The organism is Arenibacter sp. F26102, from assembly GCF_023015865.1.
GTDB lineage: Bacteria > Bacteroidota > Bacteroidia > Flavobacteriales > Flavobacteriaceae > Arenibacter.
The window spans coordinates 57,672-115,342 of record NZ_JALKBC010000004.1; the positions used below are offsets into that span (position 1 = coordinate 57,672).

At 37.9% G+C, this 57,671-nt stretch carries 54 protein-coding genes (2 of these 54 cut by a window edge); 15 read left to right on the forward strand and 39 right to left on the reverse strand.

Annotated elements, in window-relative coordinates:
- Positions 1-821, forward strand: partial view of a hypothetical protein gene (locus MWU78_RS06440; protein ID WP_246996117.1) — the 3' portion only. The gene continues 307 nt to the left of window position 1, outside the view; 821 of the gene's 1,128 nt are visible here — the last part of the coding sequence; the start codon falls outside the window, past its left edge; its stop codon occupies positions 819-821.
- A 101-nt stretch (positions 822-922) separates the two neighbouring features.
- On the opposite strand, the gene MWU78_RS06445 is transcribed toward MWU78_RS06440, so the two are convergent.
- Positions 923-1,594: an N-acetylmuramoyl-L-alanine amidase gene (locus MWU78_RS06445; protein WP_246996120.1), complete on the reverse strand. Its 672-nt coding sequence runs from the start codon at positions 1,592-1,594 to the stop codon at positions 923-925.
- A gap of 184 nt (positions 1,595-1,778) precedes the next feature.
- Here MWU78_RS06445 and MWU78_RS06450 point away from each other — a divergent pair, with 184 nt between their 5' ends.
- The 9 genes from MWU78_RS06450 (at position 1,779) to MWU78_RS06490 (ending at position 8,979) form a co-directional block, all read left to right on the forward strand.
- Positions 1,779-2,066 (forward strand): hypothetical protein, encoded by a 288-nt coding sequence (locus MWU78_RS06450; protein ID WP_246996122.1) that lies wholly within the window; start codon positions 1,779-1,781, stop codon positions 2,064-2,066.
- On the forward strand, positions 2,066-2,344 hold the full coding sequence (locus MWU78_RS06455) for a hypothetical protein (RefSeq protein WP_246996123.1): 279 nt from the start codon (positions 2,066-2,068) through the stop codon (positions 2,342-2,344). Before MWU78_RS06450 ends, MWU78_RS06455 begins: the two co-directional genes overlap by 1 nt.
- Positions 2,337-4,742, forward strand: coding sequence for a TraG family conjugative transposon ATPase (locus MWU78_RS06460; RefSeq protein WP_246996125.1), 2,406 nt, complete (start codon positions 2,337-2,339; stop codon positions 4,740-4,742). The genes MWU78_RS06455 and MWU78_RS06460 overlap by 8 nt, the downstream gene beginning before the upstream one ends.
- A gap of 1 nt (position 4,743) precedes the next feature.
- A complete protein-coding gene (locus tag MWU78_RS06465; RefSeq protein ID WP_246996128.1) occupies positions 4,744-5,364 on the forward strand; it encodes a conjugal transfer protein in 621 nt (206 codons plus the stop codon).
- Between the two features lie 2 nt (positions 5,365-5,366).
- Positions 5,367-6,209 carry a hypothetical protein gene (locus MWU78_RS06470; RefSeq protein WP_246996130.1) on the forward strand — a complete coding sequence of 281 codons (843 nt, stop codon included), beginning with the start codon at positions 5,367-5,369 and terminating at the stop codon, positions 6,207-6,209.
- 11 nt (positions 6,210-6,220) lie between these two features.
- Positions 6,221-6,844 (forward strand): conjugal transfer protein TraK, encoded by a 624-nt coding sequence (locus MWU78_RS06475; protein ID WP_246996132.1) that lies wholly within the window; start codon positions 6,221-6,223, stop codon positions 6,842-6,844.
- Positions 6,825-7,754, forward strand: a complete 930-nt coding sequence (gene traM / locus MWU78_RS06480) for a conjugative transposon protein TraM (RefSeq protein ID WP_246996645.1) — start codon at positions 6,825-6,827, stop codon at positions 7,752-7,754. Before MWU78_RS06475 ends, traM begins: the two co-directional genes overlap by 20 nt.
- On the forward strand, positions 7,751-8,605 hold the full coding sequence (locus tag MWU78_RS06485) for a DUF4138 domain-containing protein (RefSeq protein WP_246996134.1): 855 nt from the start codon (positions 7,751-7,753) through the stop codon (positions 8,603-8,605). The genes traM and MWU78_RS06485 overlap by 4 nt, the downstream gene beginning before the upstream one ends.
- 173 nt (positions 8,606-8,778) lie before the next feature.
- On the forward strand, positions 8,779-8,979 hold the full coding sequence (locus tag MWU78_RS06490) for a hypothetical protein (RefSeq protein WP_246996136.1): 201 nt from the start codon (positions 8,779-8,781) through the stop codon (positions 8,977-8,979).
- Positions 8,980-9,049: 70 nt separating this feature from the next.
- Here MWU78_RS06490 and MWU78_RS06495 read toward each other — a convergent pair whose 3' ends face one another.
- Complete coding sequence (locus MWU78_RS06495) at positions 9,050-9,454, reverse strand: hypothetical protein (RefSeq protein ID WP_246996139.1); 405 nt, start codon at positions 9,452-9,454, stop codon at positions 9,050-9,052.
- Positions 9,455-9,538: 84 nt separating this feature from the next.
- Positions 9,539-9,748, reverse strand: a complete 210-nt coding sequence (locus MWU78_RS06500) for a hypothetical protein (RefSeq protein WP_103442984.1) — start codon at positions 9,746-9,748, stop codon at positions 9,539-9,541.
- Between the two features lie 288 nt (positions 9,749-10,036).
- On the opposite strand from MWU78_RS06500, the gene MWU78_RS06505 reads away from it, so the two are divergent.
- The gene (locus tag MWU78_RS06505) at positions 10,037-11,794 is read left to right on the forward strand and encodes a serine hydrolase (RefSeq protein ID WP_246996141.1); all 1,758 of its coding nucleotides are present in this window, start codon (positions 10,037-10,039) and stop codon (positions 11,792-11,794) included.
- 207 nt (positions 11,795-12,001) lie between these two features.
- On the opposite strand, the gene MWU78_RS06510 is transcribed toward MWU78_RS06505, so the two are convergent.
- The 26 genes from MWU78_RS06510 to MWU78_RS06635 form a co-directional block, all read right to left on the reverse strand.
- The gene (locus MWU78_RS06510) at positions 12,002-12,178 is read right to left on the reverse strand and encodes a hypothetical protein (RefSeq protein WP_246996143.1); all 177 of its coding nucleotides are present in this window, start codon (positions 12,176-12,178) and stop codon (positions 12,002-12,004) included.
- A 69-nt stretch (positions 12,179-12,247) separates the two neighbouring features.
- Positions 12,248-12,421: a type II secretion system F family protein gene (locus tag MWU78_RS06515; RefSeq protein ID WP_246996647.1), complete on the reverse strand. Its 174-nt coding sequence runs from the start codon at positions 12,419-12,421 to the stop codon at positions 12,248-12,250.
- A 278-nt stretch (positions 12,422-12,699) separates the two neighbouring features.
- On the reverse strand, positions 12,700-13,581 hold the full coding sequence (locus MWU78_RS06520; protein ID WP_246996145.1) for a type IX secretion system membrane protein PorP/SprF: 882 nt from the start codon (positions 13,579-13,581) through the stop codon (positions 12,700-12,702).
- A 125-nt stretch (positions 13,582-13,706) separates the two neighbouring features.
- The gene (locus MWU78_RS06525) at positions 13,707-16,520 is read right to left on the reverse strand and encodes a gliding motility-associated C-terminal domain-containing protein (protein ID WP_246996147.1); all 2,814 of its coding nucleotides are present in this window, start codon (positions 16,518-16,520) and stop codon (positions 13,707-13,709) included.
- Between the two features lie 762 nt (positions 16,521-17,282).
- Positions 17,283-17,636: a hypothetical protein gene (locus tag MWU78_RS06530; protein ID WP_246996149.1), complete on the reverse strand. Its 354-nt coding sequence runs from the start codon at positions 17,634-17,636 to the stop codon at positions 17,283-17,285.
- 270 nt (positions 17,637-17,906) lie between these two features.
- Positions 17,907-18,356: an RES family NAD+ phosphorylase gene (locus MWU78_RS06535; protein ID WP_246996152.1), complete on the reverse strand. Its 450-nt coding sequence runs from the start codon at positions 18,354-18,356 to the stop codon at positions 17,907-17,909.
- Positions 18,357-18,779 carry an MbcA/ParS/Xre antitoxin family protein gene (locus MWU78_RS06540; RefSeq protein ID WP_103442447.1) on the reverse strand — a complete coding sequence of 141 codons (423 nt, stop codon included), beginning with the start codon at positions 18,777-18,779 and terminating at the stop codon, positions 18,357-18,359.
- A 90-nt stretch (positions 18,780-18,869) separates the two neighbouring features.
- Positions 18,870-19,208, reverse strand: a complete 339-nt coding sequence (locus MWU78_RS06545) for a cyclic-phosphate processing receiver domain-containing protein (protein WP_246996154.1) — start codon at positions 19,206-19,208, stop codon at positions 18,870-18,872.
- Positions 19,205-19,903, reverse strand: coding sequence for a hypothetical protein (locus MWU78_RS06550; protein ID WP_246996156.1), 699 nt, complete (start codon positions 19,901-19,903; stop codon positions 19,205-19,207). The genes MWU78_RS06545 and MWU78_RS06550 overlap by 4 nt, the downstream gene beginning before the upstream one ends.
- 7 nt (positions 19,904-19,910) lie before the next feature.
- A complete protein-coding gene (locus MWU78_RS06555) occupies positions 19,911-20,354 on the reverse strand; it encodes a DUF1569 domain-containing protein (RefSeq protein WP_246996158.1) in 444 nt (147 codons plus the stop codon).
- Between the two features lie 10 nt (positions 20,355-20,364).
- Positions 20,365-20,715 carry a YciI family protein gene (locus MWU78_RS06560; RefSeq protein ID WP_246996160.1) on the reverse strand — a complete coding sequence of 117 codons (351 nt, stop codon included), beginning with the start codon at positions 20,713-20,715 and terminating at the stop codon, positions 20,365-20,367.
- Between the two features lie 85 nt (positions 20,716-20,800).
- Complete coding sequence (locus tag MWU78_RS06565) at positions 20,801-21,382, reverse strand: Crp/Fnr family transcriptional regulator (protein ID WP_246996163.1); 582 nt, start codon at positions 21,380-21,382, stop codon at positions 20,801-20,803.
- Between the two features lie 95 nt (positions 21,383-21,477).
- Positions 21,478-21,789, reverse strand: a complete 312-nt coding sequence (locus tag MWU78_RS06570) for a hypothetical protein (protein ID WP_246996166.1) — start codon at positions 21,787-21,789, stop codon at positions 21,478-21,480.
- A gap of 58 nt (positions 21,790-21,847) precedes the next feature.
- Positions 21,848-22,762, reverse strand: a complete 915-nt coding sequence (locus MWU78_RS06575; protein ID WP_246996168.1) for an Abi family protein — start codon at positions 22,760-22,762, stop codon at positions 21,848-21,850.
- Between the two features lie 244 nt (positions 22,763-23,006).
- Positions 23,007-23,261, reverse strand: coding sequence for a hypothetical protein (locus tag MWU78_RS06580; protein ID WP_246996171.1), 255 nt, complete (start codon positions 23,259-23,261; stop codon positions 23,007-23,009).
- 22 nt (positions 23,262-23,283) lie between these two features.
- Positions 23,284-23,448: a hypothetical protein gene (locus MWU78_RS06585; protein ID WP_246996173.1), complete on the reverse strand. Its 165-nt coding sequence runs from the start codon at positions 23,446-23,448 to the stop codon at positions 23,284-23,286.
- Positions 23,449-23,472: 24 nt separating this feature from the next.
- The gene (locus MWU78_RS06590; RefSeq protein WP_246996176.1) at positions 23,473-25,179 is read right to left on the reverse strand and encodes a tetratricopeptide repeat protein; all 1,707 of its coding nucleotides are present in this window, start codon (positions 25,177-25,179) and stop codon (positions 23,473-23,475) included.
- Between the two features lie 119 nt (positions 25,180-25,298).
- Positions 25,299-25,922: a recombinase family protein gene (locus MWU78_RS06595; protein ID WP_246996179.1), complete on the reverse strand. Its 624-nt coding sequence runs from the start codon at positions 25,920-25,922 to the stop codon at positions 25,299-25,301.
- A gap of 260 nt (positions 25,923-26,182) precedes the next feature.
- Positions 26,183-26,845 (reverse strand): ABC transporter ATP-binding protein, encoded by a 663-nt coding sequence (locus MWU78_RS06600; RefSeq protein WP_246996182.1) that lies wholly within the window; start codon positions 26,843-26,845, stop codon positions 26,183-26,185.
- A 97-nt stretch (positions 26,846-26,942) separates the two neighbouring features.
- On the reverse strand, positions 26,943-29,360 hold the full coding sequence (locus tag MWU78_RS06605; protein ID WP_246996185.1) for an ABC transporter permease: 2,418 nt from the start codon (positions 29,358-29,360) through the stop codon (positions 26,943-26,945).
- 25 nt (positions 29,361-29,385) lie between these two features.
- Positions 29,386-31,869, reverse strand: a complete 2,484-nt coding sequence (locus MWU78_RS06610) for an ABC transporter permease (RefSeq protein WP_246996187.1) — start codon at positions 31,867-31,869, stop codon at positions 29,386-29,388.
- Between the two features lie 161 nt (positions 31,870-32,030).
- Complete coding sequence (locus tag MWU78_RS06615; protein WP_246996190.1) at positions 32,031-34,430, reverse strand: ABC transporter permease; 2,400 nt, start codon at positions 34,428-34,430, stop codon at positions 32,031-32,033.
- A gap of 114 nt (positions 34,431-34,544) precedes the next feature.
- Positions 34,545-36,977 (reverse strand): ABC transporter permease, encoded by a 2,433-nt coding sequence (locus MWU78_RS06620; RefSeq protein ID WP_246996193.1) that lies wholly within the window; start codon positions 36,975-36,977, stop codon positions 34,545-34,547.
- A gap of 152 nt (positions 36,978-37,129) precedes the next feature.
- The gene (locus MWU78_RS06625; protein ID WP_246996196.1) at positions 37,130-37,825 is read right to left on the reverse strand and encodes an ABC transporter ATP-binding protein; all 696 of its coding nucleotides are present in this window, start codon (positions 37,823-37,825) and stop codon (positions 37,130-37,132) included.
- Between the two features lie 148 nt (positions 37,826-37,973).
- Entirely contained in the window at positions 37,974-39,224 is a 1,251-nt protein-coding gene (locus MWU78_RS06630) for an efflux RND transporter periplasmic adaptor subunit (RefSeq protein WP_246996199.1), read from the reverse strand.
- A gap of 1 nt (position 39,225) precedes the next feature.
- A complete protein-coding gene (locus MWU78_RS06635) occupies positions 39,226-40,572 on the reverse strand; it encodes a TolC family protein (protein ID WP_246996202.1) in 1,347 nt (448 codons plus the stop codon).
- A 219-nt stretch (positions 40,573-40,791) separates the two neighbouring features.
- Here MWU78_RS06635 and MWU78_RS06640 point away from each other — a divergent pair, with 219 nt between their 5' ends.
- The 4 genes from MWU78_RS06640 to MWU78_RS22390 all read left to right on the forward strand — a co-directional run bounded on the left by MWU78_RS06640 (position 40,792) and on the right by MWU78_RS22390 (position 44,662).
- Entirely contained in the window at positions 40,792-42,186 is a 1,395-nt protein-coding gene (locus MWU78_RS06640; RefSeq protein WP_348647065.1) for a sigma-54 dependent transcriptional regulator, read from the forward strand.
- Entirely contained in the window at positions 42,176-43,525 is a 1,350-nt protein-coding gene (locus MWU78_RS06645; protein WP_246996204.1) for an ATP-binding protein, read from the forward strand. Before MWU78_RS06640 ends, MWU78_RS06645 begins: the two co-directional genes overlap by 11 nt.
- Before the next feature lie 380 nt (positions 43,526-43,905).
- Positions 43,906-44,112 carry a 7-cyano-7-deazaguanine synthase gene (locus MWU78_RS22385; protein ID WP_281503805.1) on the forward strand — a complete coding sequence of 69 codons (207 nt, stop codon included), beginning with the start codon at positions 43,906-43,908 and terminating at the stop codon, positions 44,110-44,112.
- An 88-nt stretch (positions 44,113-44,200) separates the two neighbouring features.
- Positions 44,201-44,662 carry a 7-cyano-7-deazaguanine synthase gene (locus tag MWU78_RS22390; RefSeq protein ID WP_281503806.1) on the forward strand — a complete coding sequence of 154 codons (462 nt, stop codon included), beginning with the start codon at positions 44,201-44,203 and terminating at the stop codon, positions 44,660-44,662.
- 278 nt (positions 44,663-44,940) lie between these two features.
- On the opposite strand, the gene MWU78_RS06655 is transcribed toward MWU78_RS22390, so the two are convergent.
- From MWU78_RS06655 to MWU78_RS06700, 10 genes are all read right to left on the reverse strand, one after another.
- Positions 44,941-46,521, reverse strand: coding sequence for a type IV secretory system conjugative DNA transfer family protein (locus tag MWU78_RS06655; protein WP_246996207.1), 1,581 nt, complete (start codon positions 46,519-46,521; stop codon positions 44,941-44,943).
- A gap of 9 nt (positions 46,522-46,530) precedes the next feature.
- Complete coding sequence (gene mobB, locus MWU78_RS06660; protein WP_246996210.1) at positions 46,531-47,583, reverse strand: MobB family relaxase; 1,053 nt, start codon at positions 47,581-47,583, stop codon at positions 46,531-46,533.
- A gap of 20 nt (positions 47,584-47,603) precedes the next feature.
- Positions 47,604-47,966 carry a BfmA/BtgA family mobilization protein gene (locus MWU78_RS06665; RefSeq protein ID WP_246996212.1) on the reverse strand — a complete coding sequence of 121 codons (363 nt, stop codon included), beginning with the start codon at positions 47,964-47,966 and terminating at the stop codon, positions 47,604-47,606.
- A 525-nt stretch (positions 47,967-48,491) separates the two neighbouring features.
- Positions 48,492-48,872 carry a DUF6876 family protein gene (locus MWU78_RS06670; protein ID WP_246996215.1) on the reverse strand — a complete coding sequence of 127 codons (381 nt, stop codon included), beginning with the start codon at positions 48,870-48,872 and terminating at the stop codon, positions 48,492-48,494.
- 79 nt (positions 48,873-48,951) lie between these two features.
- Positions 48,952-49,305, reverse strand: a complete 354-nt coding sequence (gene ssb / locus MWU78_RS06675) for a single-stranded DNA-binding protein (protein ID WP_246996218.1) — start codon at positions 49,303-49,305, stop codon at positions 48,952-48,954.
- 46 nt (positions 49,306-49,351) lie between these two features.
- On the reverse strand, positions 49,352-49,516 hold the full coding sequence (locus MWU78_RS06680) for a hypothetical protein (protein WP_246996221.1): 165 nt from the start codon (positions 49,514-49,516) through the stop codon (positions 49,352-49,354).
- Positions 49,517-50,544: 1,028 nt separating this feature from the next.
- Positions 50,545-52,662: a glycoside hydrolase family 97 protein gene (locus tag MWU78_RS06685; protein WP_246996224.1), complete on the reverse strand. Its 2,118-nt coding sequence runs from the start codon at positions 52,660-52,662 to the stop codon at positions 50,545-50,547.
- 13 nt (positions 52,663-52,675) lie between these two features.
- Positions 52,676-55,159, reverse strand: a complete 2,484-nt coding sequence (locus MWU78_RS06690; RefSeq protein ID WP_246996227.1) for a glycoside hydrolase family 31 protein — start codon at positions 55,157-55,159, stop codon at positions 52,676-52,678.
- Positions 55,160-55,193: 34 nt separating this feature from the next.
- The gene (locus MWU78_RS06695; RefSeq protein ID WP_246996230.1) at positions 55,194-56,954 is read right to left on the reverse strand and encodes a glycoside hydrolase family 66 protein; all 1,761 of its coding nucleotides are present in this window, start codon (positions 56,952-56,954) and stop codon (positions 55,194-55,196) included.
- Positions 56,955-56,983: 29 nt separating this feature from the next.
- A protein-coding gene (locus tag MWU78_RS06700; RefSeq protein ID WP_246996232.1) for a SusF/SusE family outer membrane protein crosses the window boundary here: on the reverse strand, positions 56,984-57,671 show its 3' portion. Its footprint extends 806 nt past the window's final position; 688 of the gene's 1,494 nt are visible here — the last part of the coding sequence; the start codon falls outside the window, past its right edge — the gene reads right to left on this strand; its stop codon occupies positions 56,984-56,986.

Consider the following 57,671-nt stretch of genomic DNA (forward strand, 5'->3'; position numbering starts at 1 on the left):
TCCGGACCGTCCCTATCAAAACATTGGCCGTAAAAAATAAGGCAAGGGTGATAGCGGATATCGATCCCGATATTTTACTGTTGCAGGAAATTGAGGACAGGGCGTCCTTGGAAGAGTTTAACCAGGAGTTCCTCCCCGAAATGGGCTGTCGTCCTTTTGACGAGATTTTCGTGGTGCAGGGTAACGATAAACGTGGGCTGGAAATGGCCATAATGACCAAGAACGGATATAGATTGCAATCTATTAGAAGCCATATCTACGATCAAGATGAAAATGGAAATCCACTCTTTAAAAAAGACTTATTGGAGTATGAGGTCAAGACCCCGTCCGGTACTACATGCCATCTTATTTCCACGCATTTTCAGGAGCGCACGGCAGATATCGATAAAACCGATCGTATGCGAAAGGTCCAGGCCAAGAAAGCAGCAGAGGTTTATAATGGTTTGCAAGAAGATGGTAAAACCAATATTTCCATTGCTGGGACCCTGAACGATGTCCCTTACAGTGACTGCCTCTCCCCCCTACTCCGAGGTACCGATCTTAGGGATATTACCAAACACCCATTGTTCAACGTTGATATTGACAAGGGAAAGGATGCTAGTTACTTTCGTCTTGGGGCATATCGAATGGGGGTCAATATTAAGCAGAAAGATTATCTCTTGCTCTCCCCGGACCTCTTTGGAAAAGCCGAGGCAGGTGGTCTCAATCGTAAGGCCATATGGCCATTAGAAAAACCGATGTGGTCCGTGTATTCGACCGTCCAGGAAAAGTCACAGGAAGCTAGTGGGCATCCTGCGCTATGGGCGGATATCAAGATTTAGGTTTTCTAATGCCATTGATAGCAGCTTTGAGTTCCAAGGCTATCGTTAGGAGCAATACTCGAATATTCCGGAATACGGCAGTAAATATTTCTTGCATACCATTATTTTGATAGGATTAAACTTTGAAGAACCGACAACGCAAGTGCACGGATATTTCCTTCCTTGCCCATGTGCATTGCCTCAACTGAGTTGGATAAAAAACCAAACTCCACAAGCACGGAAGGAATCTGCCGGGACCCTTCCCTAAGAACCTGAAAGTTGGCAAACTTTACGCCACGGCTTTTAAAGCCTAGATTTTTTTGATTGGCTTTTTGAATGTTATAAGCCAGTAAAATAGATTCATTGGTATGTTCCCCCTTTCGATCGGAAACATAAACTTCAATACCCTTGGCATTAGGGTTTTCCGAATGATTGCAATGCAGGGAAATAAATATATCGGCATTCATCCTTTTTGCCAATTTTGTCCTTTCACCCAAAGAAATCAAGGTATCCGTATATCTGCTCAGGTATATTTCAAGGGCATTATCAAAGAGATTTTGGTTATATCGCACCATTTCCTTGGCAACTTTCAGCACGACATTCTTTTCCATAATGCCATTGGTTCCCGTAGCACCGGAATCCGTTCCTCCATGACCCGGGTCTATGACAACTACCTTTTTGGAACTTTCTTTGAATTGGGAAAATAATGCTCTTGGGCTCATTAAAAAACCTGCCGCAATCAACCCAATAAAAAATCGACTTAGAATGGTCATCACACTTTTATTTTTGAACAATTTGCAACGTTTTTCTCTTTTCCTTAGGAATCTTTCAAAGTTTAACAAGATTTCGAGTTAAAGTTTAGAGATTTCCTTCTCTAAGCTTCTTTTCTCAATAGATTTCACAAAATTTATATATCACGTCCAACTCGGACGGCAAACTAAGCAGGCATAGGAATTCTATAACCAAAAACGAACAGTTATGAAAAAATCACTTTTTATGTTAATGGGATTGCTGCTTATGGCAATGCCCACTTTTGCACAGATCGGTGGTATCGAGGATTCTGTAAACGATGTTTCGGACACCATCAGGACCATCTTTCCAATAATTTTAGGCGTCATCTTCCTTATCGGTTTTCTTTTCAATGCAGGACACTTTTTTGGCGAAAACGCAGATCTAAAAAAGGGAATTACTAGAGTTCTTGTATTTGTCCTTATCGCCGGTGCGGTAGTGGGCATATTTACCTATCTAATTTCAATCGTGGTATAGTGAAGCGGTTCGAAGTATATAAGAATATCAGGAAACAGGCAGTCATTTTTGGACTGCCCATTTCACTTTTTGCCCTACTGATGATGTCCATACTTGCGTCATTGATGGTCATCATCTTCTCGTTCAGCTTCGGGATGATTATAGGCATAATGATTTTTAATGCTGCGCTCTACGTGGTATTGACCCAAATTACCAACAATCCACAGCTATTTCAGACGGGGAAGGTCTTCCCAAGAATTATAAGTAACAAACGAAATTCCGGCCTCGATTATGAATAAGATCAATCTTTCGGCATATCGGCCAATTGTAGATATTCAGGACCATATCGTTTTTGCCAATAATGGCAATGTAGTCCTATGCTATGAAGGAAATCTACCGGAAATCTACTCCTTGTCCGAAAAGGATTTTGAGGATATGCATGGTGCCTGGTTTCAGGCATTAAAATCTTTGCCCGTTGGGACTGTAGTTCACAAACAGGATGTCTACCTCAAAAAATCCTATTCCTCGGAGCAACTTCCGAATGCAACTTTTTTGGAAAAGGCCACACACGAGTATTTTAAGGGACGTGGACATATTGAACATCGTTGCTATTTGTTCTTCATTTTGACCAAAAACAAAGCACTCAACAACCCAAAATACGTCAATCCCTTCAGAAAAGTTTCAAATGGAATTGTACAGGAACTGGATGGCAACATTAAAAGCTTCGTCAACTCCGTAAGCGACTCGGTTTCCTTTATAAACAATAGCCGGAAGATATCCCTCAGAACATTGAAAGAAAATGAAATCGTAGGTCTCACAGAGACTTATTTCAATGGCTTCAACGAAGGCTTTGATACCGATATTTTACTGGATAAGAAAAGTGTCAATATTGGTGAAAACCATTTTGATGCCCTGGCCATCAATAGTGAACTGTGCTTTGGCGAAAGCGTACAGAGCAGCAAGACCAATGAAAAATTCACTTCTGACGATTTTGTGTTTCATCAAGGGTTTATTGATGGCCTAGGGCTTACGCTAAATGAAAACCATATCGTCAACCAAATCCTGTATTTGGATGACAAACAAAAGTGGCGCAAGCTGCTCGATAAGAAAATTGAGGAACTGAACAAGAGTTCGAATTTTGGTTCACAGAACAAAGTGGTTCTTGGAAAGATCCAGCACATTCTCGACCAAATCAATGCCGATGATAATGCACGGATTATCCGTGGTCATCTCAATATTGTCTATTGGGCCAAAGAATCCAAAGAGCTCGACAAAATAACGTCAATGATAAAGACCGAATTCAAGGAACTGGATATTATCCCCTACTATCCCCGTGGCGAAGAGCGCAAAAATTATATATTGAACAGTTACTGTTGCTTCTCGTCCAATTTCTCGAACAACGATCTGTACGTTACCGATTTGAAACACGCGCTGTGCCTGTTCATAAACAACACGAATTATAAATCTGATACTACCGGCATTATCTTTAATGACAGGGAACATAATATTCCAGTTCTAAAGGATGTTTGGGACGAAAGAAAGAAACGCATAAAGGCAAGGAACTTTGCCATTTTCGCACCCACAGGCGAGGGAAAATCCTTTTTGGCCAATAACATCCTGCGTCAATATTTTGAAAGTGGCGTTCGTCTGGTCATTATAGATTTGGGGGGCTCGTATACCAAATTCGCAAAACTCTATCCCGAAAAATACACGGTGCTTCGCTACGAGAGCGGAAAGAATTTGGGCATCAATCTATTTTATATCAGTAACCAAAATGACCTGACACCGGAACGTCTTGAAGATCTGTCCGTGTTCCTTTTTGAATTGTTCGCTTCGGATCTAAAAGTAACCAAGGCACAATCGGTTTCTATCAAGAAAATACTGCGCCATTATTACGATAGCACTGTGGAAAATCATTCATTGGAAGGCTTCTATAACTTTATCGAAAAGAATAGGGAAGACCTTCTAAATATCCTTAAAATCCATCCCGACTACTTCAATGTTACAAGCTTCCTGCACGTAATGTCCGAGTACGTCGGCGATGGTCTATATAGTTTTCTTTTTGAGGTAAGTGAAGACCAAACCTATAAGATCGAGGATAAAAGATTGATTGTTTTTGAACTTGATGAAGTAAAGGATAATAAGGAAATCCTGTCCGTAATGTTGAAGCTGATCAAGTCGGCAATCCAAAGGACTATTTGGAAAAATAGAGCTGAAAAAGGAATCATCCTATTCGATGAGTTTGCCAAACAACTAAAGTTTGAAAACGTACTGGAAAGCGTTGAATTCTATTATCAAGCTATCCGTAAACAGAACGGTGCAATTGGTATTATACTGCAATCCATTAATCAGCTGCCCAACAATTCTACCTCTGCAAGTATTCTGGAAAACACACAAATCATTTATAGCCTTAACAATGAGAAAGGATATAACGAACTGGTCAAAAGGCTTAACCTTTCCAGCCACGACCTGAACCAATTAAAATCCATTAAGAACAATCTTTCCGGGCCAAGGAAGTACACCGAAATGTTCATCAAAATAGGAAAGGAAAGCAACATTTTTCGGCTCGAAGTTCCCAAAGAGGTCTATGCGGCCTATCTAACCGATGGACAAGAAAACGAGGCCATAATGGCCATTTACGAAAGGACCCAGAATATGGAACAGGCCATTAAAGAATTCACATCTAAAACACAATAAAATGAAATCAAAGATTCACGAATACCAAAATAAATTTTTAGCGATGAGTAAAACAAAAATCTTAATTATCGCAATGGCATTTATTTTTTTATTGCCTGCACATGCCAAGTGCCAAGGAATACCGACTTATGACAACACCAATTTCATCAGCTTGGTAAAACAACTGATAGAATCTGGTAAACAGACCGCGAACATTATCAAGACCGTAAAGTTCTTGAAAACACAAAAAGAAAATTTTGAAAAGGTCAACGATGTGGTCAAGCAATTAAGAGCTGTCCGGGAAATTGGACGCAATAATCAACGCCTTATCGATGTGATGCAGGATGATTTAAGAGACATCCTTGATAGCCCCTACATCAAACCCGATGAAGTGGCAAGGGTTTCGGAATCGTTCACAGCTATAATAGAAAATTCTTTGGACACCATGGATTTTATAGACGAAATCCTATCCAGTGATTATTTAAAAATGAGCGATGCCGAACGTGCCGAAATTCTAAAGGAAAAAGAGCTGGAATCTCAAGAAATGGTTTCCAATATCACTACTAAAACAAGACGCTACAAGGATATTATTTCCTTCAGGAAAATGCAGGATAAAATCAATAACCGCGAAACCGAATATTAAAGATGACGGCGACCATCATATTAGGGATAGGACTGGAATATATAGATACTGTTTTCCAGACCATACAGAACAGCAGCTTCTCGCAATACACAATTGCAGGAATCAAAGCGCTTGCTGTTCTGTTCTTTCTGGTCAATATCCTTAAAAAATATAATGAAGGGATTGCGGATAAGGATGGCTACACCTGGGGATTGAACCCTGGAGAATTGGCTAAGAATTTTGCAATAGTTGTATTGGTCATTTTTTCATCACAAGTATTGGGATTATTTGATGGCATTTTAGTAGCAATTGAAGGGCAATATCGCGGCACAGCACCAGCACTATTGCCATTACAGATGCAGGACATTCCCATAGAGGAGGATATCAACTTTATTGGAGCAGCGCAAGCAGCTATGGCATTGCTCTATGAAGCCCTTATAACGCCACTATATGGCTTTAAAATATTCGCCTTTATCATAAGTATCATTCTTTGGATTTTGGATTTGTTTATCTATCCATTATTTCTTGCAGAACGCTATTTTCTATTGGGAATAATGCAGGCATTGTTCCCATTGGTCATAAGCTTGGCAGTATTTGAAAAATTTCGATCACTGGCCTACACGTTTTTCAAATTGTATGCTGCAGTTTATATGCTCGTACCCGCCTTCTTTTTGGTCAACATATTTGTGAATGCCATTTACACCGAAATCAATACCAATTTCTGGACAAATCTTTTTGGTACGGATGTAGGTCAAGGCTTTTTTGCCCCTGTGGTACAGCTTGGATCTGTGGGTTTCGTTGTCTTCTTGAAATTCAAATTATACAGGCGCGCCACTTCCTTCACACTCAGATTGTTTACTAGCTAATTTAACTTAAAATGAAAACAGCATACAAGAATATTTATAACGTCCTAAAGTTAAACCGATTCATCGTTTTGACGGTTGTCGTTTTTGCTTTGTTGTCCAGCACCTTTTCGGTTTGGATGGCTTTTACGGCCAATAAAAATGCGCTAAATAGTGCGTTTGCCATCAATACCGATGGCAGTATCATTCCGTTAAAGCTTGTAACCCAAAAAGAGAATATCAGGGTCGAAGCTTTGGCCCATTTGGAACTGTTCCACAATTACTTCTATAATATTGATGCCAGTAACTATGAACGTAATTTAAAAAAAGCACTTTGGCTAGGTAATAGTTCGGTGGATAATCTCTATCGCCAAAAAAAAGCTGATGGTGTCTATAATCGATTATTGCAATATTCTTTGGTTCAAAAAGTACTGAGCATCGATTCACGGATAACAGAAAATAATGGCTCCTTTAGCTTTACCAGTACGACCATTTTTGAAATCAATAGAGGGTCTATAATAGACACCTATGAACTTGTTTCCACTGGCAACCTAGTTATGGTCGACCGAAACTTTCCAAACAATCCACATGGCCTATTGATTACTGATTTTTTCGAGAACACTTTAAAAAAAATTAATGATGAAGATAGAAAAAAATAAAATTGTCTTTGCTGCAGTTCTGGCTGTGATATTCCTATTTCTAATTTCCTATTCCGTATTGGTAATGGGCGATGATGAAAGTGAAAATGAAAACCTGGAGCAAACCTTAGTGCCCGATTTGGAAGAGAATCAAAAAGAGTACAATTCCAAACTGGATGCCATCAATGATTTAAAGGAAGTACGTGAGAACAATGCTCCGAGTATTTATGATGAAAAACTGATTGATTCCCTTGGCTATTATAATCCAGATCTCCCTGAACTTGAAAAAGAGCGTATTGTGGATAGCATCTATGCAGCAGGGAAAATTAAATATTCTAAATCGTCCTATCAGAATCTTGGGGAAAGAAAAACCGCTCCCAAAAAAGTTCAGGAAATAGATTCCGCGGAAATAAAACGGGAACAGAAGATTGAAGCCAAGGAATTAGGACTTGAGCATCAATTATTCTTTGCTGCTTCGCCTAAACCAAACGAAATTTCAATTATCAGGAATACGGATGCTACGATTTATGCAGTTGCCGACGGCGACCAAGTAGTCCAGGCCAATTCTCGATTGCGAATGCGGTTGACCAACACAGCGACTATCAATGGCAAAGTTGTTCCTAACAATACACCTGTCTTCGGTTTCATCAGCTTTCAACCCAATCGTGCCTTGATAGAAATTGAAAATATCAATCATCATCCTACCAAATTAAAGGCCTTTGATGTGCAGGATGGTAGCGAGGGTATCTATGTAGAAAATAGTTTTAGGGAAGAAGTTGGCACCGAAGTCCTCAACGATATTATTCAGGACATCAATATCCCCAGCGTTCCTCAGGTGAGCGGTGTGACCAAAGTACTTCGGCGAAAGAATCGAAACGTAAAAGTAACCGTACTGAACAACTACAAACTAATTCTAAAACCAAAGCTATGAGAACATTTATATTGATATCTACTCTACTAATTTCCGCTTTTTCATTTCGGCCTTGCTTAGCGCAGGCTCCAGCACAACAGCCAATAGCATTGGATACTATCTACGCCAATGACCATAAGAATGTAGCCCTGTTTTTTCCTGAACCCATACGGCAAGGAATAACCGGTTCGGACAACTTCATCTTTACCTACAATCGGGAAAAAGAACAATATTTCGGTTTGCTTCAGGCAAAGCCCGGAAAGGAAAGCAACTTGCTGGTAGTCAATAGAAATGGTTCTATTTTTTCGTATATTGTAAGGTATAAAAAGGAGCTTTCCAAGCTGAATTATTTTATACCGGATTCCAGTAGTATAGGCAATGAAAAGCCTCTGGTCCCAGTGATTACCAGTAAAGATTCGCTTGTGGATACCATTGACAACAAAACGTTTTATTACAAGAAAATTTGCGCATACCTTCTAAACCAAAAGCAGAAAATAGGTAAGTTAAAAAAGGGAAGCGAAGATATCCTTTTAAGTGTTGAAAATATTGTTTTTGATACCGAAGAACTCTACTTCGTTATCCAGATTGAAAACAAATCTACTTTGGATTACGATTTGAATTTCTTAAAACTCTCGGTTGAAACAAGACAGAAGGGAAAAAGGAAATCTTTACAGAAATTGTATCAAGAACCGCTATTCAGATATAATGTGCCCTCCAGAATTACTAAAGGTGAAACCGTCAGATTGGTTTATGTAATGAATAAATTCTCCTTGAGTGATGACCGAATCGCTGTCCTTGAGTTAAATGAAAAGAAAGGAGAACGAAATATCGAGCTAAAAGTCTCGCATAGATATATTAATAACCCAAATTAAAATATTATGAAAACATTGATCACTTCCATATTGGCATTCTTGCTAATCGCATGTTCTAATAAACAAGACCTGTCCCATACAGAAACAGCGAAGATATTGTAGAAAGTTTCTACGCCAAAGACAACACTACTTTAAAAAAATATACCACCCCTGATGGTTATAGTGGCTTGATAATGATTCAGAATTTGGTGCCCGATGAGGAAATTGGTGCCAAAGTTGAAATCCTAGACGAAGCTGTTGTAGACAATACGGCTTGGGTCCTATATAATTCTTCATTTGACAAAAAGCCTGGCATCTTCAAACTGATCATAGAGAATGGCCATTGGAAGGCAACCAGTAAAGGACCTAGGGAAAAGGGTCCTTTTAATTTTTAGATAGCACCATTAAGCAGATATTCTTTTTGGTCAGAATATTCCTGATTTTAGTAATTTTCACTCGAAATTGCTACGCCCCGTTATTAATTAAAATAGCTATATTTTGTTCAATTGTTATTTTAACGGCTTTACTCGAAATATGTGAATAATTCGATTTGGTTAATTTTTTAACTTTTCCATATAATTTTTTATTAGATCTCATTTCCCTGAGTATTGGATAGATTTTACTAGACGATTTAACAACACAGTATAAGATTTTGACCGCTTGACCCATATTAATCTTTTTATAGGATAAATCATCTATACTCCAAAGACCAAATTTCAACTGCCTTTTGTTTTTAATATCTTTTAAAAGCAAATCTGATTTAGTAGGTTGTTTTTCTTTCTCTTTTGATGTTTTAGTATTTACATCGGAGAACGGATGAAAAGTTCTATAGCCTCTCCCACCCTGATTTTCATATTTGAATTTGGTCATGGATTTGTTGGTATGGGTTTAATCTATGTATTTACTATAACGGTTTATGCACCAAGGAATTACTTATTGGGAAAAACCCATCGTTTAATTAGACTTTGATCGTTGATAATTATCAATTAATGCTTCCGACACGATTTGGGCTTTTTCATCGCTTATGCAATCAAAAGTAATTTTTTGGGTGGTTGTAAATTCCTTTAGCAGCTTACCAACATCCTCAGCGGTCAGAAAACCATTCTCGCCTAAGTTTCCCAATATATCGCTATATCTATGTGACCTAAATCCATCTTCTAACATATCCTTTGTTTGAACTTTCACCCTCATAAATATACAGATAAAATAGTCCCTTAAAAAGGCCGTTTTTTCATTCCTTCAATTCATTCTTTCACCCCCTATCTTTTCATATTTTTAATTATATATGAGTATTTAGGTCAGGGTATGGAAAACTGGGGTAAGTTTCGTTTCAAATCAGCCATTTTTTGTGTTAGAGTTGTTTTCGAGGCAAATGACACTTAGGTGACACCTAAATGTCATATAAATTGCAAAAGGATATCGGTAGCTTTGTACCAACAAAATCTTATATAGATGAAAAACAAATCCATAGGGAAACACCTTATCTATCAAAGAAAACTAAAAGGCTATTCACAACAACAGCTATCCGAGAAAACGGAGGTAACCGTACGCACTATCCAACGCATTGAAAAGGGCGAGGTTCATCCTCATTTGCAGACAGTAAAGCTATTGGCAACTGCCTTGTATATTGACATGAATGACCTGCTGCCACTTGAAAATCCCAGGGAAGAGACCCTACAAAAGAAATGGCTCCTATTGCTTCACGCAACGCCCATCCTCGGCTTTGTTCTGCCCTTGTGCAACGTACTCTTTCCGCTGTTTCTATGGATTCACAAAAGAGGGGACAATTCTATTTATGACAGGCACGGAGTCAAGGTCATCAACTTTCAGATTACGGCATTGATACTTTATGCACTATCTTTTGTGGCCTTGCTAACGGTCGAGAAATGGGGGTTTCTTTTTTTCATAGCTATAGTTCCCCTATGTGTATTGATTGTCTTGGGGAATATCGTCTATGCGGTCAAAGCCCACAAATGTTATTATCCTCTGTCCATACCATTTCTAAGGGCTAAAGCAAACGCTCCGGCAAAAGCGATTTTGTTATTGCTAGCTGGGATAGCTTCGTTTAATTGTTCCTCCCAAGGGATTGAAATAGTGACACGTTTGGACGGCACAACCATTTCAAAAGATTCGCTTACCTCTAAAGTCGACCAGCTGATGGTAGATGCCCAAGTCTGCGGTATGGCCGTAACGGTATTTAATGATAGCTCTCCAGTATTCCAAAAAACGTTTGGCTATAAGGATTATCCCAATAAATTACCCTGGACCGATTCCACCAATATCTATGGTGCTTCTTTGAGCAAAGCGGTGTTCAGCATACTGGTGATGGACTTGGTGGAAGAAGGTGTAATCGATTTGGATACCCCGCTCGAATCCTATCTACCCAAGAAAATCTACAAGTACGAACCCCGGACCCGTTGGCACGATGATTTTACTGCTCTGAAAGAGGATAGCCTGTACCACAAAATAACGGCCAGAATGTGCCTTTCACATACCACGGGCTTTGCCAACTGGCGATGGGACGAACCGGATAACAAATTAAGGGTACATGGGGAGCCCGGTGCTAAATACGGCTATTCCGGTGAGGGTTTTGTATATCTGCAAGTGGTTTTGGAAAAACTCATAGGGACGGGCTTGCAAGAGCTTGCGGATGAGCGAATATTCGAACCTTTGGGAATGCACCATTCCGCATACCAATGGAAAGCGCGTTTTGATAAAGACTTCGCCTTTGGGCATAACAAGGAGAGCGAGAAATATAAAAAGGATATCGATAATGAACCACGTAGTGGAAGCACCTTAGAAACCACCGCCTCTAATTATACCAAATTTTTGCAGGCCGTGCTCAGAAAGCAACTGATTTCAGAAACTGCGTACAAGGAACTTTTCAGTCCCCAGATCAGATTGAAATCACTTACTCAATTCTACGAGGGTTCCAATATAATGACCGATAAGTACGACCACCTTAACTTAAGCTATGGATTAGGTTGGGGCTATCTGGAAACACCTTATGGAAAAGGCGTCTTTAAAGAAGGCCACGGTAATGGCTTTCAACACTATTCCATTCTGTTTCCAGAAGCTGGAAAAGGAATTATGATTATGACAAATAGCGATAATGCCGAAAGTATTTTTAAGGAACTTTTGGAAGTTGCCATTAAAGATGTCTATACTCCATGGGAATGGGAAAATTATATTCCATACATTAAAAGTTAAGGCATTCTTTGAATTAGATCCTTTATTTGAACTTTATTCTAAAATATCTTGATTTCAGGTAAATAGTTCAATAGCTAAATAATGTTCAGAACCTTTCATTGTCACATCATTAACAAAGCCATCTAAATCAGGATGATTATTCTTTATCCAACTAACTAAGGAGTCTTTCTCCTGGTTCCAAACTTCCCAATTTACATCAATGTACTCTTAATCCTCAAGCTTTGAGATATTCTCCGAAGTGAAGGATATTTTGAGCTTAAACACCAAAGGATTGTTCTTTAAAAATTCATTACGAACATTCTCTTGGGCACTAGCGACGAGAATATCATTGTTCCTTTCGTCTAATTCAATTATTTTTAAGGATGGTTTACTATGGAATTCCATTTAATAAATCTATTAAAACTGTCATGGTTATATGGGTTGATGTAATCTACGTAAATTATTGTGACACTATCATTTTGGCAAGTACATCGAAACTAAAATAACACCTATAAAAATCCTGATAATCACTAATATCAATAACTGCATTAAGGATGAAAGTAATTTCGATTTCTCTTGTACTTCTATGGCGTATTGTTGATTGAGACGTTCAAAGAAAAATTCTGTTTGATTGGTTTCCTCTGCCACCTTAACCAAAAAAGAAGAGTTTTAGTGGCTAGATTTGATTGAGGAAAACAAGATAAAAGCCCATGACCAACAAACCCAAGTAACCCAGAACGATAAACAAATTGATGCCATGGTGAATGAATGGTACGGGTTATCGGAGGAGTAAATTGCTATTGTGGGGCATTCGTAATTTTACCAAATCGTTAGGCAACACAGCTGTTACAATATTTTACAATGCAAGTAGAGTTCTAAAGAACTTTATTTCTTTAGAACTCTACTTATTTATCAAAAATATTTTATTAAAGTTGAAACTTTAAGATCAACTCATGCGTGCCATCATTATTTGTACTAAGGAATTCCGAAGTGCTGAACTCATAGGCGTATCCAAAATTGATTTTATTGTCCAATAGCCCAACTGTTGCAAAGATGGCCAAACTCTCGTCAATCCTATAGTTGCCGCCAAGTTCAAAACGTTCTTCGTATAAAAACGATCCGGTAAGATCTATCGAAACTGGAGCGCCGCTTGTGATACGACTCAACACTGAGGGGCGTAATTTAAAACTATCAGACAGTTCAAAATCATACCCACCACCTGCAAAAATTACTAAGTCATCGCTAGCAGCAACTGGAGTTGTTCCGTCTTTTTCATAGCGGTCATTGGATAAAATACCCGGTGCAGATAGCGTTACGTAATATTTCTCAGCTTTTAGGTAAAAGCCCAGTCCTACATTTGGGCTAAACTTGCTTACATCACTAGTAAAAAGCGGGTCGTTCGTAATTCCCGTTTCACTTAGGTTAACATCTAGGAAAGTACCACCAGCCTTTAAACCCGCATAAAGTTTTAGGGTTTCAGAGAGTTTTAGTTTATAGCTAAAATCGGCATATAGGTGGGTTTCACCTAATACGAATACCTTATCGTTTACTACGCTAATACCTGCTCCTAAATTGTTGCCAAGTGGTGAGCTGAGATTAAAAGTTTGTGTTTCGGGACCTCCCTGCACGCCGGACCATTGGCTGCGTACTCCAAAAATGGCATCTGTAGTTTCATTGGCACCAGCATATGCCGGGTTAATGATATTCATATTATAACGGTACAGTGTAAAATGCGGATCCTGTTGTGCATTGGCAGTAAACCCAAACAGTGTGGTACAAGCGATTAAGATTATTGGTAGATATTTCATGGTATATATTATTTTTATTCGGAAATTAATGCCTTACCCTTAGGGTTACGGCGTGTCATTGCCCTGTATTTTTTTATAATGAAGCGTTTATAGTTGGAGGTAATTTTTTTAATTACCCGGGTATTTTAATAGTTAATATAAATCCAGCCAGATTTATTACCAATCTCCAATGACCCAGTATCAATGACATAGTAGTACGCACCAGTAGGCAATCTTTTGTTATTACCTATAACCCGTTTTCCATTAGAAATACCTTCCCAATTATTTTGATAATTAGTAGCGCTAAAAACTTCATTACCAGATCGGTTATAAACTTTTATAATGTGGTTGGGAAATGCATCTAGATTCTCAATTACCCAACTATCGTTTATACCGTCACCATTGGGAGAAAAGCCTTTGGGTACCATTATGGCAGAATCTTGGGTGTCTTTTTCAACAGAAACGACTGCACTACTAGTATTACCAGCTGCATCGGTTATGTTAACTGTAATAGTGACTATACCGTCTTGTAGATCACTAATATCAATACCAGAAAAGGTTTGGCTTGCGGATGTAATGTCTCCCGAACCGGTTACTGACGCACCATTGTCATCGGCGATGGTAAAACCATAAGTTGCACCAACTTCAGCATCGGTTAGCGAAAAACTGAAGCTATTCTGATTATCGACAGAAATAGAATTCTGAGCAATGGAGATGGTAGGAGTTTCTGGGGATGTAGTATCTACCACGTTCACGGTTCTTGTAACCTCTGTTGCGGAATTACCCGAAGCATTCATGGCATTGTACGTAATACTATAACTTCCTACAGCATCAATAAACGCATTGTCATTTATTACAACCGTTGAACCATCATCAGTAGTGGCGCCCAATTCTGTGTAACCGGCCCCTAGTTCAATAATTTGTGGATTAGCTCCAGTCAGAGTGATAACGGGAAATGTAGAATCTACCACGTTAACGGTTCTAGTGACTTCTGTTGCTATATTTCCTGCGCTATCAACGGAATTGTAGCTTATACTATAACTTCCTACAGCATCTAAGAATGCACTATCATCTATTGTAACGGTTGAACCTTCATCTGTTGTTGCGCCCAATTCTATATAACCTTCCCCCAGTTCTATAATTTGTGGATTAGCTCCGGTTAAGGTTATTACTGGTGCAATTACATTTTTTAGTTGAGTATCCGTCGCTGCATCTCCGATATTTCCTGCAGTGTCTGTTAAAGTAACGGATAGGGTAATTGTGCCTTCGGCTAGCCCACTGATATCTATTCCCGTAATTTGGTCTGTTGTACTAGCAATAGTTCCAGACCCTGTAACGGTTTCTGTACCTTCAGTAGAACTAAGAGTATATTTATAGGTGGCACCAACTTCAGCGTCAGTAAATGTGAAGCTTATAGCATCTATATTATTGGCCGTTATAGGGTTTTGATCAATAACTACCGTATATCCTGTTGGTGTTTCATAATCTATAGTTATTTCATTAGTTGTAGAATCGGTTGCCGAAAGCCCTACTAAGTCTGTAACTGTAGCTACTACCTCATAACTTACTCCATCTACAAATGTGCCCAATGAGCCATTTGCCGGTGTAGCCGAATCCGTATTTAAAGTCCAGTTTCCATTTTCGTTTGGCACTACATTATAAGTAGCTCCATTTATGGTTACTGTCATCGTTTCTCCTGAAGGTAAAGCAGTATTTGAACCGTTCGTTCCTGTAATTATAGGAGTTTCGTTTGTTATCATAGCCACTACTGTGGGAGTAGTTGGCGCTTGGTTATCTATAACATACCTGTCATTATTTGTACCTGTAGGCACCATATTTGTTAACAAATTACTGGAGGCATCTGCGATGTCTTGGCCACTTGCAAAATTCAATATAACCGTGCCATTTAATGTTGCTAAATCACCACCTGATGTAGTTACTCTATAGACATTACCACTTGGGTTTGTAACCGACGTAATTGTAGCCGTAGAACCACTGATTAAAAAATCTGCTGCAGTTACATTAGAGACTGCGCTATCAAAAGTGACATCCCAAATTAATGCATCAGCGTTTGTAGGACTATTTGTAGGGGATTGCCTTGTAATACTAGTTATAAGTGGAGCTTGATTATCCAACACAAACGTGTTATCATTTGTGCCTGTAGGGGTGGTATTCGTTAACGCAGCGCCATTGCTATTTTGTATGTCCTGTCCAGGCGAAAAACCTAAAGTAACCGTGGCATTTAATGTTGCTAAATCGCCCCCCGATGTTGTTACCCTATAGACATTACCGCTAGGGTTTGTAACCGAAGCAATGGTAGCCGTTGTACCACTAAGAGCAAAATCTGTTGCATCTACGTTCGACACGGCTGCGTCAAAAGTAACATCCCAACTTAAAGTGTCTGCGTTTGTAGGACTGTTGGTAGGGGATTGTCGTATAATACTGGTTACTTTGGGATCAACGGCGGCAAATACAAGATTATCTATACCAACTCTATAATTATTTACACTATATGATACTACTATACTCGTAACATTGCTCCAATCGGAAGGTGTAAATGTAGCTATCGCCCCGACAATTGCTCCATCATTATCAGCAATGCTAATGGGTGTGCCAATATTAGGTGTAAATACATATGGATTACCTGTAGAATTGTTTGTAAACTCTCCAATTTGAAAGCTAGAGATGTTTATGGCAGTATTAAAAGTTACAGTATAAGTATTACTACCTGCCATAATACCTGGATCCAAAAAACCAGAGGAAACGCCGTTTAGGTTACCGCCATCGCTTCGGGTGGCGGTTAAAGTAGTAGTGCCATCATCAGCAGTAGTTTGAACAGTTGGTGTTCCACCACCTGTATAAATACTCATTGTAAATTTACCACCTTGGGCAAAAGTTACTGTTGTTAACAGAAATAGTAATACTGAAAATAAGGTTGTTTTAGTGCGTTTGCTTTTCATAATTATTTGTAACTAATGGTCTTGATTAAAATGTAATTTTGGTGCTCGATTTTCTATTCTTGCCTTTAAGGCCGCAAACATAGATGAATGGTGTAAGAAAAATCTTAGTTTGTTGTGAATTGCAATATTGTATCTGTGAATCGATAAAAAGTTGTGGTTGCAAGATGAAATATCGCTTTTAATGCCAATTTTGACAGGGCTGGAACAAATTGGAGTTCCGATTACTTTATGGTTTTTGTCTTAGGCTTATTGGTAACCAAATAAGAAGAGTGGCTAGATTTATTTGAGGATAACAAGAAAAAATTCCAAGACTTACAAACCCAAATAACCCTAACTGACAAACAAATTGATTAGAACAGATAAAAAATACTGTGACCTACATTGTAAAAGTGCCTATTAATAACAAAGGGCAAAAGAAAACCCAGAACGGTTTTACGATAAAGTAGACAACCAATTAAGGCTCAACCGTAAAATATGGAAAGAATTTAATAAGGGAGGCAAAGTAACCGTAAGGGCTGAAGTATTGTTGAAATTGGGTTTTGACCCCAAATTTTTCACCCATTATTGGAAGAACCAAAAAGGGGCTGTTTACTTCTTCGTTTATGAATACGGATTTCGGAGAAAATCCGAAAACGGAAAGGACAAGTATGTTCTAGTAATATGGCAAGACTATATGGGAAAATAGATTTCGATAGAAGGACTATCCTTTATTTGAACTTTCGATTTTCTATATGTTCGCCGACAATGTGTCCTTACTCATTCTTATTTAGACTTTTGATTTGACAAAATTCTAAGCTTTTCAAAATATTTATCCCAAAGTGTAGCTTCATATTCTAAATGATTTGATGGATTCGTGGCATCGTCATAGAAAAATACCTTTGTTATTATATTATTATCATCCATATGAACAGAGGTAGGTCCATCTGCTAGTACCATTAATAATTTATCCGAAAGCGTACCATAATTAGTATAAATAAAATCTTCTTCAGGAATATGCTTGAACAAATCATTTTCTCCTAAAGGCTTATATTCCCTGTTAAAAGCTGTCCAATGACCTTTATCGTTTCTTTTAATGCCGTAAGGCAAATTGATTTTGAAAAAATTACTGAGTGCCATATTTATTAAATTTTAAGATCTTCCCAACCGTTTTTATCATCTCTATCGTCAAGCATACCCCTACTTAATGCTTCATAAAATATTGTGATTGTAGGCTTTGCACAAGAGCAAGTGTCGGTATGTCCGTAATAACAAATTTTGTCTCCGAACTCGATTTTGCCTTTATTTATTAATTCTTACCATTTATGATATCTACTTTCCATATTTATTTGAATTTTCACTTTGTACTTTTTTGCCGATATGGACAGCCTCCTCAATATGGACCAATCTTCAAAGTAATCTTTTGTCCCAATTGAAATCCTCAAAACCTTCTATGGTTATTTCTGAAAAATCCGGGTGTTGTGTATTAAGGACAAAATTAAATTCCTGTTTAATAATTGCGGAAGGTACTTTTAACACTGTACTGCTCCTTTTCGAATACCAATCACTCCCATATTTTTGTGTGGTATATCTATTCTCTAACAAATGCCAATCAATCACTAGCTTCCTTGTATCCACAGTATGTATAAAGTTGTTTTTGTCAGGGATGTTTATAATTACCATTTTGTATTTAATTCCCTCCATAATCGCATTTCTATGTGCGACTAGTTCAAGTGTGGCCAATGACCGACTTGATGAAGCATAGATAACATATTGCTTTTCCATATTCCACCGATTGGTCCTACCTGAGGCCTCAAGTTTTTCGGCGTATTTTTCCCTTGTTATCCTAAATAACTTCATTTATATGTTATCTCCGTATTCAATGGCAACAAGGCGGTCGTCTATCATCCTTATTCCACTAATGGTATTCAAGAATTCAATAGGTTTCCTATTGTCCAGGAATACATTTTTGCTATCTAGCCAATGACTGAACCCCTCTTCCGAACCGAATACTTCGGAACCATGCCTGAGAAGTGAAATAAGCATAAGAATATGTTCTTTGGTGTCTACTTTGGTTTTCGAAATATCCTTTGTATAGCTGACGAATGTTTTTGGAGCTAGGTTCAACAAGGATGAAAGAATCTTATCACTCGTATTGGCCTTAGCCCTTAAAACTCTGACGTGGCCTGAATTAAACTTGTTCTTTTCCAAATAATTCACGACCCAAGAAGGATCAAGTTCTATAGGAATACTTTTAAATATGTTTTTTTCAGCAAGGACCATTGTGGTAATTTTACATTATTATATACGTAAATTTACTAATTCTGAATGAAATCACCAAAATTTAAAAATTACCTTTATTTAACTTTGGTATTAATCCTCGGTCCTTAAATGTTTTATATAGTTATTCAAAAGCCCCTTTATTTGTTCAGCGGCAACCGGATTTGCAGAATGAACCATAAAATCTAGATTTCTTAAGTCTAGTCCAGATTTATAGACAAGCCATTTCGCCGCGGCTAATCCATCTGGGGCAACTTTGCCATCTTCTCCCAGTCCAAGATCATTGTCGAAACTTATATAATTTGGAAGTCCATTTTTTTCTATGTATCCAACAAATTCATCATAAGTGCGAACAATATCGAACTCAGATTCCATTGTTTTATTATATACCATTTCAATGGTTCTTATATCATCTAAGAATAACTTCTTCAATTTTTACATCGTTTAATTGAACTTTGATGCCTCAATTCTTTGTTGCCGGTAGTACTTCTTCTGTAGTTTCTTAGTGTCAGGATATGTGATAAAACCACAAGAGGAACTACAAAAGCAGGTAAATATACATACGGAAAATGCAATACAGCAATGTTTGGTTGGTCGAATGCAAATTTCTGTAAAGGTAATGGTGATGAAAGTATTGCGATAGCAATAATGAATAGAAGAAAACCCAGTCCAAGGATATTCCAAGCTAAAATAAAATATTTCGACAATATGTTCTTTGAAAGTAACAAATACAGCATCAATATTATAGCTGATATGCCCATAAAGATATCAAAATTCCAACCTTTGAAGGTCATTAAGACTGGTACTTTTCTTTCTATATATAATTGATATAGCACAAGCTCTATCGGCAAACGAAGTGTATGAATGGCTAATAAAAGGCTTAAATTCAGTTGGTTTTTTTTTACTATTACGTAAAAAATTACAGACAAAATAATTGCACCTAATAGTATCAATATGAATCTTGGTGGCTTTGCCAGTGTGTTCGTAAAATATCCACTTAACGAAACAATACCAACAAGAACAACCCATAAAGTAGTCAAAGTCAAAAACCTTTTGTCCTTTCCTGTTCCGATATAGAACAGCGCAAAAGACAAAAGGGTGATTGATATAAATACAGATGACAACATAATTTCATTAATTGCCAAACTGCCTTAAATGATGGTCAGTATGTTTGTAAACATAATTTCCGATTTGTTCTTTTGTCATTTTTCCGAAAAATGGATGTACAAAATTGGGATTTAAAAAAGTAGAATAGGATCTCAAAAGCTCAATCCATTTTGTTTTTTCATTTTCAAAATTTCCTGTTCCTTTAATTTTCATTTCAGGATGGGTTGGTTGATTAGGTTTCATTGTATTTTCATTTTTCAAAATGCCTTTTAAAGCCATACTTCCAAATAATCTGCCAATAAACAAACGTTTGTATTGCTTCTTTCCTTGAAACATTTCTTCGCTCATTGTGCAATGCTTGAGCATTTGGTAAGCGTCCATTTTACCCCATTGCGCATCGGCATTTACTTGTAGTGATTTTATTCTTTGCACTAATTCATCAATAGTATTTCTGTCAAAAATAGTTTTCATAATTATGCTTTTAAGTTTGCATTGGAATGATGTTTCTAACTTCAACCGAACCGCCCAATGATAAAACAGGACACCCTTTGGCAATTTCTGAAGCTTCACTTAGAGATGAGGCTTTAACCACCATATTTCCCATAAGTGTTTGATTATTTGAAATGTTTATACAATTTGTGGCTTCCAAACTAGGATTGATTAAAATGCCTTCAAATCCTAAGCGACTGGTGCTTATTAGTTTTGCTTGTGAAGCAATTCCACCTATGAAAGTTCCCCATTGTTGTTGCATTTGAGAAACTTGCTCTTGAGTTGGCTGTTGTTCGCTAGGTTGCATTCGAAATAGCAACATATAATCTTGTAATTGTTTCATTTTTTGAAAGTTTTATTTATTTATGATTGATAAGGCAAAGCTATCGTCATTGGAAAAAACAAAACTTGTCATAGGGCAAGAAAAGCTATTCGTCCGAAATTTCTTTTCTTATTCGGCTTAAAGAGGTATCTGTAATCCCTAAATAGGTTGCAATGTGCTTGAGAGAAATGTTTTGAATAATATGTGGTTTTTCTTTAACCAATCTAATGTATCTTTCTTTGGCTTGGTCGGCAATCATTGACACACTATGCTTTTTTAATGAAAAATAGCTGTTAACAAGCGTAGTCCGTCCTTGTTCTCTAAAACTTTGTATACCGTGGAAGAGTTGTTGAAAAGTGTCAAAGTCCAATTGCCAACATTTGCAATCCATCGAAGCTTGAATATTCTCTCTTGTAGGATTTCTAAGAAAAAATGAAGTCCAATCAATAACGATGTCTCCAACCGCATAAAAATTGGTTGTAATGTCGTTTCCCAATGTATCTATAACATAAGAACGAATAAAACCACTTTCTACAAACCAATAATGACCTTCCGTATCGCCTTCCTTCAACAGATAGTCATTCTTAGAAAAGTTAACCTGTCTGAATTTTGAGATAACTAATTCCGATTCTTCTTTTGAAAAGTCTTTTGCTTTAAAAATATTTGTCAAAAAATGTTGTCCCGTCATACTTTGTTTAGTTTATTCTGTGTTGGGTTATCATTACCGCCAACGGTCTCGGTTCGTATGATTGATTCTCTTTAAATTAATCCTTTATTTGAACTTTAGTTCTTATTAAGTTTCCTAATCCTGTCGCTAACTTTCTCAATTCCTGGTCGCTCACCAGTTTCAATATACCTTATGGCAATTGTCTTGCATGAGCTGCACCAACCTTTTAAAATCACATCATTTAAATTGCTGATATAACTTTTATAATTGACCAGTTTTTTATTTTCATCTCCACAATCACAAAAGAAGGAGTGCGTAAAAAGATGGATGTCTTCTTCCCAGGAATCACCAAACATCAAACGGAGTTGAAATGGTCCGATTTCAACTTCATCCTCTTGTGGGATATGTTCAGTTCTTTTTTTAGCCAATTTTCATCCTTTATTTGAACTTTATAAATTTTGGTGTCGGTGTATTAAATAGTTAAAATTATTGTTGCCAAAGTGGTTCTTTTATCCAATCCGGTTTCATGCCTAAAGCATCAGGGTCAACATTTAGGTATTTGGAAAATAAACTATCTAACCGACCAGTAAAATCATTTTTAGGTTGAATGATGTTTATTAAATATTTCATGAGGCACAGATGTACATAGAGCTTGCTGAATTCATGCTGCTTGGGGATGTTTTCTACTGCTGTTATCCAAGGGTGCGGTGGTTTAGACAATAACTTTACCGTTCCTGGTAAATTCCTATTCCAAAGTCTTGAATGGTGTGCGCAATAGTTTCTAAATTGGGCAATGGATTGTAACCAACTCGGCAAATAGGTATGGTTTACCGCCCCTAATTCTTGTGCTATAACATCTTTGGATCTAACAGTTGGTTTTAAGTTACCATACAATTTGGATAAAGCTCCAAAACTGGTCTGCTCCAAAGCCTTCCATGCTGGCGGAAAACGCTTGTCATCTTTATGGTTTTTAAAATGGTTTTTTATGGTAATATCCTTAGATCTTTCCAATTCTTCTTGCAGGTTGGACAAGGTCTTGACCAACGCCATACTATCGTTAAACAATTCAAAATTTTGAAACCACCAAGGGTCAATTTCATGCGAAAGATGGTAAATAAGTTTGGTGCGTAAACTAATTTCAATTTTTTCTATTACATCGAATAGTAGTAATCGTAATTCAGCATCAAAATTATAGAGTGCAATAACATCTTTAAACTTGCTATTAGGTTTAAATATATGCCGTTCTTTATCTGATTGCATCACATACCAATACTCGCCTAAACGGTAATAACTGATATTGGATAGATATTTTCCGGCAAGTTGAGGGTTAGGAATATGCAAACCTCTTTGTTGAAGCTGCTCAATTTGCTCTATTATGGTAAGCGCCTTTTTGCTGAACATCTTTATTGTTGAATTGTATTACTAAAAACAAAAAGGGCCATAAAGCAAAAGACACACCCTGGGACGCTGTTCTTAAGGGTAGCGTGGTGTGTACTGTTATGTACAAAACTACATATTTTACTACTTATTGTATTACTTTTTAACATATTTTATTTTAAGACTATTCAAACATCTATTGAAACAAATCATTTTATTGGTTTTGGTATGCTCTAATTTACTGGATTTTTCATCCTTTATTTGAACTTTATTGAAGAAGCACACTTCGAAGTTTCCCGCGTTGCAACTTATCAAAGAGTTTGGGGTCATGCCTATAATACTTAATACTTTCCTGATACTCTATAATATACAAAATTTCACAATTGATGTGATCTTCACTTTTGGCTGAATCATATTCGGCCTCATTAACTAAATAAAAATTCTCTTGCTTTCTATCCATAACTAAATTTTCTCCCTTCCCAATAAACTCAGTTGGAGTAAAATCTTTTGGTTTGTTTTCCATCTTCCTTGTAATAATATATCCTTTAATTAGACTCTAGTTTAGAATTAATTTCTTCCTCAAGCATATAAGACCAACCTAATATCTCTTTAGCTTTAGATGACGTGTTTGTGCCGTTTCCTTCATTTAAAACATCAATGTCTTTAGCGTTGTTTCTAATATCTTTCAGTAATAGAACTATTCTATCCATAATTATCCTTTATTTAAACTTTGATTAATTTATAATCATCAATTTCTCTATTAAGTTCTTGAATTCTGTGGTTTCGCGGATAGGATTTAATAACTCTTCTGTACGCATCCAATAAATATCATCATAACCCATCGAAATTGACTTTTCTAAGTATCTGATCGCTTGGTCATTTTTCATTTTTAAAACATAGTAACAAGCCATATTTCTATACATCCAACTATTATTTTCATCAAGTAATTTCGATTTCTCTAGATCTTTAAAAGCATCAGTTATCCTATTTAGTTTTAAGAAACTAAATGCTCTATTATTGTAGGTAAAAGCATCGGTCGAATCCAATTCTATTGCTTTATCAAAAGCCGAAATTGATTGCTTATATTCTTTCATTTCGCTAAATATGATACCCATTTGACCATAATTTTTAGAATGATTGGGGTATAAGTAACTTGCTTTTTTTATGGTTACAATAGCTTTTTCAAATTGTTTATTAAGAGTATACACTCCTGAAAGATTATTTAGGGTAAGTATATCATTTGGTTCTATTTTAATAGCCATTAGAAAATCTTTAATACTTAAATCGTACTGTTTGAGATAAGCATATGCCGCTCCTCTATTAATATAACCTTTAGACTCTTGAGGACTTAAAGAAATAAAGGTGCTGAGTTCTTTTATGGCCTTCTCATAATCCATTAGTTGATAATATAAATTTCCCTTACTAAAATAAGTTCCGCTTAGTGAAGGTGCCAAGGAAATAGCCATGTCATAATCCTTTAATGCCTTTAAGTTTTCATTTAAATTATTGTATGCCGCCCCCCGATTACTATAATAAACCGCATCGTTTGGATTCAACGAAATTGCTTTGTTAAAATCTTTTAGACTCTTTTCATATTGTTTCAATTCGCCATACGTTGCTCCTCTATTTTGATAAAATCCACTTTCTTCGGGATATAATAAAATTGCCTCGTTAAAAACTTTTAAAGCCTTTTCATTTAGGCCTAATTCAAAATATGTTTGAGCAATTCCTGAGTACCGGTCTTTCCTTCGGGAAAGCTCTTTAATGGTTATGTACTTCTCACCGTTTACAGTTTTAGTTCCCAACTGCAATAAATCCCTCGCATTTGTCAATATTTCATCTAATTCCAAAAATGCATCATTTGACTTATCGGCTTTAAGATTAATTAATGCTTTCGTCCATTTTTTCAAGGATAAGGAATCTGTTTTAAATAAACCCTTTTCTATATCTATAGTATTAGTAGAAGTATAATTCGAATCGTGTTTGAACGACTTAACCTCAATTACAGGGACTGCCTTAGAAGTAACGTGGGGGGATATATTATACCTAAAGGAAAGTTCAGCTCCTTCACAATCTGCCTTAACATTTCTAGCTAGTCCATAAATAACTAAATCAGCATTATGTCTACTCAGAATTTTCTTTGCATCATTCCTACTTCTAGGAGGCATTATACTATCTATATATTGGGTATTCAAGTTAATGGGTAAACTATCATTTGCAGAAATGTTATTCAAGTTTTCCTGAATTGCTCTACCAATACAACTTGTTTCTTTTTGGGCAATATAGTCCTCAAAATTTAGTATAAGCACATTAAATGAAGTGGAATCATTTGAATTAAATATTGGTTTATAATGGGGTTCTATTAATAATTGTCTGTCTGTGGATACGTCCGTCGATCCGATTATTGCATAAAGTCCAGGTTTTATTAAATCTTGATACAATCCAGCTATTGTGCCAAGTACAACGACAATCCCCCACCATTGTAATTTGTGCCTACGACAGAATATAAATCTCGTTGAATTCTTACATCTTTCTATATTCCTAGTAATTCCACAACATCTCATTTTATAACACTTCCGAATTTATAAGTTCTTAATTTCCCATTAAGCCCGTGATATTTTAAATACTTATAGTATGTCGCTCTAGAAACCCCTACCCGCTCACATATTTCTTTAACAGTTAGTTTCCCCTCTTTAAAATACTCCGTACAAATTATGGCTTTTTGTTGGTTTTTCTTACTGATTCCTTTGGGAGCTCCAAAAACTTTTCCCCTAGCTCTTGCAGATGCCATACCTGCTTTGGTACGTTCAATAATAATATCCCGTTCCAACTGGGCAAGAGCGGCAAACATGTTTACAATGAATTGGCAATGTGAAGACTTATCGGTGGTATCCAAAAAAGGTTCAGTAATGCTCCGGAACTTGACCCCTTTTTCATTGAGTTGGTTGATAAAGTTTGTAAAATGAATCAAGCTTCTGGCCAGGCGGTCTAATTTCCAAACAACAATAGTGTCCCCTTCACGGGCATAGTCCAGAAGTTTGCTTAAGCTTTTACGTTCTTCTTGAGAACTGGAAACCTTATCTGTATAAATGTTCTTTGTATCAATGCCTTCTTTTAAAAAGGCATCTAATTGTAAATCTAAATTCTGCTCTGCAGTACTTACCCTAGCGTATCCAAAAACCATGACCCAAAGTTTAAATAAACCTCAAAGTACAAACTAATTATTTAGCACGTTACTTTAAACTATTTAATATCAATAAATATTGTATGGCTATAAAGTTTAATAAAACGGTCGTTAAAAAGAACTCTTAGTGTCCCGTAAAAGGTGAATTAGCAGAACTATTAAAAAGAACTAGATAAATCAGGTGGTGCCCCATAAAAAGTTAGTTCTATGGGACATTAGAAAACCTGTTTTTTATACACGTAGAATTGAAGGTTTTAATTCTATACTTTTCTCGCATCCAAAAGATTGATGATTCGCGAACCATATGTAGCGTTCTTTTCTGAGTGGGTTACCTGAATTATGGTAACCCCTTCATTATTCAATTGCTTAAAAAGTTCCATAATCTCCTCGCCCTGTTTGGAGTTTAGGTTTCCGGTTGGCTCATCGGCCAAAATAAGTTTTGGAGATGAAATTAACGCCCGCGCAACACCTACCAATTGTTGTTGCCCACCACTCAGCTGTGAAGGAAAAAGATCTTTCTTTCCAACAATATTAAAACGATCCAAGGTATCCGCTACCAGAGATTTACGTTCGGAACTGCCCACTTTCTTATACAGCAAGGGCATTTCCAGATTTTCCTTTATGGTAAGATTATCCAATAAGTGGTAGGATTGAAAAACAAAGCCGATATATTGTTTGTACAAATTAGCGCGATGCTTTTCTTTTAAGGTGTGAACGGGCTCGTCCAAAAAACAGTATTCCCCTTCATTAAAATTATCCAACATGCCAATAACATTGAGCAGCGTTGATTTACCGGAGCCTGAGGGACCCATTATGGAAATAAACTCCCCTTCTGCCACGGTGAGGTTTATATCCTTTAACAAGAAGATACGTTGCCCACCTGAGTTTACCCATTTAAAAATGTTGTTAAGTTGTAATAGCATAATTATTGTTTTTCATTTGCTCGAACGGAGTCGAGTTATTATTCCAATGTCGTCCTGGTTTTCGATAGCTGCCGCAATAAAATTTTAGATTTATTTTTCACTCCGTTCTTAAACTTTTAAGAGGTTTGATCAATGCTGCCCCTATAGACTGGTAGCTAATTGTAGCTACGGCAACAGCCATAGCAATCCCACCTGCACTCAGGAATAATTCCCATCCAATATCCACCTTATAGGCAAAATCCTCCAACCATCGGTTCATCATATACCATCCTATAGGTATCGCAATAAGTATGGCAATAACAATCAACTTCAAAAAATCTAAGGTCAACAGTTTATAAATACTTTCAAAGGGAGCTCCTAAAACCAACCGAATACTTATTTCCTTTTTTCTTTGTTCCACCATAAAGGCGGACAGTGCAAACAGCCCTAAACATGCCACTAAAATAGCAAACAGGGCAAAGCTGTTGAATATTTTCCCCATACGTTGCACATCCTCGTGCATTTGGGTAAATTTCTGATCTAAAATGGAATAAGCAAAGGCTTGGTTGGGTACATTTTTATTCCAAATGGCTTCAATGGCTGCCAAGCCCCCCCCAATATTATCCGACTTAAGTTTTACCGAAATTGCACCGAGGTCATTGTTTGCAACAACTAAGGTAAGAGCGCTTATATCTTCCTTCAAGGATTTAAAATGGAAATCCTGTACCACCCCTACAATGGTCCAGTCCCTACCATTGTTAATGTACTTTCCAATAGGGTTCTCATAACCGAGATCCTGGGCCATTTTCGCATTAATAATCATCGAATTAATGGAGTCGGAAGCAATTTCCCTGGAAAAATCCCTACCCTCCTTCACCTTTACCCCCAGTGTTTTTATGTAATCATAATCCACTCGCCAAAATTGCGCAGGTATCCCACGATCTTCAATCCCCTCCCCCACTTTTTTAAAAGTATTGCCATTCCTTTTGGCGCCATCGATCGGTAAATAATCACTTTTTGTTACAGCTTGTACTTGAGGAAGCTGTAACAATTGTGCCTTGAAGCTTTCCGATTTATTTCCCAAAATATTGGCCCCTTCCAAAATCACAACCTGATCTTTGTCGTAACCCAGTTCTTTATGTAGGATATAGTCCATTTGCTTGTAAATGATCAATGTTCCGATAATCAGGATAACCGATGCAGCAAACTGAAACACGACCAAACCGCTTCTAAGATTTCCGCTCTTACTGCCGACACTAAGGCTCCCTTTTAGAACATTAACAGGTCTAAAGGAAGAAAGATAAAATGCAGGGTACATTCCTGCTATAATTCCAATAAATAGGGCCGAGGATGCCATAAGCGGTACAAACCACCAAACCTCCCAGGGAAATAAAATGGACTTTGCTGCAATTTCATTAAAGGTTGGTAGCAAGACCCAGGCTAACATCAGCCCCAATAAAAAGGAGATTAGACTGTACAGTACCGATTCGGTAAGAAATTGTGCAACCAAGTTACTTTTGTAAGCCCCAACAGTTTTACGCATTCCTACTTCCTTTGCCCTATTGGCCGATTTGGCGGTTGAAAGGTTAATGAAATTGATACAGGCCAATAATAAAATAAACCCTGCTATGGCTCCAAAAAGCCAAACAAACCGAATATCACCATGTTTTAGACCATCCCCCATGGCAAGATCTGATCGTAAATGTATATCGGCAATGGGTTGCAACTTGTATTCAACAGTTTTTAGGACTTGGATAAAAGCTGGGTCACGTCCATACGCCAATTGGGCCGGGATGATGTAGTTTTCCATTATGGAAAACATTTTTTTCTCCAAGGCTGGAATACTGGCATTTTCGTCTACGAGAACATAGGTGAAATAATTCTGATTGGTCCAGCTCATATTCGTATCCTCTATGGGTAACAAAAAATTAAACTGGAGATGGGATTTTTTGGGAAAATCTGGCATAACGCCGGTAATCGTATAAGGTCTTGAGGTGTTGTTATCCAATACAATAGACTTGCCCAGGGCATTCCCTTCAGGGAAATATTTATCTGCCTTGGATTTGGAAATTACAATATTGCCAGGTTGTAACAAGGCCTCCTTGGTATTTCCCTGTACCAAGGTTATCTCAAGAATTTCAAGGATGTTCTGGTTGGCAAATACAAACCCGTCCTCAAAATTGTTCTGGGATTCACCCGTTAATCGCAGACCACGTTTCCCAGCGCCAAAGAGCTCGCTCATATTTATTTTTCCAGCCTTTTCTATCTCCGGAAAATCGGATTGTAGGGCATCCGCAAAAGGCAATTGAAAATGGACGCTCTTTTTAATTTCACCATCCATAAAGCCCTGCAAAACAACCCGATAAATACGGTCCTTGTTTTCGTATTGCTGGTCATAGCTGAGTTCATCTTTAATGAATAATGCAATCAACAGACATGCCGCAATGCCCATGGCAAAACCACCGACCTTAATAAAGGTGAAGAGCTTATCACTCTTAATGCTTCGCCAAGCAATTTTTAGATAATTTTTTATCATTATTGTTGATTTTATTGATTGATGATTATTCGTTTCTCAACGATTCTGCCGGGTTGACCATTGCCGTTTTAAACGATTGGGAGAGGATTGACAATGCTGCTACCAGTAGTACTACAATGAGTGGCACTACGAACATCCAAATACTTAGGTCAATTTTGAAGGCATATTTTTCCAACCATTTTTGGGTCACAAAATAGATGATCGGTAGTGCTATTGCCCCCGACAGCAGCACCAGGCTAAGCAATTTACTTGGAATTATAGCCAAGGCTTGTCCCACCGTGGCGCCCATAACTTTCCGAACACTTATCTCCTTGGTCTTTTGCATAGCCATATGCGAACCCAGACCGAATAGACCTAAAGCAGCAATAAAAATTGCCAACAATGAAAACACCAAACAGATGATCCCAAATTTCGATTCGGCCTGGTACTGCCGATTAAAATAGTCGTCTATAAAAAAGGAGTTGTACAAATCGTTTGGAAAAAACTCTTTGAATTTGGACTCTATTTGGCCTGTGGTTTCACGAATATTACCAGCGGCTATATTTACAGTTACGAACGAGACCCCGTAGCCCATGAGATTCATAAAGACAATTGGGTCGTACCCTTTTTGAAGTGATTGTTGATGATGGTCTTCCACTACTCCGATTATGTCAGCTGTTCTATCAATAGGGCCATACTTAAAAATCATCTTTTTGTTGATAGCCGCTTCAGGTTCTGAAAACCCTAATATTCTTGCCGCCGAACGGTTGATCAGGACCCTATGACCGGACGGAACGGGACCTTCCCTTGTATACAATGAACTAGTATCTTCCTTCGCAAAATCTCTTCCTGCCAAGAGGTCGATGTCGTAGGTCTTCATAAAATCTTGATCTATAATTACGAAATTGGCACTGACCCCCAATTCTCTTGGTTTATGCACCTGTCTTATGGTATTCCCTTGTACAATTGGTTTTCCTGGTATTTCATCGGACAAGGCAACACTATTGATTCTTGGGTTTTGAACCAATTCCATTTTAAAAGATTCCACTTTCAGTTGGGTGGTTGAATCAGCATAAGTTGGTGCTGCAAAGACAAGATTTTGTTCAGCATTGAAACCAAGGTCCTGGTTCTGCATGTATGAAAATTGGTTATAAACAATGTAGGTTCCCGCAATAAGGGCTATTGAAATGGCAAATTGAGAAACTACCATAGCCTTTTGTAGTGTATTCCCTTTTGTTGTTTTATGGAACTTACCCCGAAGAACTTCAATGGGTACAAATCCGGACAATACAAAGGCTGGATATAGACCTGCTAAAACTCCCCCGATAAGAAATATACCTATCATGGCCCACCAGACTTGCCATTCACCCCACATTCCAAAGCTTAAAACCTCTATTCCGACCAATGAATTAAAAGAGGGAATCAACAAATTAATAAATACAAATGCTATGATAACTGCAAAAAAATTAATGAGGAGCGATTCAAATAGAAATTGATGTATAAGCACTGATCTAGGGGCGCCAACCACCTTTTTGATCCCGACTTCTTTCGCTCTCTCCATCGATTTGGCAGTAGATAGGTTGATGAAATTAATCATGGCAATGGCAATGATAAAACCTGCTACGATCAATAAAAAGTACAAGGTACCTTCGCTGTTATTGGCAGAAATCTCTTTTAATAAATGAGATTTTAAATGAATGTCCTTAACTGGTTGTAATGCCATTTTTGCTTCAAAACCGTGCTCAATCATAATATCCCCCAAATATTTTTTTACGAATTCCGGAAACTTGGCTTCAACGGTCTTCTGACTTGTTCCCGGTTTTAGTTTAATGTAATTGTAAAATTCCGGCCATACCCAACTGTTGGCATGATCGCCATTTGGGCCGAAGATGTTATAGGAAACAATCATACCCATAGGTAAGTGCGTATTGTCCGGCCGTTCTTTAAAGACACCGGTTACCTTTAATTTAAAATTATCATTGACCTCTATCATTTTTTCAATAGGGTCTTCATTCCCGAAAAAGCGATGGGCTATTTTCTCGCTCAGTATGACGGAGATAGGTTCATTGAGTGCTGTTGCGGCATCACCTTGAATGAATTGTAAATCGAAAAGATCGATAATAGAATTATCGGCAAAATAAATATGATCATCATTGGCATCAGATTTTATTTCGTCACCAAAGGTATTGGTATATGAAATATTCATGGTTCCAGAAAACGCCATCGGCTTATCGGCGATACGCGTATAACTTTCAACTTCCGGAAAATCAGATAGCATGGCCCGGCCCGTCATAGGGTGATTTGTCGCTGAAGTAACAAAACCATTGTCGCCCAAGTTTGTAGTCAGGGTAACCCTATACAGGTCATCAACATCAGGAATAAAGGTATCATAGCTTTTTTCGAATGTGATGTATTGTGTCAACAGGATAAATGCCGTTATTCCAATTGATAGCCCTAAGACATTGATGCCAGTAAACAGTTTGTTCCTTAAAAAGAATCGTAAGGCAATTTTTAGATGATTTTTTAGCATGATTCCTGTTTTTAGTCCTCCCTCTAGTCCCGCCGTAGACGGGGAAACAGTTCGGTTTTTGATTTAACTTTTAATGTCTTCGTATCAATTGCACATCATTGGATATTCTTAGATATAGGATAATCTTTACTGCTACTGCCATCGCTCTACTGATTACTTAATTATTCCGTTCTCAAACTTTTTACCGGGTTGGCATTAGCCGCTTTAATGGCCTGAAAACTCACCGTTAATATTGTAATCGCCAACGATCCAATAACGGCAAAAGCGAAGATCCACCACTCCAAGATTACATGGTATGGATAGTCTTGCAGCCAACCGTTCATAACGTAGTATGAAATAGGTATGGCTATAAAACAAGAAATGATTACCAGTTTTAAAAAATCTTTGGAAAGCATGTTCCACACATTGAATACTGTGGCTCCTAGAACCTTCCGGACCCCAATTTCCTTGGTACGCTGTTCCGCAACAAATGATGTGAGTCCGAATAGGCCAAGACAACTTATTAATATGGCCAAGGCCGTAAAAATTCCAGATAAGGTTCCAATGCGTTCTTCAGCAGCAAATTTTTCGCCATATTCATCATCCACAAAATCATATTGAAAAGGAAGGTTGGGAAAATGTTCTTTAAACACATTTTCAATAATCGCCATGTTCTGACTTGCACTTTGATTTGGATTCAATCTTAAATTGTAGAAACTGGAATTGCCGTGTTTATCAAAAACATAAACACCCTGCTTAACAGGTTCATATGGCGATTGCGTAATCATGTCTTCTACAACACCAATAATTTTTAAGGGCGGACCCGGATCTTCTTCATCATCATCTTTCAAAAACTTGCCAACTGGATCCTTGATGCCCATGTATTTTACTGCAGTCCGATTGATCAATACCGCGTTTGAATCGGTAGCGAACTCCCTCGAAAAATCTCGACCATCAACAATTTTCATACCCAAAGACTTAACGTATTCCGGAGTTACTTCGGTCCATGCCAAATCTTCTTGAAAACCTTCGGGCTTCCCCTCCCAATCAAATCCACTGCGGTTGGACCAAATCTGCGTGGTTGGACTGCTGGAAGCCGACATTTCGATTACCGCACCTGAATTTAAAAATTCGCTTCGCATTAAATCATATTTACCTTCAAAATCTTGACTAAAGGTAGGTATCTGAACAAGGCCAGCTTTATCATACCCCACGGGTCGGTTTTTGGCAAAATTGATCTGCTGCATTACGATGACGGTTCCAATAATAAAGGCCACGGAAACAGTGAACTGCAGTACGACCAAAATTTTTCTGGGCAAGCCGGCATATTTTCCAGATGTGAAGGTTCCTTTTAATACATCCACTGGTCTAAAAGAAGACAGATAAAGTGCCGGATAGCTACCTGCCACTAAAGCAGTAATCGTTATAAACACCAATGATACAACCCAAAAATTAGTGCTGTTCCAAGGGAACGAAATTTCCTTCTTGGATAAATCATTGAATCCGTTCATGGACAATAAAACTATTATCACGGCAATAATAAACGCAAACAATACCACTAAGAAAGATTCACTCAAAAACTGGTTGATCAATTGATTTCTTTGTGAGCCAATGGATTTTCGAATCCCCACTTCCTTGGCCCTTTTTTCGGACCTAGCCGTACTAAGGTTCATGAAATTTATACATGCCAATAGCAATACAAAAGCTCCAATTATTCCGAATAACCACACATATTTTATGCGCCCACCAACTTGCTCCCCGTTTTCGAAATTGCCTCGTAGGTACCAATCTTTCATTGGAAAGAGAAATATTTGTGGATTGAATTCCGCCGTATCCTCGTTTGCATTTTTTTTCACATTCAGAATGGCCTCGGTAACTTTTTCCATTGTAGAATTGTCAGCAATCTGGACGAACATCTGAAAGGAGTTATTTCCCCATTGATCTTCAGCATTCTTCATCCATTCTTGGGTCGCGATCATTTTGTCCCACGGCATTAGGAATTCGACATCATTAAAGGAATTATTAAAAGGAATATCCTCATATACCGCACTCACCATTACATCGTATTGATTGTTTACTTTTAAGGTTTTACCAATAGGATCCTCATTACCAAAAAGTGCATGGGAGACGGATTCGGACAGCATTACGGAATTTAGTTCTCGCAAACCATCTTTCTCCCCTTTTATAATTTTTAAATCCAACATTTCAGGAGCTTCCCGCTGCATAAAATTTCCTGTTTTGGAAAGACTTTTCTCTTTGTATCGCAGATATCTGGAAATGTTCCAAGAAGACATCACCAAATGCTTAAAGTTATCTGCATAACCGTCACGTAATACTTTTTCCAAGGGTCGGGGTATCGCAGGGCCTGTACCGGTTTCTTGGTTAAATGTTTGTGATTGGAACACTTGGGCAATACTGTCTTTGTTTTTAAAATAGCTGTTATGACTAAGTTCATCTTGGATCCATAGACCAATTATGAGCGTTACCGCCATTCCCAAGGCAAGCCCGCCAACATTTATTACGGAATAGCCCTTATTTTTCCATAGGTTCCTCCAAGCTATTTTTAAATAGTTCTTAAACATGATTTGCGTTTTTGATTTGATTGATGATATGTGTTTTGATTACTATCTATCCACTATCCATTGTTTACTGTTCAATTATCGCTGTATACATCATACTTCCCACTTTCCGATTAACTATTCTGTACGTAAACTTTTTACCGGATTTACTATGGCCGCCTTTATACTTTGGTAGCTTACAGTTAGTACCGCTATGGTGAGGGCTATTAGCGCTGCAAATACAAATACCCACCAACTAATTTCTATTCTATAGGTAAAATCCTCGAGCCACTTGTTCATTAAGTACCAGCCAACGGGCAGGGAAACTATAATGGCTACCCCTACCATTTTTAGAAAGTCGGTCGTAAGATGATAAGTTATTTGGCCAATACTGGCGCCAAGGACTTTTCGGATGCCAATCTCCTTGGTGCGTTTTTGGGCATTGAAGGCCGCTAGGCCAAACAATCCAAGGCATGCGATTAAAATAGACAATATGGTAAAGGTCACGAAAATGCGTCCTAACTGCCGCTCTGCTTCATAGGTGGTATTAAAGGAGTCCTCCATAAATCGATAGCCGAAAGGCTGCCCCGGTGCGACTTTGTTCCATATTCCTTCAATACTTGAAATCGAGTTTGAAAAATTCCCAGCCTCAAGTTTTACAGCCAAAGAACCGGTAGACCTTCCCAAAGTCATACTCAAGGCGCCAATATTTTCCCTGAGCGATTCATAATTAAAATCTTTGATGACACCAATAATTGTAAAATTGTTAGAAGTCCCATTTTCAAAATTGCGAATAATTCGCATTCCCAAGGCTTCTTTGGGCTTCACTCCCAAAATGGCAACCGCCGACTCGTTGATCAGCATAGCCGTAGAGTCGGTACCAAACTGTCTATCAAAATTCCTGCCCTCCAGGATTTCCATATTCATAGTGGGGATATAATCATCGTCAACATTCCATATCTGCATATTTATGGAATTTTCCGCCGTTGCCCCCCCTTCCTTAAAAAAGGAGGTATTACTTCGAACGGATGGAGTTGGTAAAAAACTGCTCAACGTTGCACTTTCCACTTGGCCAAGTTGTTCCACCTGCTCCTTAAAAGTGGTAGCTTTATCGCCCAATGTATATACATCATCAACAATCAGAACCTGATCTTTTGTAAAACCCAGATCTTTACTTTGAATGAACTTCAATTGCATAAAGACTACCAAAGTGCTTACTATTAAAAATATTGAAATAGCAAATTGAAATACCACAAGTAAACTTCTAATGTTTCCTCCACCAGTACTAGTTGCTCCTGCCCCCTTAAGCACCTTCACCGGCGCAAAACGCGACATAAAGAATGCAGGATACATTCCAGAAAAGAGTGCTAAAACCGTAGCACCAACAAATAAAGCAATCCAGAAAATGGGATTGGTAAATGGTATGGAAATGGACTTCCCGGAAAGTGCATTAAAATAAGGGATGGCCACTATTGCTATGCCCAAGCAAAACAAAAGGGAGATAAAGGAAATTAAACCCGATTCGGTCAAAAATTGCCGTATCAAGGCAGATTTGTCCGACCCCAAAGTTTTGCGAATACCAACTTCTTTTGCCCGTTTAAGGGACTGTGCCGTTGATAGGTTCATAAAATTAACACTGGCCAATAATATCAAGAACAAGCCAATGAACGAAAGAATATAGACATTTTGAATACTACTATTTGGACTTAGTTCATGGTCTTTGTTAGAATACAGATGTATATCCTTTAATGCTATGGTGTTATAATACAGGTAATTACCAGAGGCCGCCAACTGTTCTTCGGTTACACCGGGCAGAAATGTCTGTACATACGGCATTATGTATGTACCGACCATGGACTGTAAGGGCTCCTGAAGATTGGCTATATCTGCACCTGGTATCAGCTTAATAAATGTGAAAAAATTATGACTGGTCCATTCCTGATTTTGCGCATCTTCATTCCCTGCCATCGCCATAAAAACATTGTGATTTCTAAGAAATGAACGCTCTGGCATATCCTCTATTACGCCTGTTACAGTATAGGTATCGGTGTTGTTCAATATCAAACTTTGACCTACAGCTTTTTTTAATCCGAAATGTTTTAGGGCTGCCGTCTTGGTCAGGACTAAGGTGTTGGGTTCTTTTAGGGCAGTTTGCACATCCCCAACCAACAGTTCAAGACCGAACATCTCAAAGAAAGTAGCATCCACAAAGGTTGCACTTTGTTCCTTTATGTTGGCTTCCGTATTGCTCTTTCTAAGGAGCATACTGCCCAAATTCCTAAATCTAGTAGTTAGTTCAACCTGAGAAAAATCGCTTTCCATTGCTGCAGCCATTGGTGCTGAAACTTGTGCAGATTTACTCTCCGTTCCACCAAATTTTATATCTGTATTTATTCTATAGATGCGATCGGCATCAGGGAACATCGTATCAAAATTCATCTCATCGTAGATGTATAATGATATGAGCAGTCCCCCGGCCATTCCAATGGCTAGGCCAAACGTATTTAGAAATGCAAAAAAGGGCTGTCTTTTAAGGCTTCTCCATGCAATTTTAATGTAATTTTTAAACATGATTAGTGTTTTTTGGCACTGATACTTGTTCAGTTCCTATTGATTTTGATGAATAAACTCCTTTATTGCATATTGTATAAACCTCCCAGGATTCAAAACCATGTAGGTTTCCTATTCTTATAAGTTAAACTTTCCTAGCCCAGCCTAGTATTCTACATCAAGGCCCCCATAGCCCTATTATGGCTTTCGGTGGCAATCTGTCCATCAAATAGGTTAACCACTCTGTGTGCATAGTGAGAATCCCGGTCCGAGTGGGTAACCATCACAATGGTGGTTCCTTCCTGATTCAACTCTGTTAATAGGTTCATCACTTCGATCCCGTTTTTAGAGTCCAAATTTCCTGTTGGCTCATCTGCCAAGATCAACTTGGGATTGGTAACCACTGCCCTTGAAATTGCTACACGCTGTTGTTGACCTCCGGAAAGTTGTTGTGGAAAATGTTTTTCCCTGTGCGCTATTTTCATTCGTTCCAATACGGCCATTACCTTTTGCTTGCGCTCACTCTTATTCATTTTAAGATAGATCAATGGCAATTCCACATTTTCAAAGACGGTAAGTTCATCTATCAAATTAAAACTCTGGAAAACAAAACCCAGGTTTCCTTTTCGTAATTGGGTACGTTGATTTTCCTTTAGGTGTCCCACTTCATGGCCAGCGAATTGATAACTTCCGGAGGTAGGATTATCCAACATACCGATAATGTTCAATAAGGTAGACTTACCACAACCCGAAGGTCCCATTATGGCTACAAATTCGCCCTCCTGAACCTTGAGGTTTACATTGTTCAAGGCCAATGTCTCCACTTCTTCGGTCCTAAAGCTTTTTTTTAGATTTTGTATTTGTATCATTCTTCGATTGGATTTTAAGTGTTATAATTAAAGACTTCTATATTTCGTTTTAGTTACAGTTTTTTTAGTGTTATTCTTTCTGCTAGACCACCTTTCGTCTCCGCTCAGGGTTCTTTTTTCCTAATTGGGTAGCTGAGGCTAGCCGAAGTTATTTCAGCACTATATTATCGGCATCTCCAAAACTATCATAATTGGAGGTGATTACTTTTTCTCCATTCTCCAATCCTTCCAGCACTTCATAATATCTGGAGTTTTGTTTTCCTATTCTTATATTCCGCTTCAATGCCTCATTACCATCCGGTTTTACCACAAATATCCATTGTCCCCCGGTACTTTGGAAAAAACTTCCTTTGGGCAGCAAGAGTGCATCACTGGATTCGCCCAACTGAAGTTTTATATTATAACTTTGCCCAGCACGGATGTTTTGTGGTTTTTCACCTATAAAGACCAAATCGATCTTGAACTTGCCATTGCGCACTTCAGGATATACCTTTCTCAACCGCAGGATATGCTCTGTTCCATTACGCTCAAAAGTTGCATTTAAATCGCGTTTCACACGATCTATGTAATGTTCATCTATATCTGCCTCGATCTTATAATCTGTGAGTACATTTACTTGCCCAATACGTTGGCCTTGACTTATATTCTGTCCTATTTCGGCATCCAAAAACCCCAATTGCCCATCTGCAGGTGCCCGTACGTTCAAATGGTCTAAGCGCTGATAGACCATGCCCAAAGTTTTTTGCATACGGTTTAAATCGGCCTCCAAGACAGGCAAGGAAGTTTTTCTTAGTTCGTCATCATTGTCTGTTTGTACTTTTACAATATCATATTGTTTTTCTGAAAGTTCATAGTTCTCTTTTGAGGTCAAATACACTTCCTTAGAAATTAATTCATCGTCATAAAGCGCTTGGTTCTGCTCAAAATTTCTTTTCAAACGTTGCAATTCGGTCCTAGCAGTAGCCAAGGATTTTCTGCCTTCTACCTGTCTGGAATCGAAGGTTAATTTGGTAGACCTAAGGTCGTTCTGCTTTAAGGCCAAATTGCTTTCACTATTCAATATTTGCTCATAAAGGCCAATGTTATCCAACTTAAGAATGATATCGCCCTTTTGCACCATAGCTCCTTCCTCAATTAGTTTTTCGGTTACACGCCCGCCTTCATAAGCATCCATGTAAATGGTAGCAATCGGCGCCACGGTACCATTGATGGTTATATAATCGTCAAATTTCCCCTGAACAACTTCGGCAATGGACAGTTTGTCCTTTTCAGTTCTAAAAGTGTTGCCCACACTAGCCGTTAACATTTTCCATCCCACAAAGAGCAACAAAACGCCAAGGGCGATGTACCCATAGTGTTTTGGTCTCAATCCTTTCTTCTTTTCTAATTGTATATCCATTTTAATTGGTGCTATTAATGTTGAAAATAGGTAAGCCTTGGTAAAAAGACAGTGTATTTTGGTTAATTTGAAGTTGCAGCTTTACCTGTAAATTTTTATTTTGGGAAGTGGCGTACATCGATTTTGCAAGATTCAGCTCCATAATGGTAAACAATCCCTTTTCATATTTTTTTTGTGCCACTCCAAAAGCCTGTTCCTGGGCCATAATTTGTTTTTCACTTTGTATAATTTCAACATTTAAGGCCTTATTTTCCTGTACCAATTGTTGTATGGCCTTATATATTTCCTGTTCCTGTATTTTTAGATTATTTTGTTCCCTTCCCAAGGCTATTTTCTGCTGCTTTATGGCAGACCGCGTGGACCAGGCATTAAAAATGGGAACATTAAGGGAAAAACCTATAAACCTGGAGGCATTGTCCTCAATTTGAGTTTTAAATGGAATGGTGACGCCCAAAGTATCCCTAGTAGTTTCGTAATAACCGGTACCATAGCCAGTGGCAAAGGAAAGTGAAGGGTAAAGCCTTCCTCTAACAATTCCCAGTTCCTTTTTTGCCGCCTCCGTTCTAAGATGTTGTGCCTTTAAAAGGGGTACAAATTCCTTTGCTTTTCCGTAGATACTATCCGTTTCAATTTCGGTTTCAGAAATCGTTTTGGGTACAACAGGGTTTAACTGGATGGTTTGGGCATTATCCAAATTCATTTCCTGAATCAAGGTTAGCTTGGCCGCCTGCAATTGGTTTTCACTTTGGGTAACATCCAACTGATCCGTGTACAGAATGGATTCCGCCTCATACAAATCAGCCCCGGCCTTCAGCCCCAGTTCAATTTGCTTTTTGGCAAGCTTAAAATTGGCCTCGGAAATGGAAAGTTGCTCTTTTGAAATGGCCAATATACCTTCATAAAACTGAATGTCATGGTAAGCTGTCATTACCCTAAGAGCCAGTAAGAACCTTTGTTGTTGTGCTGCTTCCTTGTTTGCTTTAAACAATAGTTTTCTTGCCTTGATAGTGTTGATCTTCTGGAATCCTTGAAAAAGATCAATGGAAGCACTCATGGAATAGCCATTGGAAAAGAAATCGGTATTTATTATATCATTGGTATTGGGATCGGTAGATCGGCCATACCGAATATTATAATCGGCGAATCCGTTCACTCTAGGAAGAAGGTCCCTTATGGACTGATTATAACTTTCCTTGCCGGAATTTTCCAAATATTGGTAATCCTTCAGTGTAAGATTATGATCTAAGGCATAGGAAATGCAATTGTCCAAAGTCCAGTTCTCTTGACCAAAACCATTCAAGGTGATGAAAAATAGGATAAAAAATAATTTTCCTTTCTTAAAATTCATAATGCAAATGCGATTAAAAGGGCTTCATATTGATAATTGAATTAACTGTCGACCTACAACCATATTCCAAGTTCGTGCCATATACTCAATTAATTGATTTACAGGTATTTATATCTTAATATTAAAGCTAAATAAATATTGATGTAAAATAGTTGTACAATAATTGTCCAATAGTTGGACACTATTTGCATTTTAAAGAACAGGTTTTGTAGTTTTAACATGACCAATTTTGATATAATCATGGTAGATGCGCAGATTTTAGTAATAGATGATAACAAAAGTGTCTTGAGTGCACTGGAAATATTATTACAGTTTGAATACAAGAACATAAGTACAATTTCCAATCCCAATCAAATATCGTCCTTTCCGGATTTAAACAAAATTGATGTTGTTCTGTTGGATATGAATTTTTCCGCCGGAGTGAATTCCGGAAATGAAGGTCTCTTTTGGTTAAAGGAAATCAAGAAAAAAACACCACTGACCGCTGTTATTATGATGACCGCCTACGGAGACGTAGAATTAGCGGTCAAGGCCCTGAAAGAAGGCGCATCAGATTTTATCCTAAAACCTTGGAACAACGATAAATTCTTGGCCACTGTGAAAGCTGCCTATTTGCTTCGTAAATCCCAAAAAGAAATAAATCATTTAAAACAAAAGGAAAGCAACTTAAAACAGGTCATTAACCAAGACAAGAATTATATCATAGGTAATTCAAAGGCCTTGACTTCCGTATTAAATCTAACCCAAAAAGTAGCCAAAACGGATGTAAATGTTCTGATCACAGGTGAAAATGGCACTGGCAAAGAACTTATTGCCCGACAACTCCACAAATTATCCCCTAGACAGAATGAAGTTTTTATTGCGGTAGATATGGGTTCCATTTCAGAAAATTTATTTGAGAGCGAGCTATTTGGCCACTTAAAAGGTTCCTTTACGGACGCTAAGGAAGATAGAATTGGCAAATTTGAAGCAGCTAATGCAGGCACCCTGTTTCTGGATGAAATTGGAAATCTTTCCCTACAAATGCAGGCCAAATTGCTTTCGGCCATTCAAAATAAGGTAATTGTTCGTGTAGGTTCCAATAAATCAATTCCCGTAGATATACGGTTGGTCTGCGCCACCAATGGCAATTTAAAGCAAATGGTAATGGATGGGCTGTTTAGGGAAGATCTACTGTATCGCATTAACACCATCCATATAGAGGTTCCCGCACTTCGAGACAGAGGTGATGATATATTGACCTTGGCTGACTTTTATTTAAAGAAATATAGTGCAAAATATGCAAAACATGGGATTCGAATAAACGATGTAGCCATAGAAAAGCTGAAACAATATTCATGGCCGGGAAATGTACGGGAACTACAACATACCTTAGAAAGGGCAGTGATCCTGTGCGAAGGAAATATTCTAAAACCTACCGATTTTATATTGAATATCAAATCTTCGACAACAACAGAGGTCTTACCAAAAACTTTGGAGGAAATGGAGGAAATAATGATATTGAACGCTCTGCACAACAATGATGGCAATTATAGTGCCGCCGCTGCCCAATTGGGAATTTCTCGGCAAACACTGTACAATAAAATTAAAAAGCAGGAAAAAAATGGTGAGTAAAAACTTCTATTTCCAGACTATTGGCAGAGTGCTGCTCATAAGCATTACAGCAGTTTTAATTGCCTTTCTCCTATACAGGGAAAAGTATGTCCTTGCGGCCATAACACTGGCCATCCTTGTATTTCAAACCTACCATTTAATCAGATATGTTAACGAAACCAATAGAAAAATTGCCTATTTCTTTGATGCCATAAAAAATGAGGATTTCACCCTTAGATTTCCAGAAAAATTGAGTGTTAAGTCTCTAGAAGAACTAAATCACAGTCTTAACATGCTCAATGAAATGATTCAAAAAATTCATTTAAAAAATCAGACCCAAGAACGGTTCTACCAAGAAATATTAAAACAGGCGGATATAGGTATTTTAGCTATCAATAGTAAAGGACATATTCTTTTTGCCAATCCCAGAATTGAACAAATGCTGAATTACACACCCCTTAACCACATTAAGCAACTAACGCAAGTAGATGAGGATTTGTATCAAATATTTAGTGAATTAAAGCCATTTGAACGTCGAATGCTCCAATTGACCAATGAACGGGAGAAAATAGATTTGGCCATAAAGTCCTCTTCCTTTAATATGGATGGACAAGAATTGTTATTGGTGGTCATCCAAGATATTCATCAGGAATTGGACGAAAAAGAGACCGAATCCTGGACCAAACTTATTAGGGTGTTGACACATGAAATAATGAATTCCATCACTCCAATAACTTCCATTTCAGAGTCTATTTTAAAATATCATACAAAGGGAGGTGAAAACCTTGTGCAAGGTACTGAATATCAAAAACGCATAGAAAACACCATTAAGGGTCTGGAAGTGATAAAAGATCAAGGAGCCAATTTAATGAGTTTCGTACAGTCCTACCGAAGTCTTTTAAATGTGCCCATGCCCGATAAAAAAATTGTGCGTGTTCATAATTTATTGGAGAAGATAATATTATTGATAGGACAAGATAAAGAGTTTTCAAATACGTCCATTGAATTGAAAATGAATACACAGGACTTAGAACTTTTTATTGATGAAAAACAAATTACACAGGTATTGATCAATTTGTGTAGAAATGCACTACAGTCCCTTAAACAACAACAGGATAGTACCATAAGATTGATGGCTGGAATCAATAAATCCGGACAAAAATTTATTGAAGTTAGGGACAATGGACCAGGTATACCCGACGAATTGATAAACGAAATCTTTGTTCCCTTTTTCACCACCAAAAATTCTGGAACGGGGGTAGGATTAAGTCTTTCCAAACAAATATTACGAATGCACGGCGGCAATTTAAAGGTGAATTCCTTACCCAACAAAGAAACTTCCTTTTTATTGATTTTTTAATAGTTCCTTAAATTGAACGTTTAACGAGACAAACTACCAGGCCTCTATGGTTTACTTAAACCCACCTTTATTTAGACTTTCAAGACTGCGTTCAAAGTTCAAAAAAAGGCTTCTATAATTATACTCTTCAGAAATCTTTCAAAAAGCACTTATTTCCATTCCTATGGCTAAATTTTTAGAAAGTTCACTGAAGGGTCATTTTTAATGTAGGCCAAAGGGTGGTATTAGTTTACTTTTTAATTTATAGAATGCTTCTATCTACAATCATTATTACATCACACACAATATTTATTACAATCCATACAACGCTACTTGATTTGAGTATATAATTTATCTTTCTTTAATTAAAGAGTATGAATACATAACTTAAACTGAGAGAGATGAGTAAATCACTAGTTCTATTTTCCGGAGGCCCTGATAGTACTGCAGTTCTACTATGGGCATTAAGAAATGATTTAGACCCTGAATTATTGACTTTTCGATTTTTCGATAATTGGCAAAATGGGGAATTGAAGTCTGCTATGAATATTGCGAATGAGATGGATATAACTCACACAATTGTTGATTTAAAAGGAATATATAATTAATTCTGTTGGCGCAGCACCGCCACCTATGCACGGTTCCCAAAGAATAGCTGACGAAAGTCCCTATATTAAGCAGAGATTACCATTTTCCATGAGCATTATTTTATCTTTAACCTCAAGTATAGCCTTACATAGAGGTATTAACAAAATTCTTTGGGGCAACACTAGCGATGATGGCGTGGAAAAATTTGAATATACGACGAAGTTTTCGGTAGGCTTTTCTAAGATATTAAATGAATCAGAACCTGATAAGAAGGATATTGAAATTATAATGCCAATAGCCAACAAAAGAAAATGGGAGGGATTCATGGAGTTTAAGGATAATCCTGCCTTATTTTCATTAACATGGTCATGTATTACTGAGAGGCAAACTCAATGTGGCAAATGCGGTGCTTGTATTGCAAGACGTTTAGCGGCAAAACTTGGGGGAATTGAGGATACAACCAAATACCGTTCAAAGGAATTTGACAATCCACTTTCCATAAAACAAATGAATAATCCTAAAAATATTCCTTTAGGGTCTGTTTTTAAATCACCTAGAGGACCTGAATAATTAGGGCATGAATACTTAAAATATTTGATGCCTTCATCGGTGGATATAAAATAACAATCCGCACCTTTTAATATACTTCAGATGGGAGTAATTATAAAGTTCATTTTCCCATACCTATCTCTAAACCTTTCGAAGGTTCCCTGAATAGTCATTTTTAAGAAGGTTTTTGGGGAGTTTTTATACTTAATTAGTTCGGTTAATATACCTTTTACGGAACTAAATATTATAGTAGTCTAACCTCAAAATTTATATTGCTCATATAGTATTATCAGGCAATCCTACTTAAATATTGATCTGGCCTCTGAATAAATCCGCTCAAAATTAGCTTCCATATCAGATTTGGAAAATTGTTTGGAAGGTTTAGGGAGCTCCCGTTGAATGTCCTGTAATTTAAATTGGACCTTTTTGTCCTTTCCATCTGCATAAGTGATAAACTCACCTTGTTCCAATCGAAAAAATACATCCGCTCTAATTTTCGGAATTTCCTTTTCTCCTGTAGTTATTCGGGTATCAAAATCGAGACTATGTCCCCGACTAACACTCTTGGTTGGGTCTTTGATAATCTCAAAAAACCGTTCATAATATTTTGCCGTGTCCGGGTCATTGACTTTGCCAAAGAATTGATAGGAAAGATTGCTCAAAATGGCCCTGCTTGCCTTATCTCCATACATCATGTCGTTTTGAATTTTGTCCTGCATTACATAGATTGTTGTTATATCATAACTCCTTAGCGTTGCCGGAATACGGTGCATGTTCAAGAGTTTGATCGTTGGGGCTTCCTCCATCAACAAAAAAGAAGGTTTTGAATGTCGAACGCTCATCTGTTTGGTTATGGTATGTACAATAGTTGCAATTATGGGAGAATATGAGGTTTCAAACCTAGGATTGTTCACCACGGAAATAACGGCAGGATTATCCTTGTGGTTGATATTGAGCGGCACTTCATCCGCGGACAGGGCCATAAATATTCGAGGGGTACTTATCCTTTTTAATGCATTGCTTAAGGTACCTTTAACCCCTGCAGTCTGCCTGTCCGAATCCATCCCGCTAATAAAGGCGTCGGCCATTCCTTTGGAGATTATATTGGACTCCAAAAATGTAATAAGGCTTTCAGTATCCAGGTAATGGTATATTGCGATGACGTGTGGCAAAGTGCAATATTCGGGATAGGAAGACTTGAGTCTCCAGATCAATCCACCAATCAAGCCTTCCGCGGCATCGTGGAAGAACTTGGTAGCCCCAATCGAAACGGAATCTTTCTGTTCTAAGAGGTTTTCTATCAATACCCTGGAAACCTCGTTTACACTTTCCGGATTCTCCAAATATCGAGGTGCTATGGGATTCACCCTGTGAATGATCTTATCAAAGGATATCACTTTAAACGGGATATCGGAATCCTTGAACAGCGGGTACGCCATTTCGGTAATCTCAAAATCCTTATAATCATGGATGACCCCACAGAAACCATTTCTTTGAAAATGTTGTAAGAAGCCATAGACCACACTTTCGGTCTTTCCACTTCCGGCAGATCCGATAATGGAAACGCCCCGTTTGATATTTTTGATCTTGAAATTTCCTTTGGTAGTTTTAAAGCTGACCTGATATTTATCATTAATGGAGACACCTATATCCGATTTATGAAGGAAAACATATAAAACCGTATTGACCAATAACAAGGGACATGCTACATAAAGCATCCCCTGGGCCATCGGCATTAATTGGGCAGCCCCGACCAACATTCCAAAAACGAGTAGGGTATTCAGGCCAAAAGCATATCTACTGATCTTATACAGCATATAAAATAGAATGCTGACCAAGCCTATGAACATGATTATCATAAAAGGATCCACTATTTCCATACACTTCAATTAGATTCCTATGGAACTCGATTTGATGGCCACCTCTACCCCCTGCCTAAGTTTATTGAAAACTTTTAACGCCATTTGTGCCTTATTGATCGGGATGCTACCCATTATGGGCAAGCCCGTTTCCCGAATTATTTTAAAGGCAATGGCCTTCTCGTTGGTGGGCAGTCTAATCAAGGAATTAAAGTACATTTTCGGATTATTGATAAACTCCTTTCGGGCACTGTATTTTTCCGAAAAGTTTCTTTGGTATCCAAAGGTCCTATCGAAGGTCCTTTCCGCTCGTTCAAAAAATTGATCCCTATCAAAACCTCTTTTGACCATCTTTCCGTTCAGTTCCGTTTCGGATGCTTTGTATTTGCTCCCTGGCGACAAACTGAAGGAATTGGAAGCATCCCTCCTGCTCATGACTATATGTACATGACTTTGGCTCCCCGCCTTGGCCATTCCCTGTACGATCCGTTGGCCATTTTGTTGATGAGGGGCCTGCCGTTCCAATCTATTGATCTGTCTTTCCATCTTTTTGATATTCCCTGCCATGGTCCCATTTTCCACCTTTCCGATGTTATTCCTTATCTCCAGTATTTTTGTGGCATAAGGTTGATTTTCCCGGATCTGCTTATCCGTTCCCTTGAATGTCCGTTGATTCTCGATCTTGGCAAAATACTTTATATCATCAACAGTAACCTGTCGTCCATTAATCTCCCGATTAAAAGATACCACATAATCCTTCATCAGTTCCCGGGTATATGTCTTAAGGTCTGCGCTTGGATTTTGTAATGCCTTAAGTTCATATTTGGAGGGGTTCATGGTAATAGAGTAAAACCTTGGTTCGGTCTTTTCTAGCTTAGCGGTATTGCCATCGATTTCCCTTACTACTTCCTCAGCTGAAATTTCATCGCCGTACTGATTAAAAAAATGTTCCATACCTGCCTCGCCGGCAGGCAGGTCCTCCAGCTCCACCCCTTGGTTTTCCTTCTCCAGATAATCCACAAAACCGGCCGAGCTTGGGGAATAGGAACCTCCCAGTTTTTGGGCCGTAATAGTGATGTACATAGTGCTCTTTTTTATTGATTTTATTTATTACGCTTGTGAAATTTTGGTTGATTCTCCTCTTCTTTTTTCTTCTCCAAAATCAAAGTTTTCTTTTTTGGCTCTTCCATTTCGAACAAGGATTGTATCATTGCCACGGTGGGCTTGGTCTGGGTCTTTTCCATATCCCGTATAATCGCGATAGATGCATTAATCCTTTTCTTCAAGGACTGTTCAATGGTCCTTCCGGTCGGTCCAAAATTTTCCCTAGGGGAGATTTCGTTATAAAAGAAAAAATCGAGCATAGTGGCCATGGCTTCCGTATGGGATTTGAAATGGGTGCGTGAAAACGACTGGAAACGCTTCGCGGTTTCCTTCTTAAAACGAATACCTATAAATGGGTCCATAATCTTGTGTTTTGTCGCAAATTCTCTCTTTAAAATGGTCGTTTACATGGTGTTTGTCGCAAATTGCCGGAATTAAAAAAATCACATAATTTTTAAATATCTGATTATCAGTAATTTGAAATCAAAAAGGACTTTGTAACGCGGCCTTGCCCGTTACCCTCTTGCTTCTCCTTTTTGTCACGCTAAAGCGTGACAAACTTTCGAACCATTCAATAGTAATTTAAGGGCTCTTTATGGTAACTGAAAACAGTTATGGTTTTTTAAGATTTAAAAAATTGGTATACCCTGATATCCATAATAAAATGGCGAAACCTTTACGAATACCTCAATGCTGTAACAAAATAAAAGGCCCTTGAGTTTCAAGGGCCGTACCATTTCAATAGTTGAATTGAACAATTGAATTAAATACTGAAAGTGTATTGATAGGAATATAAATTTCGTATCGCTTCTTTGAAAGATACAAACAAACGTTCCAGGGTTTCTTTACTCAAATCGGTGAAATTAGGATAGACCATAGCATGGGATTTAATATTCGCTCGGGAGCATCAATGTATTGTCTACAAAGTACAACCTCAATTCGTCCAGTGGAAAATCCGTAATGCGGTACCGGTGCGATTCAAGAATATTGTCGTTGCCATCACTGTAAATTATTTCTGCCTCATATCCAGAATGATCCTGCTTTTCTTGCGATAGCCTTTTAAAGTCTACGGTTATAAATCTGCTTATCGTCATGAGGCTTTTTGCCATGATCGAAGCATCGGTAATTAGCCAATAGCATTCCGCAGCATTGGCCAAATATTTAATTCCTTCAGTATATCTGGTTCCCATCAATGGGATTTGGTACAACATTTCCGAACCATGAAAATTTTGCAATCCCTCAATTATTTCATTAATTTGTGCTCTCATTGTAATTTCGTTTTTGAAGTTGATAATGAAAAGATCAAGAGGGCGTTTAATTTTGGGAGCGACCTCTTTTGTTTAAAGGTTAATCGGCATCATTGCCTTTCTTGGTTCCTAACAAAAGGATCTCTTTGGCTTCCACCTCGGTGGCATACCGTTGGTTTCTATCGTCCGAAGTATAGGTTCGGGTCTTTAGTTTCCCCGCAACGCCGATTTCATTGCCCTTACGGGCATATTTCTCGATAATTTCGGCAGTCCTTCCCCAGGCAACGATGGAATGCCATTCCGTGTTTTGGGTTTTCTCGCCCTTTTCATTTTTGTAATACTCATTGGTGGCGAGCGAAAAACGTGCTACTTTCTTCCCACTTTCCAAAACGGTTACCTTGGGATCCACCCCAAGGTTCCCGATCAACTGAACATGATTTCTAATAGTACTCATAATACAAGATTTAAAGCCTGCCATGTTGGCAAGACAAGATTAACAATTACCTGCCCGAACCCCGCCAGAATGAATTGTCGGGCTGGCCTTCGGACAGTGTACATTTATATTTTTTTTCAAATGATTTACTTATTATATCCGAAGGGTTTTCCTTTTTTTGTTTTTTTAACTTCGATCCCGATTCCTTTTTGATATTTTCGTAAGATTTCATAAGATTCATTTTAGATTTACTTTCCATAGAGCCGTCGCTGTTACCCTTTTTTGTTGCTTACAGGGTTACAATATTCAGGCTAGGCAAGGCGTATATAAAGTGGAGCATAGCGCAGTGGTTTATGCCGCCGTCCTAGAATGAATGTTGTTGTTTTGCTGTCAAAAAAAGATATGGACAGTGGCGGTTCGGGAAGTGTGGCTAATAGTCCTTGTGAAGTAGGAAAACTTTGGAAGCGGGACCGAGCAAACAATGCAATTCCGTTCTGGCGGACTCCGTTTCCGATTTCATATTGGAGAGAAGCGCCCTTACCGGCAGCGCGGGAAGGACTAGCGTAACGGAAAATAGAAAGCGGGGACGGTGTCCAAGACTTTTGTAGAGAAGCTCTTTGCCCGGAATGGAGTGCAACGTAATGAAGTGGCAATGTGCTGAACGGAACATGATAAGGTATTATTCCTTTGAGGCAGGAACAAAAGCGGACTTAACTATAAAGATGGAGATTTGGAATAAAGTGTTCCTACCTTTTTTAGGGCAGGATTAGCGCAGTGTAAGTCAGAATCTTTGAAGTTGTGTCTAAGATTTTGAAGTGAAGCTCTTTGCCTAGAATGAAGCCTTTCCGTGGAATGTAGGGGAATGGGTTGAGTTTGACAGAATAAAGTAATTTATAATCAATCGTATTGAACTGCTAAATATCTAAGTTTTTATTAACGGGAGATTTAAGCCGCTATATTTTGGATATACATTTGGCTGTAACCAAATTTATTAGAACGAGCTATGTAATTTTACATTTAAAAATTATTAATGTGAATAAATAAATATAAAAGGTGCGTAATTCGGTACGTTAAAAATCATACTGACTCTAAGCCTTAAGTATACTGGTAAAATGAAGTTTTAGATATTCCCTCTTTTCCGCTAAAAAGCCCCTTAGACTAATGTTTACGGGTATTTATTTGTTATGGCATTAATGACATCATATTATATGGGTCATGCCTAATTTTCATATTGCCATGCAGTCCATTCCCAAGTTGATATTATTTTTTTTCAACAATGCTTATGGCATATCCACCACCTTCCACACTTTTAAGTTTAATTTTAGATTTATAGGAAATATCTAATTTTCTTATGGAATAAGATTGAGGATTGGTTTTGTAGTTGGCATCATCGCCATCGGAATATATAGTTGCTACATACTTCTTTTTTCTATCCAAAAAGTCCAAACTAATTTCTGAGATTCTTTCTCCTTTTCCGGTGACATTGCCCACAAACCAATTGCCGGTTACCTTTTCTTTACGGGCTATGGTAATATAACTTCCTGGTTCAGCTTCCAGATACACACTTTTTTCCCAATCCTGACCAACATCCTTAATAAATTGGAAGGCATCAGGAAAACGATTATAATTTTCAGGTAAATCCGCGGCCATCTGAAGTGGGCTGTACATGGTTATGTAAAGTGCTAATTGATTTGCTATAGTACTATTGACATGTGAATTGTTTTCTGGATTAAGTTTACTAATGTCCATTTCAAAAATTCCAGGGGTAAAATCCATTGGTCCGCCGATTAATCTAGTAAAAGGCAAAATAGTTACATGGTTAGCCTTTGATCCTCCAAAGGCCTGATACTCCATACCCCTTGCCGATTCATTTCCTATTAGATTGGGGTATGTTCTGCCAATTCCAGTAGGTCTTACAGCTTCATGAGCGTTCACCATGATTTTATAATCGGCTGCTTTTTCCAATGCATATTGGTAATGGTTGACCATCCATTGGGAGTAATGATTTTCCCCTCTTGGAAGTATATCACCAACATATCCGCTTTTTACAGCATGGTATCCGTAATCTTTCATAAATTGATACGCTTCATCAAGGTGCCGCTCGTAATTTCTGACCGACGATGATGTTTCATGATGCATGATCATTTCTACACCCATATCCTTTGCATATTTCTGAATTTCCACTAGATCAAAATCTGGATATGGGGTCATAAAATCAAAAACATAATCTTTTGAGTTACCAAACCAATCCTCCCAGCCAATGTTCCATCCTTCAACTAGAACACCTTCAAATCCATGCTTTGAGGCAAAATCGATATACTTTTTAACATTATCAGTAGTAGCACCATGTTTTCCATTGGGTTCGGCAGAAGTATAGTCCGTAACCCCAAGTTTCACAGCCTTGAAATTATCGGTATACGCCCAAGAACTCTTCCCTGTAATCATTTCCCACCATACACCAACATATTTCATCGGTTTAATCCAGGAAGTATCTTCAATTTTAGAAGGGTCATTTAAATTATAGGTCATTCTAGATGCCAATATTTTCCGTGCATCATCAGTTACAATAACGGTTCGCCAAGGTGTAGTGGATGGTACTACCATATAGGGACCATCACCTTGCGAGTCCGGGGTTAACCAAGTGTTGAAAATATAATTTTTATCATCTAACTCCAGGTGCATTGCGGAATAATCAATTAAAGCAGCCTCATGCAAATTAATATATAATCCATTGTCGGTTTTTAATAGTAAAGAAGTCTGTACACCTGTTGGAGAAAATGAAGTTTGGGATAAATTAGTGGTAATGGAATTCGACATTAACCCACGTATTTCTGAAAGTCGCGATTCTATATAATCGTACTCTTGGGTATCATAATCTCCCGGAATCCAAAAAGCAATGTGATCGCCTGTGGTGGCAAATTGTGTCAGCTCCTTCTCTACCACAAAATGACCAAGATTAGCCTGATCCGAGAACTCGTACCTAAAGCCAACACCATCATTAAAAACCCGAAATCTAATTATCATCATACGTTGAGTTTTTTCTTGTTCGAGGTGAACCATAAATTCATTGTAATTATTTTGTATTTCACTTTCTTCTCCCCATATAGGCTTCCAAGTTTCATCCAACGAAGTAAACTTAGAATCGATTATTTTGAACCCATGGCTTAAATGATGCTCATCATTTTTAATTTTAAACCCAAGTCTACTAGATTTTAGGACCACTTTATCCCCGTATAAAATTTGATATATTGGTACGCCATTGCTGTCCAAGCTGAAAATAAGTTTAATATTTTCATCTGGGGAATAAGCCTGTTGAGCACCTACACCAAAACAAGTAAAAAGAACAAAAACTAAAACTATTATAATTCGTTTTGTCATGATTTAAAGGTTTTCAATTGTTAACTGTTATTGTGGTCTTTAGCTTCGTATCCGGCAACCTAATGGTTAGAACTTTACTGCTGGAGTCAAAGAAATATCCTGTTTCTGTAAAATTTGAGTTTAAATTTTCGGAAAGCTTGCTCAGTGTGGATTTTTTTAACTTCTGATGATTTATCACAACATTCTTTGGATTCGATGTGGTATATATTTTTAAAAGGTAATTCCTTTCACTCGTTTTGAATGCCTGTTGTTCGGGCTCCCCTATCTCAACATTTAATTTGCTGCCCACTTTATGCATTGTAATGTTGGTCTTGGAAAATTCGTTATTTTTATAATTATTGGTTTCACCATCGTCCTCATAAAGATCAAATTCAGAGATCCGTTCCCCTGGAAACATTTCCAATACCACCGCTGCTTTTTTTATAGCATCGATATAAGGCATTATAGGTGATTGTGGAATAATAGATCCTACCTTTACAAATATTGGCGTCGTTTCAAGTTCTACCGGATAATCTATAATTGTCCCACCACTGTAGTTTATCTTGGGATCGTTGTAATCCAACCAATCTCCTTTAGGAAGATACAGGCTTCTTTGTTTTGCTCCCTTTTCTACTACCGGAGCAATAAGTAAGGCTTCACCAACCATGAATTGATCGTCAATTTCAAATGTATTGTCATCCTTCGGATATTCCAACAATAAGGCCCGTAAGATTGGGACCCCAGTATCGTATGATTCGCGGGCATAGGTGTAAAGGTAAGGATGTAGGCGATATTTCAGTTCAATTGCCGCTTTTGCTATTTTTTCTATTTGTGGCCCGAACAACCAGGGCTCTACTGCATTATTTCCCTCGTGATGCGCCCGACTTAAAGGATTGAAAACTCCGAATTGTAACCATCTGATATAGAGTTCGGAAAATTCGGAATAATCTGTTATATCACCACAATATCCAGAAATATCACTTGACCAAAATGGAATTAACCCCATACCTGCCGATAATCCCAAAGGGATTTGATTTGCCAGATTGACCCATCCATCGTTTATATCCTCACCATTTCCGCTATCCCCAGACCACCCGAAGGTATAACGTTGAAGGCCCGCATATGCCGCTCTGGTCATTTGAAAAATACGTTGGTTTGGATTGTGTTTTTCAAACTCTTCAGTAACCACCTTATCCCAGGTTAATCCATATACATTGTGGATTTCATCGTGCATGCCCAAATGGTGCTTCATATTTAGTCTATCCGTACTTTCTTCATTACTCCATGCAGGTTCACCCATATCGGTCCAGAAACCTTTTACCCCATCGTTAATTGGAATCTGTTGTAAATGTCCCCACCAGGTTGCTGTTTCTGGTTTTGTAAAATCAACTACACCTGCATTACCACCCCATGGCCAGGGCATATCATACGACTTTCCCGTTCTTATATCTGTTGCGAAATAACCTTTATTATCAGCCTCCTCCCATTGTTGTTTAGTTGCTTGGGACACTACCGGATCTTGGGAAACGATGACTTTAAACCCATTATTGGCCAAATCGGACAGCATTTTTTTTGGATTGTCATATTTTTCCTTGGCCCACTTAAAATTCTGTAGCCCCTCGACCCAACCGATATCTTGATAAATGATATCACACGGGATATTGCGCTTTCTATATTCCAAGGCTATTTCCCGAGTCAAAACCTCATTAGTCAATAGTCCACGGCTTTGGGACCAACCGAAGGCCCATTTTGGAGGCATTATTGGTTGACCCGTTAATTTGGTATAACTTGAAATAACTTCCTTATAATCCTTGCCATAAAAAAAATAGTAAATAAAAGGTCCATCCGGAGCACTAAATGAAAAATAATTATTCGACATCTTGCCGAAATCAAATTCCGTTTTATACGTATTATCAAAGAAAATTCCATAATTGTAATTACTCATAAAAAATGGAATACTCTTATATAAAGGGTCTTCTTTATCCGAGTAACAAGGCTTATCGCTATTCCACATGGTGTATGATTTCCCTCTCCGATCCAAGGTTCCGGTTTTTTCACCCAAACCAAAAAAATGCTCGTCACCCCTCAATACTTTCCTCGTCATAATCTCGGTGTCCCGTACAATATAGGATCGCTCGTCCGTATCACTCAATATCAGCTTTTGATATTTATTATAAATTTGAATTTTCAATGGGGATTTGGTAACTACTACCCTTAAATCATTAGTGAAAACTTCATAGTTCGCCGATGATTCGTTAATATTAATTTGATAGTTCGGATCAAATTCCTCATTGATTACAGCAAAAGATTCATTAGATCTCTCAAAACTCCCAGATGGCGAAAACCAAAATTTGATGTTCTTACCATCTAAGAATTTCAGTGATAGTTTTGCATTGTTCTCCAAAGAAAAAACAACATTATTGTCTTCTACTGAAAAGGAATTAACATCCAGTAAATTTTGTGACCAACTGAAATTATAAACTAAGAGGACCAGAATGAGATTATGTTTTACTGTCATAATAAATTAATTATCGGTTATTTTTTATTGGTATTTAATATTCAATTACGATCATACTCCAATATTCCAAATAGGGTAAGGAAATGGTTATTTGCCCTTCATCCGATTGAAAATCCAATTCTTGGGACGCACCGCCCATATAATCCGGAGAGGCCACCCAGACCTTCGAAACGGGCATGTTTACATGGACCATCACATTAATATTGTAAAAGGGATCCGGATTTGTTTGTGCCCTTTGGTTGTCCCGCCAGTTAAGTGTGGAAACACCATTAAAATTTAATAAATGCAATATTTGTTTATTATGTACATTTTTGCCCACCACTGCCACATTTCCTGTTATTGGGGGCCAATTGTTGACACTTAGATCGTTCGAAGTAACGTTAGGCATATTAAAATCACCTCCATCCCTTAATAGATTTTCGTATGCGGTCATGAAATCATAATATTCTTTCAAAGAGTTTTTCAGTTCATCCGGCAAAACCAAATTATTTGACGGAAAATACTCCCTATACAACATATGCTCACCAAGTTCCAAATGTGCGCCCCCAAATGCGAATATTACCGCATCTGCCATTAGTACGGCGGGGGTATTAAAACTTCCCTCTGTAGCTTCATAGTTTAAATAAGCGGCAAGAACTGTATTCACTTTATGGTTTGATGCCAAATTGTTTTCAATAATAACCTGAATTAAATCGGCATACTGGGTTCTGCTCCAAACTTCCGAGTAGGCAAAATTGATAGGTGTCGATAAAATTTCTTTCTGACCATATTGATCTACCGCATTTAGAACATGAATTTTGTCAGGAAAGCGATCTGTTAAATTGTATAGAAATTCATTGAAGCCATTTTTCAAGTTTACTTGGTAACCATTATAATCATAAACTATTCCTCTGTCCCCTAATTGATCTAAATGCCATCCATCAAAATCCAGATTTGTATATACCTGGTTAGTTTTATTAAATATATATTGTTGCCAGTCCAAATTTTTAGGGTTAGCGACCAGTATTTTGCCAAAACTCTCCAAATCATGGGCATTGATATTGTTGTGAAACTGATCATTAAAGATTAGCCATTCCTCCAAAAATCCATCTCCTACCTCAGGTTTCCAAACTCCAAATAAAAGATTATAGAACATAGAAGAAATATTGAGTTCATGACCCAGGTCTATATAACCTTCAACAGTTGCTAGCTGAATTTCCCGATTAAAGAGGTCTACCCATGAATTATTAGGTCTGCCAAAATCGTCCAAAGGCAACGGAATGTGATGTTTGGCATGCCAATCATAAAATTGCAGGCCATTAATATGGAAATCCTTTAGATTTAAAAGAATTGAACTCATTTTAGAGTCCGTTAAGTCTCCAAAGTACGATAAGAAACCATACCTTGGAAATTTTGTCCAGTCAGAGGATACATCAATCGCAGTGGTCCCCAACACTATTTCTTTACCATTTATTTCCTCAATTAATTCTACCATATATCCTTTAAAATCATCGGCTGGAGGTGTCCATTCCCATTGGTTGGATATCAACGGTTCTTCATGTACAATCTGTCCTAAATATTTATATATTATGCGCGTATTTGGGCGTATGGTATTCACGGTAAAGAGCACTTTCTCTCCTGGTGCATATTTGGACTTATCCTTTACAAGATTTAAGACTTCATTATAGACAAAGGGTGGACCGGGAATCTGACCCGCTTCGTTAGGGGCATCATTATCTTTACTACAGGAGAATACCAACAATAAGAGTAAAAAGAATGCTCCCCTAATTGAAAGGGCTATTTTCGTAATTGCCATAAGATTTATTTTCTAAAACCGCTTTTAAATTATTGGGATGTAATTGTCATGATATTGGAATCCAGGTTTATCCTGATTTCATAAGTACCTGCTTGCCCCACCTGTAATTTCCATTTATTATCAGGACCATCGCATCCAACGGTATTTATAAACGACGAGTTGAAAATAGATTGGTTGGGGACCGAGGAGTTGATCCAATCGCCATCACACCAGTTACCAATGAATTTGGAAATTTTAAATTCCCCTGTGGCATTATCGGCTCCAAGTTCGCCTATAAACACATACTCGCCATTTTCATATACCAATGGGCTTGGATTATTAATATTCCAACCATTAGGCCCTCCATCGCCAATAATATAAAGTGACACTTTTTTAAATGTTATGGAATTCTCAATCGTATTTAAGATGATTTTGTACCTACCTTTTGTAGCTTCTGTTATTAACCATTTATTGTCTGTATCACATCCTGCATTTTGTTCTATCGTATCATTGATCAGTTCCTGATTGTCGGTAGTAGGCCGATACCATTCGCCGCACCAATCCCCCAATGGACCCGCCAATATTTTGAAATTACCTGGGGAGAATGTTCCTTCATATATGAATTCGATCAGGTTGTTCTCGTTTTGAACGAACGCTACCGGAGAATCAATATTCCATCCACTTTCCGAAGCGTCACCAACAATCCATAACATTGGGAACGGTGGTTCATCAGGGTTC

Coding starts and splice junctions, on each gene's coding strand:
- MWU78_RS06520 (WP_246996145.1), bottom strand. CDS start 13,581: ATGAAATATCTACCAATAATCTTAATCGCTTGTACCACACTGTTTGGG.
- MWU78_RS06560 (WP_246996160.1), bottom strand. CDS start 20,715: ATGAAACAATTACAAGATTATATGTTGCTATTTCGAATGCAACCTAGC.
- MWU78_RS06510 (WP_246996143.1), bottom strand. CDS start 12,178: ATGGAATTCCATAGTAAACCATCCTTAAAAATAATTGAATTAGACGAA.
- MWU78_RS06565 (WP_246996163.1), bottom strand. CDS start 21,382: ATGACGGGACAACATTTTTTGACAAATATTTTTAAAGCAAAAGACTTT.
- MWU78_RS06505 (WP_246996141.1), top strand. CDS start 10,037: ATGAAAAACAAATCCATAGGGAAACACCTTATCTATCAAAGAAAACTA.
- MWU78_RS06555 (WP_246996158.1), bottom strand. CDS start 20,354: ATGAAAACTATTTTTGACAGAAATACTATTGATGAATTAGTGCAAAGA.
- MWU78_RS06615 (WP_246996190.1), bottom strand. CDS start 34,430: ATGTTTAAGAACTATTTAAAAATAGCTTGGAGGAACCTATGGAAAAAT.
- traM (WP_246996645.1), top strand. CDS start 6,825: ATGAAGATAGAAAAAAATAAAATTGTCTTTGCTGCAGTTCTGGCTGTG.
- MWU78_RS06550 (WP_246996156.1), bottom strand. CDS start 19,903: ATGTTGTCATCTGTATTTATATCAATCACCCTTTTGTCTTTTGCGCTG.
- MWU78_RS06475 (WP_246996132.1), top strand. CDS start 6,221: ATGAAAACAGCATACAAGAATATTTATAACGTCCTAAAGTTAAACCGA.
- MWU78_RS06690 (WP_246996227.1), bottom strand. CDS start 55,159: ATGACAGTAAAACATAATCTCATTCTGGTCCTCTTAGTTTATAATTTC.
- MWU78_RS06500 (WP_103442984.1), bottom strand. CDS start 9,748: ATGTTAGAAGATGGATTTAGGTCACATAGATATAGCGATATATTGGGA.
- MWU78_RS06695 (WP_246996230.1), bottom strand. CDS start 56,954: ATGGCAATTACGAAAATAGCCCTTTCAATTAGGGGAGCATTCTTTTTA.
- MWU78_RS06470 (WP_246996130.1), top strand. CDS start 5,367: ATGACGGCGACCATCATATTAGGGATAGGACTGGAATATATAGATACT.
- MWU78_RS06490 (WP_246996136.1), top strand. CDS start 8,779: ATGATTCAGAATTTGGTGCCCGATGAGGAAATTGGTGCCAAAGTTGAA.
- MWU78_RS06600 (WP_246996182.1), bottom strand. CDS start 26,845: ATGCTATTACAACTTAACAACATTTTTAAATGGGTAAACTCAGGTGGG.
- MWU78_RS06605 (WP_246996185.1), bottom strand. CDS start 29,360: ATGATAAAAAATTATCTAAAAATTGCTTGGCGAAGCATTAAGAGTGAT.
- MWU78_RS22385 (WP_281503805.1), top strand. CDS start 43,906: ATGAGTAAATCACTAGTTCTATTTTCCGGAGGCCCTGATAGTACTGCA.
- MWU78_RS06535 (WP_246996152.1), bottom strand. CDS start 18,356: ATGAAGTTATTTAGGATAACAAGGGAAAAATACGCCGAAAAACTTGAG.
- MWU78_RS06630 (WP_246996199.1), bottom strand. CDS start 39,224: ATGGATATACAATTAGAAAAGAAGAAAGGATTGAGACCAAAACACTAT.
- MWU78_RS06485 (WP_246996134.1), top strand. CDS start 7,751: ATGAGAACATTTATATTGATATCTACTCTACTAATTTCCGCTTTTTCA.
- MWU78_RS06620 (WP_246996193.1), bottom strand. CDS start 36,977: ATGTTTAAAAATTACATTAAAATTGCATGGAGAAGCCTTAAAAGACAG.
- MWU78_RS06530 (WP_246996149.1), bottom strand. CDS start 17,636: ATGGCACTCAGTAATTTTTTCAAAATCAATTTGCCTTACGGCATTAAA.
- ssb (WP_246996218.1), bottom strand. CDS start 49,305: ATGAGTACTATTAGAAATCATGTTCAGTTGATCGGGAACCTTGGGGTG.
- MWU78_RS06685 (WP_246996224.1), bottom strand. CDS start 52,662: ATGACAAAACGAATTATAATAGTTTTAGTTTTTGTTCTTTTTACTTGT.
- MWU78_RS06465 (WP_246996128.1), top strand. CDS start 4,744: ATGAAATCAAAGATTCACGAATACCAAAATAAATTTTTAGCGATGAGT.
- MWU78_RS06450 (WP_246996122.1), top strand. CDS start 1,779: ATGAAAAAATCACTTTTTATGTTAATGGGATTGCTGCTTATGGCAATG.
- MWU78_RS06580 (WP_246996171.1), bottom strand. CDS start 23,261: ATGGAAAACAAACCAAAAGATTTTACTCCAACTGAGTTTATTGGGAAG.
- MWU78_RS06460 (WP_246996125.1), top strand. CDS start 2,337: ATGAATAAGATCAATCTTTCGGCATATCGGCCAATTGTAGATATTCAG.
- MWU78_RS06540 (WP_103442447.1), bottom strand. CDS start 18,779: ATGGTCCTTGCTGAAAAAAACATATTTAAAAGTATTCCTATAGAACTT.
- MWU78_RS06625 (WP_246996196.1), bottom strand. CDS start 37,825: ATGATACAAATACAAAATCTAAAAAAAAGCTTTAGGACCGAAGAAGTG.
- MWU78_RS06655 (WP_246996207.1), bottom strand. CDS start 46,521: ATGGAAATAGTGGATCCTTTTATGATAATCATGTTCATAGGCTTGGTC.
- MWU78_RS06585 (WP_246996173.1), bottom strand. CDS start 23,448: ATGGATAGAATAGTTCTATTACTGAAAGATATTAGAAACAACGCTAAA.
- mobB (WP_246996210.1), bottom strand. CDS start 47,583: ATGTACATCACTATTACGGCCCAAAAACTGGGAGGTTCCTATTCCCCA.
- MWU78_RS06610 (WP_246996187.1), bottom strand. CDS start 31,869: ATGCTAAAAAATCATCTAAAAATTGCCTTACGATTCTTTTTAAGGAAC.
- MWU78_RS06640 (WP_348647065.1), top strand. CDS start 40,792: ATGACCAATTTTGATATAATCATGGTAGATGCGCAGATTTTAGTAATA.
- MWU78_RS06665 (WP_246996212.1), bottom strand. CDS start 47,966: ATGGACCCATTTATAGGTATTCGTTTTAAGAAGGAAACCGCGAAGCGT.
- MWU78_RS22390 (WP_281503806.1), top strand. CDS start 44,201: ATGAGCATTATTTTATCTTTAACCTCAAGTATAGCCTTACATAGAGGT.
- MWU78_RS06645 (WP_246996204.1), top strand. CDS start 42,176: ATGGTGAGTAAAAACTTCTATTTCCAGACTATTGGCAGAGTGCTGCTC.
- MWU78_RS06525 (WP_246996147.1), bottom strand. CDS start 16,520: ATGAAAAGCAAACGCACTAAAACAACCTTATTTTCAGTATTACTATTT.
- MWU78_RS06575 (WP_246996168.1), bottom strand. CDS start 22,762: ATGTTCAGCAAAAAGGCGCTTACCATAATAGAGCAAATTGAGCAGCTT.
- MWU78_RS06635 (WP_246996202.1), bottom strand. CDS start 40,572: ATGAATTTTAAGAAAGGAAAATTATTTTTTATCCTATTTTTCATCACC.
- MWU78_RS06670 (WP_246996215.1), bottom strand. CDS start 48,872: ATGAGAGCACAAATTAATGAAATAATTGAGGGATTGCAAAATTTTCAT.
- MWU78_RS06495 (WP_246996139.1), bottom strand. CDS start 9,454: ATGACCAAATTCAAATATGAAAATCAGGGTGGGAGAGGCTATAGAACT.
- MWU78_RS06595 (WP_246996179.1), bottom strand. CDS start 25,922: ATGGTTTTTGGATACGCTAGGGTAAGTACTGCAGAGCAGAATTTAGAT.
- MWU78_RS06680 (WP_246996221.1), bottom strand. CDS start 49,516: ATGAAATCTTACGAAAATATCAAAAAGGAATCGGGATCGAAGTTAAAA.